Source organism: Lacinutrix sp. 5H-3-7-4 (genome assembly GCF_000211855.2).
GTDB lineage: Bacteria > Bacteroidota > Bacteroidia > Flavobacteriales > Flavobacteriaceae > Lacinutrix.
In genome coordinates, this window is sequence record NC_015638.1 from 403,701 (window position 1) to 461,371 (window position 57,671).

Genomic DNA, 57,671 nt, shown 5'->3' on the forward strand with positions numbered 1-57,671 from the left:
CATTGCAGATACTGCTGCTCCTGGAGCATACCATGCAGATGTACCTAATAAACCTGTAAGTGTTGCTCCTCCAACTTTAGTATCTTGTACTACTTGATCCATACGTTCTTCTGATAAAAACTCTGAAACTTTCACACTGTTTCTTGCTGCTTTACCAATTAATGGTACCATACCTTTATCGCTATGTCCACCAATTACCATTCCGTCTACATCGCTAATAGGTGCTCCTAAAGCTTCTGCTAAACGGTATTTGAAACGTGCAGAATCTAATGCTCCACCCATTCCAATAATTCTATTTTTAGGTAAGCTTGTTGTTTTATGTACTAAATACGTCATTGTATCCATTGGGTTAGATACTACAATGATTATTGTATTTGGAGAATGCTCGATTAAACTAGCAGATACAGATTTTACAATTCCCGCATTGATACCAATTAACTCTTCACGAGTCATGCCTGGTTTTCTTGGAATTCCAGAAGTAATTACACAAACATCAGATCCTGCTGTTTTAGAATAATCATTTGTACTTCCTGTTATTTTTGTATCGAAGCTGTTTAATGATGCTGTTTGCATTAAGTCCATTGCTTTACCTTCAGCAAAACCTTCTTTAATATCTAATATTACAACTTCGCTAGCGAAATCTTTTATTGCAATATACTCTGCACAACTTGCACCAACTGCTCCTGCTCCAACTACTGTTACTTTCATTTGTTTTTAATTTTTTAAGTTAATGACAAATGGAATGCACTATTTTCAACTATTTGTTGTTAATCAAATCTTGAAATAGAGCTTATTTCATTTGCTTTTTTTATATTTTTAGTTTGTGTTAAAATCTAAGATTCAAATCTACAAATTTTGCTTCAAAAAATCAGTCTAAATATTAGACTTTTAAAAGCTGAAATTCATTCCTAATGATGCACTGCTAAAATCTGCAATAGTATAAGCTGCATTTAGTCCAAAAAATCCTAATTTTAAATTTGCTCCTAATGTTGCAGTTACTCCTTTCGTATCTGATTCTATTGTAAATGGATCTACAATATCTTCTGAAAAGAAAACACCATCTGAAACCGTATAGGTTCCTAATAAACTTGTTTCATTTTCACCACTTATATAACCTACTGCGCCAAAGAAATTAAGTATTTTAAATCGTGTACCTACAATAGCTTGAAATAATAGTGTATTGGTTTCGGTTTCTACTCTTTGGTTTTCTCCTGCCACATTGCTTGAACTTGTAAAATCGTAACTTCCATCTAGATGCGTGTAAGCTACTAATCCAGAAATAGTAATTGGCAATAAATGATCTGCTGGTAAAAGTGTTGTAAAGTCTTGTTGTAATCCTACGCCATATAATCCTACTTTAACATCATCTACATCTACTTTAGGAAAAAAACGTCCTTTAATTTGCGTGCCTTTAAATGGCGAAAAACTTGCTTGTAAAAATACGGTTGGTATTAGGTTTATATTTTCGGACCCAATACCTGTTGGCAATTCGAACTCTTGTTCTTGATTACCAAAAATAGGGTCGTCGTAAGTTATTATTACTGTTTGTGGCGGATCGTTATGCCCTAAAGCTGTTGCAACACCTTTACTTGGGCTATTATCTGGAAAACGGATATTTTCATAATCGCGAACATTTAAAACAAACTGCTTGTCTTCATCATTTATAAATGTTGCATTTCCTATTATAGATAATTCGAAGCCAAAGCGTTTTGGTGTTTTTGCATTATTAAACCAACCATTGTTTATCCCATAAGCGACACCGTCGTTTGCAGGTTTTACATAATTTGTAGAAAATCGCTTAGCATCATCTATACCTGCTGCTAATAAATCGTCTATGTTTTCTTGTGCGTTACTGCTTAAAGTAGATATTAAAGCAATAAGAATGACTCCTATTTTTTTCATTTTTTTACATTTTAAGATTTGGTACTTTTATATATAAACGTAAAAACACCTTCAATAGTTTATTGAAGGTGTTTTTTAGTATTTAGTATTTATAGTTACGCATCAATATTAGCGTAAATAGCATTTTTCTCTATAAACTCACGGCGTGGTGGCACTTCGTCTCCCATTAACATTGAGAATACACGATCTGCTTCTACTCCATTATCTATATGAATTTGACGTAACGTTCTAAATTCAGGATTCATTGTTGTATCCCAAAGTTGTTCTGCATTCATCTCTCCAAGACCTTTGTAACGTTGAATTTTTGAAGACTCTCCAAACTCTTGCATAATAGCTTTACGTTCTTCATCATTCCACGCATACTGCTTTTTGGCTCCTTTTTTAATTAAATATAAAGGTGGCGTTGCAATATAAATATGCCCGTTTTCAATTAATTCTTTCATATAACGGAAGAAGAATGTTAAAATAAGTGTTTCAATGTGAGAACCATCAATATCGGCATCACACATAATTACTATTTTATGGTATCTTAATTTTGAAAGGTTTAAGGCTTTACTATCTTCTTCAGTACCAATGGTTACACCTAAAGCTGTGAAAATGTTTTTAATTTCTTCATTTTCAAATACTTTATGCGTCATTGCTTTTTCAACATTAAGAATTTTACCACGTAATGGTAAAATGGCTTGAAATGCTCTATCTCGACCTTGTTTTGCTGTACCACCTGCCGAATCTCCCTCGACAAGGTATACTTCACATTTTGCAGGATCTTGCTCTGAACAGTCTGATAATTTTCCAGGTAAACCACCTATACTCATTACTGTTTTACGCTGTACCATTTCACGTGCTTTTTGAGCCGCGTGACGTGCTTGTGCTGCAAGTATTACTTTTTGTACAATGGTTTTAGCATCTTCTGGGTTTTCCTCTAAATAATCTGATAACATCTCTGAAACAGATTGACTTACTGCTGCAGAAACTTCACGGTTTCCTAATTTAGTTTTTGTTTGCCCTTCAAATTGTGGTTCTTGAACTTTAACTGATACAATTGCTGTTAGTCCTTCACGAAAATCGTCTCCTGCAATATCAAACTTTAACTTGTCTAACATTCCAGACTCGTCTGCATACTTTTTAAGTGTATGTGTTAAACCACGTCTAAAACCAGAAAGGTGTGTACCACCTTCGTGTGTATTAATATTATTTACATAAGAGTGAAGATTTTCGGCATAACTAGTATTATATACCATGGCAACCTCAACTGGTACTCCATTTTTTTCACCTTCAAAAGAAATTACATCTTTCATTAAAGGTTCTCTTGTTGCATCTAAAAATTTGATAAATTCTTTTAAACCTTCTTCTGAATGGAATGTTTCACCTTCGTAAGAACCATCTTCTTTTTTACTTCTTTTGTCTATTAAATGTACTGTAATACCTTTATTTAAATACGCTAATTCACGCATTCTACTTGCTAAAGTATCGTAGTTATACTCTAATGTTTGAGTAAATATTGTTGGGTCTGGTTTAAAAGTTACTATTGTACCTCTTTTATCTGTATCACCAATGGCTTTTACTGGGTATAAAGATTTACCTCGTTCGTATTCTTGTTCCCAAATCTTTCCATTTCTATAAACTGTTGCTGTTAAGTGTTCTGACAATGCATTTACACAACTTACACCAACACCGTGAAGACCACCAGAAACTTTATAAGAATCTTTATCGAATTTTCCACCGGCACCAATTTTAGTCATTACTACCTCAAGTGCAGAAATGCCTTCTTTTTTATGTAAATCTACAGGAATACCACGACCATCATCTTCTGTTGTAATCGAGTTATCCTCGTTAATTGTTACTGTAATATTATCACAATGACCAGCTAAAGCCTCATCGATTGAGTTATCTACTACTTCATATACTAAATGGTGTAAACCACGTACACCAACATCTCCAATATACATAGAAGGACGCATACGTACGTGCTCCATTCCTTCTAATGCCTGAATACTATCGGCCGAATAATTGTGTTTGTTAAACTCTTCTTTTTTATCGCTCATATAGATATTATATTTCTTAAATTAATTTTCAGAATCAAAAAACTGAATTTTTGACGACAAACAAATATACGAAAACATTAAGCTTATTTAACACCGTTTAACGGATTTACGTGTTTTTTATTAACAATTGTTAATTTCTTAAAAGTTGCTTAAATCGCTTATAAATTACCTTAAATTGGATTTTAACATATTGTAATATCAAAAAAACACATAAAAAACATAAAACCTCGCAGAAGCGAGGTTTTAAAGCTAAAAATCTTATATAATGATATCTAAAAATGCTTAATTACGATGTCGCATACGATTTATCATGAATGTTTGCTATTGCTCTACCAGAAGGTTCGTTCATGTTTTTAAATGCTTCATCCCATTCTAAAGCTATTGCTGTACTACATGCCACACTAGCTTCTTGTGGTACACTTTTAGCTGCTGCATCACTCGGGAAGTGACTTTCGAAAATTGAACGGTAATAAAACTCCTCTTTATTGCTTGGTGTTTGTATTGGGAAACGGAATTTTGCATTTTCCATTTGCTCATCACTTACTTCTTTTTCTACAATTTCCTTTAAAGTATCTATCCAACTGTAACCAACACCATCGCTAAATTGTTCTTTTTGTCTCCATGCTACACTTTCTGGTAACATATCTTCAAATGCTTTACGGATTACCCATTTCTCCATACGTTCTCCATTAATCATTTTATCTTGTGGGTTGATGCTCATGGCAACGTCCATAAATTCTTTATCTAAAAATGGTACACGACCTTCAATTCCCCAAGCCGCTAAACTTTTATTTGCTCTTAAGCAATCGTACATGTGCAACTTGTCTAACTTACGCACTGTTTCTTCATGAAATTCTTTTGCATTAGGTGCTTTATGGAAATATAAATACCCTCCAAAAATCTCATCTGCTCCTTCTCCAGATAATACCATTTTAATTCCCATAGATTTAATAACTCTTGCCATTAAATACATTGGTGTTGACGAACGAATGGTAGTAATATCGTAAGTTTCGATGTTATAAATTACATCTTTTATAGCATCTAAACCTTCTTGAATAGTAAATTTAATTTCGTGGTGAACTGTGCCAATATGATCTGCTACTTTTTGTGCTGCAGCTAAATCTGGTGAACCTTCTAATCCTACAGAAAAACTATGTAATTGTGGATACCAAGCATCAGATTGATCATCACTTTCAATACGTTTTTGTGCATATTTTTTTGCTATTGCAGATGTTACTGAAGAATCTAAACCACCTGAAAGTAAAACACCATAAGGTACATCACTCATTAATTGCCTGTGTACTGCTGCTTCTAAAGCATCTTTTACTTTTTTAATACTGTCTGAATCTACATCTTTTACTGCATCATAGTCTCTCCAGTCTCTTTTATACCATTGTACAAATTCTCCATCTTTACTAGACATATAATGTCCTGGTGGAAATAACTCTATTTTTGAACACGTTCCTTCAAGTGCTTTAAGCTCTGAAGCGACATAAAAAGTACCGTTTTGATCCCAGCCTATATATAAAGGAATAATACCCATGTGATCACGAGCGATAAAATACTCGTCTTTTTCTGTATCGTAAATTGCAAAACCAAAAATCCCATTCATATCATCTACAAAATCGACACCTTTTTCTTGGTATAAAGCTAAAATAATCTCACAATCACTTTCAGTTTGAAAGTCGTAATCTGGATACTGCTTTCTAAGCTCTCTGTGATTGTAAATCTCTCCGTTTGCTGCTAAAATCAATTTTTTATCAGGACTGAATAATGGTTGTTTTCCAGAAGCTGGATCTACAATCGCTAAACGCTCGTGCGCTAAAATAGCTTTATCATCGCTATAAATACCAGACCAGTCTGGTCCACGATGACGAATAGTTTTAGACATTTCTAAAACCTGAGGTCTTAAATCTTCACTTTTTTGTTTAAGGTCGAAAGCACATACAATTCCACACATAATTTTATATATTTTAAATTCTTTAATTCTAATTGATATAGCAAATATTAGATATATGTTTAAATATTAAAACATTAAACCTAATAACGCTTACAAATTAAAACTTAATTTAAAATATTTTGTAAAATATAAAACTTCAACACATAAAATAACAACTGTGAACTACAAATTGTTAAGTTTAGTACTTTAAAACAAAAAAGCCTTCAAAATTGAAGGCTGTTTTTTAAGGTATGTTTAAATATTTGTGAGTTTGCAAGGATACTTTCCATTTGGGATTTTCCATTACATAATCTACAATCATTGGTACTACTTTGTCTCTTTTACTCCATTCTGGCTGTAAGTATAATATACAATCGCCATTTACTTTTTCGGCTTGTTCTTCTGCAAAGCGAAAATCGTCTTTATTATAAATAATACATTTAAGTTCGTTTGCTTTATCGTAAACACCTTGAGTAGGTAGTTTCATTTTTTTTGGAGATAGACAAATCCAATCCCATTCACCAGTTAACTCATAAGCTCCAGAGGTTTCAATATGAATATTCATACCTTCAGCTTTTAACTGTTTTGTAAGCTCGGTCATATCCCATGTTAAGGGTTCGCCACCAGTAACAACAATTGTTTTACTGTATTGCTTTGCATTAGCAACTATTTTTTCTGTTTCTGTTGGCGGATGCAATTGCGCTATCCAACTTTCTTTCACATCACACCAATGGCAACCAACATCGCAACCACCAATTCTTACAAAATAAGCAGCTGTACCTTTATGGAAGCCTTCACCTTGTATGGTATAAAACTCTTCCATTAACGGTAACATTTTACCTTGGTTTACTAAATTTTGAACTTCTTGCGTCATAGCTTGCAAAGATACATTACGTTAAACTTTTTATACTTCAATTTTTCTATTTATTTTTTTTTAGTTTTGCGGCGATAGCAAAAAAAAATAAAACCCTCAAACATATCCCTTAATGTTTAAAAAAATAAGTATTACAGTAATAATTGTTCTTTTTAATTTCTTAAGTACATATTCTCAAGTAGGAATTGGAACTACTACTCCTGATGATGGTTCTTCATTACAAATAGATAGCACAACTGGTGCTTTTGTACCACCAAGAATGACTACAGATGAAATGAATTTAATTTCTACTCCTTTAGATGGCGCTTTAGTTTTTAATACTACACTAAACTCCTATTGTGTATTTAAAAATGGAAATTGGTCTAGTTTAACCAATAGTTCTATTGTATTAAATAAAACTTTTTCGAGTGGAAATAATGCTTTAGACACACCAGATAATACTTATATAGATTTCCCTATTGGCAATGATGATGTTATTACTACAAACCCAAACGTTTATGAGGTTATTAGCAATGGAAATGTAAAAATAAAAGAGGCAGGCAATTATTTATTTAGCGCATCACTTTCTACTCCAAACATGCCAAGTGGAAATAAAAAATACATTTTAGCAATTGAAATTAATGGCAACTTAGCTGGATACCTATCTAGAGGATATGCTTCTTTACCAGAGACTAATTATTGGGGAACTAGCGGAAATATTATGTATCCTGTTTTTGAGAATGACATTGTTACATTCCGCTATGTATTAAATAATGGCGACAGCGCATTAGACGCCAAGTTTATTAATTTTGGTATTAGCAAACTAAATTAAGACATAGCTCTACTAATACAGTAAAAAATGCTAGTAATTTAGTTGAAAACCTCATTTTTTTCTTCTTTTTTTTTCATGTATTTTTATCCAAAATTAAACAGGCATGAGTAGGCAAGAAGAATTCTTTAAACATATCACTAATGGTAATACTACAAAAGGTGAATTTATAACATTAGGTTCTGCCATGTTAGATGGTGAAACGGTAAAAGATGCATTTGTAAAAATACCATTAAAAACCATGAACCGCCATGGATTAATAGCTGGTGCAACAGGTACTGGAAAAACAAAAACACTTCAGGTTTTAGCCGAAAACTTAAGCGACAAAGGTATTCCTGTTTTATTAATGGATATTAAAGGAGATTTAAGTGGTTTAGCTCAACCAAGTCCTGGTCACGAAAAAATAGATGAACGTCATGCTAAAATAGGTTTAGACTTTGAAGCTAAAGGCTTTCCTGTAGAAGTAATGTCACTTTCTGAGCAAGATGGCGTACGTTTGCGTGCAACTATAAGTGAATTTGGTCCTGTTTTACTCTCTAGAATTTTAGACCTAACAGATACTCAATCTGGTGTTGTTGCAGTAATTTTCAAATATTGTGATGATAATAAATTACCACTTTTAGATTTAAAAGATTTTAAAAAAATATTACAATACTGCACAAACGAAGGTAAAGAAGAATTTAAAAAAGAATATGGACGTATTTCCTCTGCTTCAACTGGTGCTATTTTAAGAAAGGTTATTGAAATTGAACAACAAGGTGGCGATTTATTTTTTGGAGAAAAAAGTTTTGATGTTGAAGATTTAATGAGAACTACAAGAGATTCTCGAGGTTATATAAATATTATTCGCTTAACAGATATTCAAGACAGGCCAAAACTATTTTCAACGTTTATGCTTAGTCTTTTAGCCGAAATTTATGAAACTTTACCAGAACAAGGCGATTCTGGAAAACCAGAATTGGTAATGTTTATAGATGAAGCACATTTAATATTTAATGAAGCATCAAAAGCATTATTAAACCAAATAGAAAGCATTGTAAAATTAATTCGTAGTAAAGGTGTTGGTTTATATTTTGTAACACAAAACCCAACCGATGTTCCAGAAGGTGTTTTAAGTCAATTAGGTTTAAAAATCCAGCATGCATTACGTGCTTTTACAGCAAAAGATAGAAAAGCAATAAAATTAGCTGCACAAAACTATCCAGATACAGAATATTATGATACTGCCGAAATACTAACGGTTCTGGGAACTGGTGAAGCTTTAGTCTCTGCATTAGATGAAAAAGGACGTCCAACTCCATTAGCTGCTACAATGATGCGAGCACCAATGAGTCGTATGGATATTTTAACACCAACAGAATTACAAAATTTAATAGACGATTCTAAACTAGCTTTAAAATATAACGAGACAATAGATAGAGAAAGTGCCTACGAAATACTTAATAAAAAAATAGAAAAAGCTGAAGAAGCTAAAGCTAAATTAGAAGCACAAGAAGAAAAGGAAAAAGCTGAAGCCAAAGCAAAAAAAGCCTCTAGTCGTACTACTACCAGAAGACGAAGCACTGCACAAAATCCATTAATAAAAGTATTAACCAGTGCAACATTTATACGTAGTGTATTTGGTATTCTAAAAAAAGTGATTTAAAAAATACCGTTAAAGTTTAACGCTTTATATACAAACAAAAATAAACCTTCAATATTTAAATATATTTCTGGTCTAACAGAAATAAAAAACGCATTCATGAAAAAAACAATTTTTGCCCTACTAACAGTTTCAATAGTATTAACTTCATGTAAAAACGAAGTCGATCCTTTTTTAATCTCTAAAAAAAATATTGGTTTACTAACAGATTCTACACAAGTAAAAGATTTAGAAACTATATACGCCAACGATTCTATAGTTAAAAATATTGCTGGTGACGAGTTTTTAGGTAATGTTAACGATATACAAATTTTTGAAAAAGGAGGAAAAAAACTATTAGAATTATCTCCTGCAGAAGCTTTAGATTCTACCTCAACAATTAGCAACATTAAAATTTTAGATAGTAGATTTAAAACCGAAAAAGGAGTAAATATCTTAAGTACATTTAATGACATTAAATCTAATTATAAAATATCTAGTATTCAAAATACACTTAGAAATGTTGTTATTTTTGTAAATGAAAACAATTCGTTTTTTACAATTAGTAAGGAAGAATTACCAGCCGAATTACGTTTTGATATGTCTAAAAAAATTGAAGAAGCTAATATTCCAGATACTGCAAAAATTAAATATTTTATGGTTGGTTGGTAACCTTTTTTTTTTACAAAAAGTAGCATTATAAAACACGAGTACTAACACATTTTAAAAAAATTAAAATCTATAAATAAGCAAATCTAAAATCACTTTTTGTAGTAGAAATTGTTTGTTTTTTTGGGCTTTAGTTTTTTATTTGAAACTAAAAAAATAATAATGAATCCACTTTTTGGTAAATTTCTAGTAGACGTCGCTCGTAAAAGAATAGAAGGAAAACAACAAAAAAAACAACCTATAACAGAACTACAAATTGCGCCAGTAGTAAACAATATAAAAGTTGAAATTATTCACGCAATTAAAGAATTTGTATTTATAATTATTGGTGTCTTTTCAGCAGGATTTGGTTTAAATGGATTTTTACTTCCAAATAAATTTATAGATGGTGGCGCAACAGGTATTTCACTTTTAATTCAAAATATAACAGGTTTACCATTAAGTTTATTACTACTACTAGTTAATGCGCCTTTTTTAATTTTAGCAACAAAAACTATAAGTAAAAAGTTTGCCTTAAAAAGCATTATTGCAATTGCTTTATTAGCCATTGTTGTACATTCTGTAAATTACCCAACAATTACAGATGATAAATTACTAATCTCAATTTTTGGAGGCTTTTTTTTAGGGCTTGGAATAGGAATGGCTATGCGTGGCGGAAGTGTTATTGATGGCACCGAGGTTTTAGCAATATTTTTAAGCAGAAAACTATCTCTAACTATAGGTGATGTGTTGTTATTAATAAATATAATAATCTTTTCTGCTGGAGCTTACGTATTATCTATAGAGACTGCACTTTATGCTATTTTAACCTATTTAGCAGCTGCTAAAACTATAGATTTTGTTGTAGATGGCGTTGAAGAGTATGTTGGTGTTACTATTATCTCTAAACATCATGAAGCCATGAGATTAATGATAACTAACAAACTAGAGCGCGCCTGTACTATTTATGCAGGAAAAGGTGGTTACGAAAGCAGTGCAAGTGGTACAGATAAAGATATTATTTACACCATAGTAACTAGGTTAGAATTAGCAAAACTTAATACAGAAATTGATAAAATAGATAAAAATGCTTTTATTATAATGGGAATAGTAAAAGATTTAAGAGGCGGAATGATTAAAAAGAAACCTTTAAAATAACAAATGAATAAGACTATGAAAAAGAAAAACTTCACAATACAAAACAGTCCTTTTGTTGTACCTACAACAGATGGTAAATTAATAGAAGAACATTTTGGCCAAGCAACAGATGGTAATAAAGACATTAGCATTGCACATATGGTTGCTCCTGCTGGCTGGAGCGAACCATTTCAAACACCAGAATTTGATGAATATACCTATATTATTAAAGGCAAAAAGCAATTTATTATTGATGGCGAAGAAATAGTTTTAGAAGCTGGACAATCTATTAAAATTGAAAAAAACACAAGAGTACAATATTCAAACCCATTTACAATAGCCTGCGAGTATATTGCTATTTGCAAACCAGCATTTTCTATGGATTTAGTAAACAGAGAAGAATAAATGGCTAATACAATAGTAAAAATTATTGGTGGATCTTTAAACGCACTTAGTTTATTTGCTCCACAATACGCTTCAAAAAAAGCATTAGATTTATTTGCAACACCACGACAAGGCCGCATTTCTGAAAAACAAAAAACGTTTTTAAATACAGCCAAAACTTTTCAACTAAAACATGATGGCTTAAATATTACAACTTACCAATGGCAAGGTGAAGGTAAAACCATTTTACTAGCTCATGGATGGGAAAGCAACTCACACCGCTGGCAAGTTTTAATTGAAAAACTTCAGCAATTAAACTATAATGTAATTTCTATAGATGCTCCTGCACATGGAGCTTCTACAGGAAAACAATTTAATGCCATTTTATATTCTGAGTGTATACATGTTGTAGCACAACATTATAAACCTCAAATAATTATTGGACATTCGGTTGGTGGTATGTCTACTGGATTTTACCAACACACTTACCAAAATAAAGCTTTAGAAAAACTAGTTTTATTAGGTGCACCATCAGAATTTACAGGAGTTTTTAGGCGCTATGTAGACATGATGGGATATAATAGAAAAATAGAAAAAGGCTTAAACGATCTCGTTGTAAAACGCTATAACAAGGAACCTTCTCATTTTTCTTTAGCTAATTTTGCCAAAAAAATTGAGACTAAAACCCTTTTAATTCATGATGTTGAAGATAAAATAATTCCACATAGCGATGCAGAGTTAATTGCTAAACACCATAAAAATGTGGAGTTTATTTCTACAAAAGGTTATGGTCATGGTTTACGAAATGAAGTTGTTAATAACCATGTTATCGATTTCATCCAATCTTAAATTGTATTTTTGCTTTCTATGGAAGAAAAACTAACAAGACTTAATAAATATCTTAGTGAAGCTGGATATTGTTCGCGACGTGAAGCCGATAGGTTAATTGATGCTGGTCGTGTAACAATAAATGGCACTGTGCCAGAATTAGGTACTAAAGTTGGAGAAAATGATGTTGTTGAAGTTGATGGCAAATCTATTACAGAAAGAAAAACAGATTTTGTTTACCTTGCTTTTAATAAACCTGTTGGTATAGTATGTACTACAGATACACGTGTTGAAAAAGATAATATTATAGATTTTATAAAATACCCAAAACGTATTTTTCCTATTGGTAGGCTAGATAAACCTAGTGAAGGTTTAATTTTTTTAACAGATGATGGTGATATTGTAAACAAGATTCTACGTGCTAGTAATAATCATGAAAAAGAATATATTGTTACAGTAGATAAACCTATTTCGCAAACCTTTATTAAACGTATGGCTGGCGGTATTTATCTTGAAGATTTAGATAAAACAACAAAAAAGTGTACTGTTCGCAAAATAGATTCTCAAACATTTAGTATAATACTAACTCAAGGTTTAAACAGGCAAATTAGACGTATGTGTGAGTATTTAACTTATGAAGTTACATCACTTAAACGTGTTCGAATTATGAATATTAAACTTGATGTACCTATAGGTGAATACAGAGAATTTACCGCTGAAGAATTAAAAACTTTAAACATGCTTTTAGAAGATTCTGATAAAAATTATTCTGAAACTACACCTGCTAAAAAGGTTCATAAAATAAACAGAAGAAAAACTAATTAATCCTGAAATAAAACCTAAAGTTTATGTCTAAAATATCTCCTTTTCATATTGCTATTCCTGTACATAATTTAGATGCTTGTCGTGATTTTTATAAAAACATACTTAATTGTGAAGAAGGCAGAAGTAGCGACCATTGGGTAGATTTTAATTTTTTTGGGCATCAATTAGTAATACATTACCAAGCTAAATCTACAAGTGAAGAAGACACTTCTAATCCTGTTGATGGTAAACAAGTACCAATACCTCATTATGGCGTTGTTTTACCATGGGAAACTTTTCACGCTTTAGCTGAAGATTTAAAACAGAAAAACATTGCATTTGTTATAGAACCGTATATAAGGTTTGAAGGCTTAGTTGGAGAACAAGCCACAATGTTTTTTAAAGATCCTTCTGGTAATGCCTTAGAGTTTAAAGCCTTTAGAGACATGAATCAATTATTTGCTAAGTAGTTTGTTTTTTAAACCTTTTGGCCATGTAAAATGGTAAATATATTATTAAAAAATAAGGCAAAATTATTAATTCTACTACCAACAAATACATTGGCCAATCGCCTAAATAATCTAATAATGAAGCCGATTTTGGCTTTTCATTTAAATAAGAATAATTTCCACCTAAAGCATAATTAATTCCAAACATTAAAAGCATATATAATTGTAATGCTAGAAAAGATTTAAATACACTTTTAAACTTAGGTCGCATATTTAAAACAAAGGTTGCGTAAAATATAATGACTAATAAGCCCAAATGCGCAATCCAATATCTTAAATATGCAAAATTTGGAAATCCATTAGAAACGTCTGGTGTAATTACAGCTTGACTTGTTCCTGCTATAATCCAAAATAATAATATTTCATAGAGCCAATATTTTCTTGAGTGTGTAAAAATAAAAATAAATAGCGCCATGAAACTGCATAAATACAATGGCAAGTCTGTTACAATATTATAACCACCTTTATAATACGCATGCAAATGGAATATTAATACCGTAAGCGATACAAAAACACCTAAACTTTTAAATACAGTAATTTGCTGTTGCTTATTTAGTTTCCTATTAGAAAAAACAATTAAGCATAACGCAAATATTACGGCAATAAGTATAGGTACTATATGCTCTAGGCTTCCAATAGGAACCTGCAAAGTTGTAAGTGCATTAGCAAAAAACACCTTAAAAATTATCTTAATCTATGTTGCTCTCTTGCTAGTAATGTGTTTTTAAGTAGCATAGCAATTGTCATTGGTCCTACTCCACCTGGAACTGGCGTAATAAAACTTGCTTTTTTACTAACATTTTCAAAATCTACATCTCCCGTAATTACATAACCTTTTGGGTGAGACTCATCTGCAACTCTTGTAATTCCAACATCTATAATTACAGCATCATCTTTTACCATTTCGGCCTTTAGAAAGTTTGGTACACCTAATGCCGAAATAATAATATCTGCCTGAGATGTTATTTGTGTAATATTTTTTGTGTGACTGTGTGTAAGTGTTACTGTAGAGTTTCCTGGGAATCCTTTACGTCCCATTAAAATACTCATTGGGCGACCTACAATATGAGAGCGACCAATTACTACAGTATGCTTTCCTTTTGTAGAAACATCATAACGGTCTAAAAGTTCAAGAATACCAAATGGTGTTGCAGGAATAAAGGTAGACATATCTAATGCCATTTTTCCAAAATTCATTGGGTGAAAACCATCAACATCTTTTTCTGGATTTACTGCCATTAATACTTTTTGTGTATCAATTTGTGGTGGTAATGGTAACTGAATTATAAAACCATCGATATCATCATCATTATTTAAGTCTTCAATTTTATCTAATAATTCTATTTCGCTTGTGGTATTAGATAAACGTACCATTGTAGACTCGAAACCAACGCGCTCACAAGCACGTACTTTACTTCCAACGTATGTTAAACTGGCTCCATCATTACCAACGATTACTGCTGCTAAATGCGGCACTTTTTCGTTGTTAGCTTTCATTTTATCAACTTCGGCTTTGATTTCTTCTTTTATATCGTTGCTAATTTTTTTACCGTCTAAAATTGTCATAGTATCTTAATGGTTTCTATGCTAGGTTTTAAATTTTAAAACCGTTGCTAATTTGTTTATTTATAATGTGAGCTCTAATTTAATTTTCGAGTTCGGGTTTGTTTTATTTTTATTGTAAACAAAAAAACATGAGTTACCTCATGTTTTTCATTGCATTCATCATTGCTTTTCCTTTTCCGCCTTGCATCATTTTCATCATTTTGCTCATTTGGTCAAACTGTTTAAGTAATTGATTTACTTGTTGCACAGATGTTCCTGAACCTTTTCCTATTCGTTTTTTTCTACTGGCGTTTATAATTGCTGGATTTGTTCTTTCTTTCACAGTCATAGAATGTATTATTGCTTCTATGTGTTTAAAGGCATCATCGTCTATGTCTATATCTTTCATCATTTTTCCTGCTCCAGGAATCATGCCTACAAGATCTTTCATGTTACCCATTTTCTTAATTTGCTGAATTTGCTTTAAGAAATCATCAAACCCAAATTGGTTTTTGGCAATTTTCTTTTGTAGTTTTCTTGCTTCTTGCTCGTCAAATTGCTCTTGGGCTCTTTCTACTAAAGATACAACATCTCCCATTCCAAGAATACGGTCTGCCATACGTGAAGGATAAAATATATCTATCGCTTCCATTTTTTCTCCTGTACCAATAAACTTAATTGGTTTATTTACTACAGATTTAATAGAAATTGCTGCTCCACCACGCGTATCACCATCTAATTTGGTAAGTATTACACCGTCAAAATTTAAAACATCGTTAAATGCTTTTGCTGTATTTACAGCATCTTGACCTGTCATAGAATCGACTACAAATAGTGTTTCTTGTGGTTTTATTGCTGTATGAATATTTGATATCTCGGTCATCATGGCTTCATCTACAGCAAGACGACCAGCGGTATCAATTATTACAACATTGTGACCATTTTGTTTTGCATGTGCAATACCTGCTTGTGCAATTGCAACAGGATCGTTGTTTCCTTTATCGCTATAAACATCGACCTTAATTTGGTCTCCAACTACATGTAATTGGTCTACGGCTGCTGGTCTGTAAACATCACAGGCAACTAATAAAGGTTTTTTAGTTTTTTTACTTTTTAAGAAGTTCGCTAATTTACCAGAAAATGTAGTTTTACCAGAACCTTGTAATCCAGACATAAGTATTACAGTTGGTGTACCAGAAAGGTTAATACCTTCTGCATCGCCACCCATAAGCTCGGTTAATTCGTCTTTAACGATTTTAACCATTAATTGCCCTGGTTGTAAGGTTGTTAATACGTTAGCTCCTAAAGCTTTTTCCTTTACACGGTTTGTAAAATCTTTAGCTATTTTAAAGTTAACATCGGCATCTAAAAGTGCACGACGAACTTCTTTTAAAGTTTCGGCAACATTTACTTCTGTAATGCTTCCGTGACCTTTTAGTACGTGTAGCGCTTTATCTAACTTTTCACTTAAATTATTAAACATAGTCTTTTAGTATTCTATAATCAGGTTGCAGTAGGCAGCCTGACGCGTTCTTAAGATTCGCAAATTTAATAATTTGAAGTGTATTTATAAAGTTTAAGAAGATATAATATTAACAAAAAAAGAGCGACCAAAAATGGCAGCTCTTTTTACTTAAAAACTAACTAAAAAAAGTAATTATGGCATTACTTTAATTTTTAAATTAATTACAATTTTTTTCTAAAACTAATTCGTTTCCGTTATTACTAACATCGTGAAATATCATTTGGTTTGCAGTACATTCTACTACTACATATTCTCCTTCTATAATTTGTACATTTCCTCCTGTTATACTAGATAAGTTAACAATTACTTCTCCGCTTCCTGTTTGAGAGGTTGTCCATTGTCCTGTATAATTTTCGTTAGTAGATTCTATTATCATTTCTTGATTTGCATTAAAGCTAATATTAAAAATACTAAAACTAGAATCTCCTGCGTAATTGGTTATTGTCCATTCGCAATCGTTTAATATTGCATCTACATCTTGCTCTGTACACATACCATTATCTATACAATTTTGCTCTATAACCATAGTATTATTTTCTTGATTCATTTCTAAACGGTCTGGTTCACATTCTGTTATTAACCAGTTTCCAGAAATGGCTTGAATATTTGGACCATTTACACTATTAAAGGCTACCCAAACACCATCGTTTGTTTCACTAGTTGACCATGTTGATGTTATGGTTTGACCGTTTCCTGTTATTAATAATGTTCCGTTACTATTAAAATCTAGATTGTAAACAATTAAATCGTCACTACCATTATAGTTAACAACATTCCAAATACATGCTACTAAATAATTATCTACATCAACTTCTGTACATGATGAAGCGCAACTTTCTACCAATAAATTTATTTGATAAGTCTGGAAAGTTCCATCTTCTAGTAATTCTACTCTTGCATAGTATGTATTGTTTAATGTAGCATTAAAATAGACTACTGTTAATGGATTTACTGCTGTTTGAGCGTCTACAATTGTTTCATGATAAGTGACTATAACATTGTCGTTTAAACAGTCTTGGTATATAGATTCTAAATTATATTCTCCAAAACCAGTAGTATCGCATTCTACTATTTCAAGATCTTGAAAACAGTTAAAAGGAGTTTCATTTTCATCATCTTCCCAATCGTAATCATCATCTTCATCGCAATCGTCTTCGGCTTCATTTATTATAATTTCAAGTTCTTGATTACTATTTACTTCAACTGTATTACCATTGCTTAAAACCATAGTAACTGGAAAGTTTAAACTTGCTAAAACGCCATTTTCTAAATTATCTATAAAATTATATAAAGCTGCGTCATTTTCTATCTCTACTGTTTCTGTTATTTGAAAATCTGCATTATAAATTGAAAATGTAATTGGGTATTGAAAATCGATACACTCTATATCATCATCATTTTCATTTTCTCCAGCACAATCTGCAATAAAAGCTTCTAATTCTGTTTCATTTGCTATTTCAATCTCTTCGTAATTATTTAATGTTATTACTATAGGAAACAAAAATTCTATTGTATCATCATCTGTAGTAAATTCATTAAAAAGTGTTTCAATCACTTCAAAATCTGTTTCATTTTCTACAATAACTTCTACGCCATTAACCGTAATTGTTACTGGTAAATTAATTAAAATACAATTTGCATTATCTAGTATATTATCTATAGAACCATCAAGTGTAGCTGTATTTTGTAATAAGTTAGCTAGGTTAGAGTTTTGTGTAATTGTTTCTTGATCGTTAGGCGAAGAAATTTGGGTAATTTCATCTTGACATGAAAGAAAACAACATAAAATTGCAACTAAAACGGTAACATATTTTAAAGTATTTTTAATTAAGCTTATAATCATAATCTTGTTAATTTTAAAGTTTGTTTGCTTTCTACTATTTACTGCTAAAACAATTTACTTTAAAAAATTCCTAACTCTGTATTTGTTTTTTTTTACATTTAGAACGTATTAAAAATATAATATGCCAAAAAAACTACATGATAATATATGTGATGAATTTAGATTTAATGCTTTATTTAAAAAGCACTCTAAAGACTTACATAATTTCTTGTATTATAAGTTTGGAGACCATTTAAACCCAAAAGATAAAACACAAGATGCTTTTATTAAACTTTGGGAAAATTGTAAAAAAGTTAGTCCAGAAAAAGCAAAAAGTTACCTATTTACTATTGCTAATAATTTAATGTTAAATGAAGCAAAGCATTATAAAATAGTTTTAAAACATCAAAAATTAAAACCGAAACACCATACTAACGAGTCTCCAGAATTTGTATTAGAAGAAAAACAATACCTTGAAAAATTACAAATAGCACTAAGTAAATTAACCGATGCACAACGTACTGCTTTTATGATGAATCGTGTTGAAGGTAAAAAACATAAAGAAATTGCAGACTTATTAGGAATAAGTAGAAAAGCTGTAGAAAAACGCATTTATGGTGCGCTAAAAAAACTTAGAGAAGATATAAACGAATTATAATACTAAGTTATTAATTTTTAGCAGGTAGGAATTTAAAACATTAAGTTGTTATATGGTTGATAAGATATTATGAAACGAGAAGATTTAATAAAAAAATGGTTAGATAACAACCTTAATCCAGAAGAACTTGAAGCTTTTAAAAAGCTTGAAGATTATAATGAGTTGATTAAGATTGATAATGCGTTGCAATATTTCAAGGCAGATGGTTTTGATTCTAATATTGAATTAGAAAAACTAAACACTACCTTAAAACAAAAACGTAAGCAAAAAAATACGTGGCTAAAACCTATATTACGAATAGCTGCTATTATTGCTATTTGTGTTGGTTTTTATTTTTATAATTATAATTTAGATACTAACATTAACACTCAAATTGCCCAAAAAGAAAATTTAAATTTACCAGATAACTCTCAAGTAAAACTTAATGCGGTTTCTACAATAGCTTATAATAAAAGTGATTGGAAAACAGAAAGACAATTAGCGTTAAATGGTGAAGCATATTTTAAAGTGTCTAAAGGAGAGAAATTTACTGTAAATACAACATCTGGTTCCGTTACAGTATTAGGTACAGAATTTAATATAAAAAATAGAGATAATATTTTTGAAGTTACTTGCTATGAAGGTAGTGTAAAAGTAATAAGCGATAAACATTCGCAAATTTTAAAACCAGGCGATCGTTTTTTAATTTTAAACGGAAATTATATTGAAAACACTACTGTTTCTGAAAAATCTCCTTACTGGATTAATAACGAAAGTGCTTTTAAAAGCATGCCATATAGTCAAGTAATAGCAGAGTTTGAAAGGCAATATAACGTTAGTATAAACGTTACTAATGTTAATACTAACGAGCTATTTACAGGAAGTTTTGGGCATGATAATATAGATATTGCACTAAAAGCAATTGCTTTGCCTCTAAACTTAACTTACACTAAAAATAGTAACAAGATATCGCTAAAGCGTGAGTAATAACTTTAAGACTACTCTCTTAATATTTCTCTTTTATTTTAGTATAAACAGTAGTTTTTCTCAAACTATAAATACTGAAAAACAACCGCTTGCAATAATTTTAAAAACTATAGAAACAAGGTTTGGCATACGCTTTACTTACATAGATAAAGCTATACAAGACCTATATATTGAAGCGCCCTTAAACACACTTTCTTATAACGATACACTAACCTATTTAGAAGTTAAATCTGGATTAGATTTTAAAATTATTAATAGCCGCTTTGTTGCAATTAACAAACCCAAAACCAGCAGCAAAAAAATAGAACAGTTAGAAGAAGTTTACTTAAACAACTATTTAACCAGTGGTATAGAGCAAAACAAAACAGGAGAAATTATAGTAAAACCAAACGAGTTTGGTATTTTACCAGGACTTATAGAACCTGATATTTTACAAACTATACAAGCGCTTCCTGGTGTTTTAAGTATAGACGAAAGTGTCTCTAACCTAAACGTTAGAGGTGGCACACACGATCAAAACTTAATACTTTGGGACGATATAAAAATGTATCAATCTGGTCACTTTTTTGGTTTAATATCTGCTTTTAATCCTTATCTAATTAACGAAGTTGTTATATCAAAAAACGGAACAAGTGCTATCCATGGCGATGGTGTATCTAGTACTATAGATATGCAACTAGATAACGAAATTAACGCCAATAGTAGCTTTGGTGCTGGAGTTGATTTAATTCAAGCTGATGCTTTTGCGAAACTAAAACTTAAGGATAATTTAGAACTACAAATTGCAGGAAGACGCTCTATTACAGATGTGGCTGAAACACCAACATATAAACAATATTTTGATCGTATATTCCAAGATGTTGAAGTGAATAACACAATGCAAAATCAAGAGCAAAGCCTAACCTCAAATGAAACATTTTACTTCTATGATGCCGCAGCAAAATTGCTATACGATATCTCTAAAAAAGACAAATTAAGATTAAGTTTTATAACCATTTTTAATGCATTAGATTATTTAGAAAACCCATTAGAAAATACTTCTATCCAAGCTAAACAAAGCCAAATTAAACAGCGAAATATAGCTACAGGACTTACTTATAATAGAAAATGGTCTAGCACATTAAGTAGTGATTTAAAAATACATTATTCTAATTATAAATTAGATGCTAAAAATGCAGATATTATTAACGATCAAATATTACTTCAAAAAAATGAAGTAACAGATAATGGTATTGCTTTTAAAACAACCATTGACTTTAGTGAAAATTTTAATTGGATTATTGGGTATCAATACAATGAGATTGGTGTAAGTAATTTAGAAGACATTAATAATCCTCAATTTAATAGTAACATTAAAAAAGTAGTAGAAACTCATGCTACATTTAGTGAGTTTAATTACACTTCACAAAACCGAAATACAAATGTAAAAGCTGGTGCGAGAAGTAATTATTACAAGCCTTTTAACTTACTATTTATTGAACCCAGAGTTAGCGTTAATCAGAAAATTTTAAATTATTTTAAAGTAGAATTTCTAGCCGAATTTAAAAGTCAAGCTGTAACACAAGTTATAGATAGACAAAACGATTTTTTAGGCATAGAAAAACGCCGTTGGGTATTGGCAAATAATACCACAAATCCAATAGTTAGAAGTACACAAACATCTATAGGCTTACATTATAACCAAAATAAATTATTGGTAAGCACTTCGTTTTTTACAAAAAAAGTAGAAGGTATAACTTCTAGAAGTCAAGGTTTTCAAAATCAATTTCAAAATGTAAATGCTGTAGGACAATACAATATTAATGGTATAGATTTTTTAATTAACAAGCAGTTTACTAATGTAAGTACCTGGTTAAGTTACTCTTTTAGTAATAACAAATATAATTTTCCAACATTAAATAACGGTCAAGATTTTTTTAACAATACAAATATATCTCACGCTATTACTTTTGCAGGCACATACTCGATTAAAAATTTAAAACTAGCACTTGGAGTTAATTGGCGCTCGGGAAAACCCACAACTTTCCCTAATAACGAGAATCCTGTTTTTGATAATACTATACATTACAACACGCCAAACAACTCTAATTTGAGTAGTTATTTTAGAACCGACTTCTCTAGTACATATGGTTTTAAGTTTTCAAATAAAATAAGAGCAAAAGTTGGTCTTTCCATCTGGAATGTATTTAACAGAAAAAATATATTAAATACATATTATATTCTTAATCAAGACGACTCTCTAACAACTGTAGAAAATAAATCGCTAGGTTTAACACCTAATCTTAATTTTAGAGTTTCGTTTTAGACTAAAAAAGAATAATAATTAAAATTTACATCTATAATTACTAATCCCTAATAGTTACCTTTGGTTTTATTCACTTTATTAAAATTTAAAGTTTTAGTACATGTTTGAAAAACTATACAATTTATTAAATAATGAAAATGGAACGCGTGTTTGTAAAGATATTACAGATGATGCTTGTAAACATGTACCAAAAAACTATTTTTTAATAATTTTTAGTAATACGTTTACATCACTTGGAGACACTTTAAGCAACCCTAAAACAGTATTAACATGGTTAATGAGTTATGTTAGTGCTCCTGTTTATTTAATTAGTTTAATAGTTCCTATTAGAGAATCTGGATCAATGGTGCCACAGGTAGCTATTGCAAAATATATTAATAAAAAACCTATTAGAAAATGGCTTTGGGTTATTGGTTCTTTAATTCAGTTTTTGGCTATTGCTTCTATTGGTTTAATTGCTTTAAATTTTAAAGGCTCTACTGCCGGATGGTTAATTATTTTAGCTATAGTAATTTTTAGTTTAGCTAGAAGTGTTTGTTCTTTATCTTCTAAAGATGTTACAGGTAAAACGATTCCTAAAACAAGACGCGGTAGATTAAAAGGCTATACTGTTTCTATTTCTGGAATACTAGTATTAATAGCTGGATTATACATTTTATATACATCTAATAATGGTGAGGCTACAGTTTCGTTTTATAGTAATCTTATATTTTTTGCTTCAATAACCTGGCTTGTATCTGCATTAATATATTCTAGAATAAAAGAATTTCCTGGAGAAACAAACACTAAGGATTCTAAAAACAAAACGACCTTTATATCTAAACTTAAATTATTAAAAACCGATGATCATTTTAGAAATTTTGTTATTACAAGATCATTGTTATTATGTTCTGCTTTAACTGCTCCTTATTATGTTATTTTAGCACAAAAGCATGTAGGTAAAGAAAGTTATTTATTAGGATTATTTATTATTTCCAAAGGTATCGCATCTATAATTAGTTCTCCTTTTTGGGGAAAACTAGCAGATAAATCTAGCAAAAATGTTATGGCACTAGCTGTTTTAATAGCTTCGGTTTTAGGTATTTTTACTTTTATAATTATTTCCTATTCTGAAACTTTAAGATCTATAAACTGGATTTATCCAGTTGCTTTTTTTATTCTAGGTGTAGCGCATGGTGGTGTTAGGTTAGGACGTAAAACTTATATTGTTGATATGGCTACAGGAAATCAAAGAACAGATTATGTATCTGTAAGTAATACTGTAATTGGTTTAATTTTATTAGTTACCGGAGGTTTAAGCGCCATAGTTTCTTTAATTTCTATAGAAGGTGTTGTTCTAATCTTATCCTTATTTGGTTTATTAGGTGCTTACAAAAGCTACAAGCTTCCTAATGTAGAATAAAAAAAGCACCAAAATGGTGCTTTTATATTTACTAAATTTTAATAGTTATTCTCTAATTAATGGCATTGTACTACAGCGCAACAAACCTTCTTGCTTTGCAATTTCTGCATAAGGTACTTCTTCAACTGTAAAACCATTAGCTCTTAACCACGTGTTTAATCTTGTAAAGTTTTTTTCTGAAATAATAACATCTTCTGAAATTGAAAAAATATTACTATTCATATTATACATTTCTTCTTTTGTAATTATGAAACAGTTTTCTTTTCCGAAGAAATTTAAAAGCCATTCATATTCATCTTCATTTAAAAATCCTTCTTTATGTAATATTGCTTTATCTTTTCCTACTGGTTGGAAACAACAATCTAAATGCAGTGCATTATCTTGAGCGTTAGTTTGTGATTTACGTAAATTAAAAGACTTTACTTTTTTATGCGGAAATGTTTTTTCTATAAAAGCAACGCCTTGAACATTTGTTCTTGCTACTATATAGTCTGAATAATCGTTTTCTCTATATGTCCCAACAAATATATAATCGTTGTAAAGCATTACATCTCCACCTTCTATATGTACTTCTTCTGGTGGACGTATAACTTTTTCTGGATTAATTTTATCTATTACATACTGTATCGCATCTAGCTCATTTTCTCTGTCTGGCAATATATTAGACTTTACAAAAACATCGTCTATTACAAATGCAATATCTCTTGCAAATATTTGATTACAGTTTTCTATAAGTTCTGGTCTAAACACTTGTACATCGTATTTTTTAAATACGGCAGCTACAGCTTCCATCTCTTTAACCATATCTTCTTCTACAGGATATGTTCCTGCTTTAATATGTTCTGCAGATTTTGGATCGTATGCTTCTTCTAATTTTGGTGTTGGCCCATTGCTTTTTGCTGTTCCTAAAACAACTGCTTTAAGTCGTGATGTTTCGTTTTTTACATTGAGTTTTAACATAAAGTAAAGGTATAAAAAAGCTCCATAATTTCTTATGAAGCTTTCTCTATAATTTTAAAAATCTATTATCTTTTTTCTAATGGTGTAAACTCTCTGTGAGTTTCTCCAATATATACTTGTCTTGGACGCCCTATAGGTTCTTTACGTAAACGCATTTCTTTCCATTGTGCAATCCATCCTGGTAAACGCCCTAATGCAAACATTACTGTAAACATTTCTACAGGTATACCCATAGCTCTATAAATAATTCCTGAATAAAAATCTACGTTAGGATATAACTTACGTTTTACAAAGTATTCGTCACTTAAAGCTTCAGAAGCTAAACCTTTAGCAATATCTAATACTGGGTCTTCAACTCCTAAATCTCCTAAAACTTCGTCTGCAGCTACTTTAATGATTTTTGCTCTAGGATCGAAGTTTTTATAAACTCTATGACCAAAGCCCATTAAACGGAAAGGATCTTCTTTATCCTTTGCTTTTGCCATAAACTTTTTAGTGTCTCCGCCATCTTCTTTTATTGCTTCAAGCATTTCTAATACTGCTTGGTTAGCACCACCGTGTAATGGTCCCCAAAGAGCTGAAATACCTGATGATAAAGATGCGAATAAACTTGCGTGAGATGATCCTACCATTCTTACTGTTGATGTAGAACAGTTTTGCTCATGGTCTGCATGTAAGATTAATAATTTATCTAAAGCGTTTAATAGAATATCATTTTGTTTGTAGTCTTCATTAGGTTTTTCAAACATCATTTTTAAGATGTTTTCAACGTATCCTAAATTTTTACTACCATAATTTAATGGTTGTCCTTGAGACTTACGCATTGTCCAAGCTACTAATACAGGAAATTTACCTAATATTTTTACAATAGCTTTATACATATCCTCTTCTGAGTCTACATTTACAGATGATGGATTAAATGCTGTTAATGCACTAGTTAAAGAAGATAAAACTCCCATTGGATGTGCAGACTTAGGAAATGCTTCAATTATTTTTTTAACATCTTCATCTACATGAGATTCCTCTTTAATATCGTTGTGAAATTTCTCTAACTGCTCTGTTGTTGGTAAATCTCCAAAAATTAATAAATAAGCTACCTCTAAAAAATCTGCTTTTTCAGCTAAATCTTCTATAGCGTAACCTCTATATCTTAATATTCCTTCTTCTCCATTTAAAAACGTTATTGCGCTTTCACAAGATCCTGTATTTTTATATCCTGGATCAATAGTAGTAACTCCACCTGTGGCAGCTCTTAATGTTTTTATATCGATTGCAACTTCATTTTCTGTTCCTGTTATAAGAGGAAACTCGTGCTTTTTTCCGTCGATTTCTAACGTAGCGGTTTTTGACATATTTTCTTTTGAATTTACTTAATTTTTGCGGATTGCTAAATTACAAAATTAGTAGCTATTTATGAAACTCATTAACAACCATTTTAACAATTACAATATTGATAAAATTTATAGTAATAAAAAAGCGATTATTATAAATTTAATAATCGCTTAATATAAAATTATTGTAGCTATGTAATTAGCGCTTAATTTTAAATGCTTTTTCTTTTGGGTAATATGCAACGTTACCTAATTCTTCTTCAATTCTAATTAATTGATTGTATTTAGCCATACGATCACTACGTGATGCTGAACCTGTTTTTATCTGGCCACAATTTAATGCTACTGCTAAATCTGCAATAGTATTATCTTCTGTCTCTCCTGAACGGTGAGACATTACAGAAGTATAACCTGAATTATGGGCCATGTTTACAGCTGCAATAGTCTCGGTTAAAGTTCCTATTTGGTTTACTTTAATTAGTATTGAATTTGCAATTTCATTTTTTATACCTTTAGATAAACGCTCTACATTTGTTACATATAAATCGTCTCCAACTAATTGAACTTTATCTCCTATTTGTTCTGTAAGGTATTTCCATCCATCCCAATCATTTTCATCCATACCGTCTTCAATTGAAATAATTGGATATTTTTTAGAAAGTTCTGCAAGGTAATCTGCTTGTTCTTTACTTGATCTTACTTTACCTGCTTCGCCTTCAAATTTTGTGTAATCGTATTTTCCATCTACATAAAATTCTGCTGCTGCACAATCTAAAGCAATCATTATATCGTCTCCTAAAGTATATCCTGCATTATCTACTGCTTTTTTAATAGTGTCTAAAGCATCTTCTGTTCCTCCTTCAAGGTTAGGTGCAAAACCGCCTTCGTCTCCAACTGCTGTACTTAATCCTCTATCGTGTAATACTTTCTTTAAATTATGAAAAATCTCTGTTCCCATTTGTAAGGCGTGTGAGAAATTTTCTGCTTTTACGGGCATAACCATAAATTCTTGGAAAGCAATTGGTGCATCACTATGTGAACCTCCATTAATTATATTCATCATTGGAACTGGTAGTGTATTAGCACTTACTCCTCCAACATATCTATATAATGGCATCCCTAATTCTGCTGCTGCTGCTTTAGCGACTGCAAGTGAAACTCCCAAAATAGCATTAGCTCCTAATTTTGATTTGTTAGGTGTTCCATCTATTTCACACATTAATGTATCTATATAGTTTTGCTCGAATACGTTAACTCCTAAAAGTTCTTCGGCTAGTATTGTATTTACGTTTTCAACGGCTTTACTTACTCCTTTACCCATAAACTTATCTCCACCGTCACGTAATTCTACAGCTTCGTGTTCTCCGGTTGAAGCTCCAGATGGTACTGCTGCTCTTCCTAAAAATCCATTTTCTGTTTCTACATCAACTTCTACTGTAGGATTTCCTCTTGAATCGAAAATTTGTCTCGCGTGAACGTTTATTATAATACTCATAATTGGTAAATTTATTTATTTTTAATCTTTAAATTTAGCATTTAATTCTTGGTTGTAATGCGTAATTACTTCAAAATTAAATAAAAAATCTGCTATAACGTTTTAGTTAAATTAAAAAAGCAATAGATTTTAATTTCTATTGCTTTTTTATAATTAGTTTGATTTTATATTATTTATAAACTCATCAAATAAATATGATGAATCATGTGGTCCAGGACTAGCTTCTGGGTGATATTGTACAGAGAATACATTTTTAGATTTCATTTTTATACCTGCTACAGTATTATCGTTTAAATGTACATGAGTAATTTCTATATCCTCATGTGCTTCGGTTTCTTCTCTGTTAATTGCAAAACCGTGATTTTGAGAGGTAATTTCACCTTTTCCTGAAATTAAGTTTTTTACGGGATGGTTTATTCCTCTATGACCATGATGCATTTTATAAGTTGAAATTCCATTTGCTAATGCAATAACTTGATGCCCTAAACAAATACCAAATAGTGGTAAATTTCTTTTTATAATTTCTTTTGCTAACGCTTGAGCCTCGACTAAAGGTTCTGGATCACCTGGTCCATTAGATAAAAAATAGCCATCTGGATTCCATGAACTTAAATTTTCAAATGTAGCATTATAAGGAAATACTTTTATATAGGCACCACGTTTTGCAAGGTTACGTAGGATATTCTTTTTTATACCAATATCTAAAGCTGCTATTTTTATTTCTGCATTTTCATCTCCTACAAAGTAAGGCTCTTTAGTAGAAACTTTAGAAGCTAATTCTAACCCATCCATATTTGGAATGTTAGCTAGTTCTTTTTTTAAACCTTCTATGTTTTCAACATCTGTTGAAATAACAGCATTCATAGCACCATTATCACGTATATATGCTACTAGTGACCTTGTATCAACATCTGATATTGCTAATAAATTGTTTTCGTTTAAAAAATCTTCTAATGAACCATCTGCATTAGCACGAGAAAAATCGTAACTAAAGTTTTTACATATTAATCCAGAAATTTTGATTGAATCTGATTCTACTTCATCATTATTTACACCATAATTTCCTATGTGTGCATTTGTAGTAACCATTAATTGCCCATAATATGATGGATCTGTAAAAATCTCTTGATAGCCAGTCATTCCAGTATTGAAACAAACTTCTCCAAATGCGCTACCTTCTTTACCTACAGCTTTACCATGAAAAATAGTACCATCTGCTAAAAGGATAATTGCTTTTTTTAATTTTTGATATTTCATTATAGTAGTTGTGTAATTTTGTTTGCTTTAAGCAAAACAAAAAGTTTTGCAAATTTTCAAAAAAAAAAGGATAAACTAAAATAGTTTATCCTTTAAATATGAAATGCTTATTAACATTTATTCTTCTTCGTTAGTTGCTTTTGTTTCAACTGGAGCAGCAGTAGCTTTTCCTCCACGACGACTTCTACGTGTAGATTTCTTAGCTTTTTTATCTGCGTTATAGATTTCATTGTAATCTACAAGCTCGATCATTGCCATATCCGCATTATCACCTAAACGGTTTCCTAACTTGATAATTCTTGTATATCCACCTGGACGATCAGCTACTTTAGCTGCAACATCTCTAAATAATTCTGTTACAGCTTCTTTTTGACGTAATTTAGAGAATACTAAACGACGATTGTGAGTCGTATCAGATTTAGATTTAGTGATCATTGGCTCAACAAATTGTTTTAAAGCTTTTGCTTTAGCAACTGTAGTGTTGATGCGTTTGTGCTCTATTAAAGAACAAGCCATGTTTGCTAACATTGCTTTTCTATGAGCTGTTTGTCTTCCTAAATGGTTAACTTTTTTTCCGTGTCTCATGACCTTTTGTTTATCATCTTGCTACCAAATCTAGATAATCTAGAGAGCAAAATATGATTAATTAATCTTTGTCTAATTTATATTTTGATAAATCCATTCCGAAATTAAGACCTTTAACGTTTACTAATTCTTCTAGTTCTGTTAAAGATTTTTTACCAAAGTTACGGAACTTCATTAAATCATTTTTATTGAATGATACTAAGTCTCCTAAAGTATCTACTTCTGCTGCTTTTAAACAATTTAGTGCACGTACAGATAAATCCATATCTACTAATTTTGTTTTAAGTAGCTGTCTCATATGAAGAGATTCTTCATCATATGTTTCAGTTTGTGCAATTTCATCTGCTTCTAATGTTATACGCTCATCTGAGAATAACATAAAGTGATGAATTAATGTTTTTGCAGCTTCAGTTAATGCATCTTGAGGCGATATTGAACCATCAGATTGAATTTCGAAAACTAATTTTTCGTAATCTGTTTTCTGTTCTACACGGTAATTCTCAATGCTATATTTTACATTTTTTATTGGTGTATAAATTGAATCTGTAAAGATTGTTCCAATTGGAGCTGAAGCTTTTTTGTTTTCTTCTGCAGGAACATAACCTCTTCCTTTTTCAATTGTAATCTCCATTGTAATACTTACTTTAGGATCAAGATTACAGATAACTAAATCTGAATTTAATACTTGAAAACCTGAAATAAACTTTTGAAAATCACCTGCTGTAATTTTATCTTGTCCTGAAATTGAGATAGAAACAGATTCGTTATCTACATCTTCAATTTGACGCTTAAAACGCATTTGTTTTAAGTTCAAAATTATTTCTGTAACATCTTCAACTACACCAGCTACAGTTGAGAATTCGTGATCTACGCCTTCTATTCTAATTGATGTAATTGCAAAACCTTCTAAAGAAGATAATAAAACTCTTCTAAGAGCATTTCCTACTGTTAAACCATAACCTGGTTCTAATGGTCTGAATTCGAACTTACCTTCAAAATCAGTAGAATCAATCATGATTACTTTATCAGGCTTCTGAAAATTAAATACTGCCATATTGTTGTTCTTCGTTTTAATTGTTATTTAGTTGCGCGATTTAAAAGTTTGAAGAAGGCTAATAAATCCTTTGGCTAAATACCAATGTGATTAATATATTATTTAGAGTATAATTCTACGATGAATTGCTCGTTGATGTTTTCTGGAATTTGAATTCTAGCAGGCACAGATACATAAGTTCCTTGCTTTGTTTCTGTGTTCCAAGTAATCCACTCAAATACATTACTTGAGTTAGATAATGACCTTTCAATAGCTTCAAGAGATTTAGATTTTTCTCTTACTGCTACAACATCACCAGCTTTTAATTGGTAAGAAGGTACGTTTACCAACTCACCATTTACTGTAATATGTCTATGTGATACTAATTGTCTAGCTGCGCTTCTTGTAGGAGCGATTCCCATTCTAAATACAACGTTGTCTAATCTAGACTCACATAGTTGTAATAAAACTTCACCTGTAATTCCTGGTGCTGCTGTAGCTCTTTTAAACATATTTCTGAATTGCTTTTCTAATATACCATAAGTATATTTAGCTTTTTGCTTTTCCATTAACTGGATTGCATATTCAGATTTTTTTCCACGACGACGGTTATTTCCGTGTTGTCCTGGTGGGTAATTTCTTTTTTCGAAAGCTTTATCATCTCCGAATATAGCTTCGCCAAATTTACGAGCTATTTTAGTTTTAGGACCAGTATATCTTGCCATTTTAAATTGTTTTTTTGAGAGTGATTGTGAATTAAGGTCTAAATCTTATCCTTCGACAATCGTAGTTCCCTCATTAATACTTGATTATTATTTTTCAGTTTGCAAATTTATACAAAAAAAATAACATCAGCTATGTTATATAGCTGATATTATTTTTAATAAGTTGTATAAATTATACTCTTCTACGTTTTGGAGGACGACATCCATTGTGTGGTAATGGAGTAACATCAATAATTTCTGTTACTTCGATTCCTGCGTTATGGATTGAACGGATAGCAGATTCTCTACCATTTCCTGGACCTTTAACATAAACTTTTACTTTTTTTAATCCAGCTTCTTTAGCTACTGCAGAAGCATCTTCTGCACATAATTGAGCTGCATAAGGAGTGTTCTTTTTAGAACCTCTAAATCCCATTTTACCAGCAGAAGACCATGAAATAACGTCTCCTTTTTTGTTTGTTAATGAGATAATGATGTTGTTGAAAGATGCTGTAATGTGCGCTTCTCCAACTGACTCAACTATAACTTTACGTTTTTTAGTTGATTTTGTATTTGTCTTTGCCATATTTCTATAGTTCTAAGTAATTAGTGTATAGTCGCTAGAATCCTAAACTATTATCATTTCAAACAGATTCTTTCCAACGTCTAAATACTAAAGACTAAATAAATAAATTATTTTTTAGCTTGCCTTCTTTTTGTTAGCAACCGTTTTTCTTCTACCTTTTCTAGTTCTAGAGTTGTTTTTAGTACGTTGACCTCTTAAAGGTAAACCAGCTCTATGACGTATACCTCTGTAACATCCAATATCCATTAATCGCTTAATGTTTAATTGTGTTTCAGAACGTAATTCACCTTCAATTGTAAAAGTTCCAACAGTCTCACGGATTGCTCCAATTTGATCATCTGTCCAATCTTGTACTTTGATGCTTTCGTCTACTTTAGCCGTTGCTAAAATCTCTTGTGCTCTACTTCTACCTACTCCGTAGATATAAGTTAATGCAATAACTCCTCTTTTGTTTTTTGGTATGTCTACACCTGCAATTCTTGCCATAATTACCCTTGTCTTTGTTTGAATCTAGGATTCTTTTTGTTAATGACGTAAAGTCTGCCTTTTCTGCGCACGATTTTGCAATCTGCACTTCTTTTTTTAACTGATGCTCTTACTTTCATCTCTGTTAGTATCTATAAGTTATTCGAGCCTTAGTTAAATCATAAGGACTCATTTCTAATTTTACTTTATCTCCTGGTAGTAACTTAATGTAATGCATACGCATTTTACCAGATATGTGTGCTGTCACAATGTGACCATTTTCTAGTTCTACACGAAACATAGCATTTGATAATGCTTCTATAATTGTTCCGTCTTGTTCTATTGCTGCTTGTTTTGCCATATATATTTTTTTTTAGAAACAGTAGTACAAATACCTTGCCTAACTTATTTTCTAAAGTTTTACATTAAGCTACTGCTTTTCTATTTTTACCAGTTTTCATCAAGCCATCATAGTGTCTATTTAACAAGTAAGAATTTACTTGTTGCATAGTATCAATTGCAACTCCAACCATAATAAGTAATGATGTACCACCGAAAAATAATGCCCATCCAGATTGTACTCCCATTAATTTAAACACAAATGCTGGAAAAACAGCTATTAATGCTAAAAATATTGAACCTGGTAATGTAATTTGAGACATTATTTTATCTAGATATTCTGAAGTTTCAGATCCTGGTCTAATTCCAGGAATAAAACCTCCACTACGTTTAAGATCGTCTGCCATTTTATTTGTTGGTACTGTAATAGCAGTATAAAAATAAGTAAATATTATAATTAATAAACCAAATACTATATTGTACCATAAACCAAACATATCTGAGAAATTAGCTTGCATCCAAAGTCCTGCTGAAGTATCTTTTAATAAAGATGAACCTCCAATTAATCCAGGAACAAACATAATTGCTTGAGCAAATATAATAGGCATAACTCCAGAAGCATTAAGCTTTAAAGGAATAAATTGTCTTGCTCCACCAAAAACATTTTTTTCGTATCCACCTGTAGCTGATCTTCTAGCATATTGTACTGCTATTTTTCTAACAGCCATAACTAACAGAATAGATGCTGCAATAATTGCAAACCAAATTACGATTTCAAATAAAATCATCATTACATTATTTCCTGTATCCAATCTAGATACAGCATTTTGTAAAAATGATTTAGGCAATGTAGCTATAATACCTACCATAATTAATAATGATATACCATTACCAATACCTTTATCTGTAATCTTTTCTCCTAACCACATTGCAAAAATACAACCAGTTACTAAAATCACTATTGATGAGAAATAGAAAACGCCACCTTGACCTAGTAAAAATGCTGAATCAGGAATACCAAACATTGGACCTAAACTTGCCAAATAACCTGGTGCTTGAACTAAACAAATAGCAATAGTTAACCAACGAGTTATTTGAGTAATTTTCTTTTGCCCGCTTGCTCCTTCTTTTTGTAATTTTTGTAAGTAAGGAATTGCAATACCCATTAATTGTACAACAATTGATGCAGATATGTATGGCATAATACCTAATGCAAAAACTGATGCATTAGCAAATGCTCCACCAGTAAATGCATTTAAAACACCTAAGATACCTTGACCTGTTGCATCTTGTAAGTTAGCTAACTGAGTAGCATCTATACCTGGTAATACAACTTGTGCTCCAAAACGATAAACTAATAATAAACCTAATGTAAATATGATTCGGTTTCTTAGTTCCTCTATTTTCCAAACATTTTTTAACGTTTCTATAAATTTCATATTCTTTAGTTGGTCTTATAAAGTTGCTGCTTCTCCTCCTGCTGCTTCGATAGCGGCTTTTGCAGTAGCAGTAAATTTATGTGCAGTTACATTTAATTTTGCTTTTAACTCTCCTCTTCCTAAGATTTTAACTAGTTCATTTTTACCAGCTAAACCTAAAGAAACGATAGTTTCTAAATCTAATGTATCTTTAATTTTATTATCATCAACTAATTGCTGTATAGTATCCAAGTTAATGCCTTGGTGCTCTTTACGGTTGATGTTTGTAAAACCAAATTTAGGTACACGTCTTTGAAGAGGCATTTGTCCACCTTCAAAACCAACTTTTTTAGAATATCCTGAACGAGATTTAGCTCCTTTGTGACCACGAGTTGCAGTACCACCTTTTCCAGAACCTTGTCCACGTCCAATTCTTTTTCCTTGATTTTTTACTGAACCTTCTGCAGGTTTTAAATTACTTAAATTCATTTTTCAGTATGTTGTTATTTAGTTTCTTCTACAGAAACTAAGTGATTAACTTTTCTAATCATTCCTAATATATTAGGAGTGTCTTCGTGCTCAATAGTTTGACCAACCTTTTTTAATCCTAAAGCTAATAATGTTAACTTTTGTCTTTTTGTACGGTTGATTGCGCTCTTAACTTTTGTTACTTTTATTTTTGCCATTTCTGTAAATATTAACCGTTAAAAACTTTCTCTAATGAAATTCCTCTCTCACGAGCAATAGCTTCTGCACTTCTTAATTGCAATAATGCATCAAAAGTTGCTTTAACTACGTTATGTGGGTTTGATGATCCTTGAGATTTAGATAATACATCATGTACTCCTACTGCTTCTAAAACTGTTCTTACAGCTCCACCAGCAATTACTCCTGTACCAGGAGCTGCAGGAATGATGTTTACTCTTGCTCCACCAAATTTACCTTTTTGTTCGTGTGGTAAAGTTCCTTTAATGATAGGAATACGAACTAAGTTCTTTTTAGCATCTTCAATAGCTTTTGCAATTGCACTAGCTACATCTTTAGATTTTCCTAAACCGTGTCCTACTACACCTGCTTCATCACCAACCACTACGATTGCTGAAAAACCAAATGCTCTACCACCTTTTGTTACTTTAGTAACTCTTTGTACACCAACTAAACGATCTTTAAGATCTAATCCACTTGGTTTTACTAACTCTGCGCTTTTGTATTTTTGATACATAATTTCTTAGAATTTAAGTCCTGCTTCTCTAGCTCCTTCAGCTAATGATTTTACTCTACCATGATATAAATATCCACCTCTATCAAAAGAAATAGTATCTATTCCAGCTTTAATTGCTTTTTCGGCAACTGACTTACCTACTAATGTAGCTACTTCACTTTTATTACCTTTTGCAGAACTAATGTCTTTATCTCTAGAAGAAGCTGCTACTAAAGTTTTACCAGTAACATCATCAACAATTTGAGCATAAATTTCTTTATTACTTCTATAAACAGCTAATCGCGGTCTTGCTCCTGTACCAGAAACAACCTTACGGATTCTGCTTTTTATTCTTAGTCTTCTTTCGTTTTTTGTTAACGCCATAACTTAATTATTATGCTGATTTACCAGCTTTTCTTCTTAGTATTTCACCTACAAACTTGATACCTTTTCCTTTGTAAGGTTCTGGTTTTCTAAATCCACGAATTTTCGCAGCTACTTGTCCAACTAATTGTTTGTCATGTGATGTTAACTTAATGATTGGATTTTTACCTTTATCTGAAACCGTTTCCACTTTCACTTCTGGTGCAATACTCATAACAATGTTATGAGAAAAACCTAAAGCTAACTCTAATTTGTTACCTTGGTTACTTGCTCTATATCCTACTCCTACTAGCTCAAGCTCTTTAGTCCATCCTTTAGATACACCTTCAATCATATTGCTTACAAGTGATCTGTATAAACCGTGCTTTGCTTTACTTTCTTTATTATCTGAAGGACGAGAAACTATTACATTTCCTTCTTCAACTTTTACATCTACAGTGTCAAAAGGTTGAGTTAATTCTCCTAATTTCCCTTTTGCTGTGATTACGTTATCTTTTACTTCTACAGTAACTCCTTCTGGAATTGCCACTGGATTATTTCCTATTCTTGACATCTCTTTCTTGTTTTATAGATTAGTAAACGTAACATAAAACTTCACCACCAACATTCTCACGTTGAGCTTGCTTACCAGTCATTACTCCATGTGAAGTAGAAACGATAGCTATACCCAAACCGTTTAAGATTCTTGGTAATTCTGTTGAACTAGAGTATTTACGTAAACCAGGTTTACTGATTCGTTGTAATTTTCTAATTACTGGTTCTTTTGTTTCTTTATTGTACTTAAGGGCAATTTTAATTGTTCCCTGTACAGAAGAATCATCGAATTTATAACTTAAAATATATCCTTGATCGAATAATATTTTTGTTATATCCTTTTTTAAATTTGATGCAGGTATTTCAACTACTCTGTGATTAGCACGCACTGCGTTTCTAATTCTAGTAAGAAAATCTGCAATTGGATCTGTATACATATGTATTAATTTGCGGACTTGGTTTTCACACTATTGTGAACCTTAGACCAATTTATAATTTACCAACTTGCTTTTTTAACACCAGGTATTAAACCTTGGTTAGCCATTTCTCTAAACATAACACGAGAAATTCCAAATGTACGCATGTAACCTTTTGGTCTTCCTGTTAATTTACATCTATTGTGCTGACGAATTGGAGAGGCATTTTTTGGTAACTTTTGTAATGCTTCATAATCTCCAGCTTCTTTTAAAGCCTTACGTTTTTCAGCATATTTAGCTACTGTTTTAGCTCTTTTCACCTCGCGGGCTTTCATTGATTCTTTAGCCATAACTTAGTTTTTTTGAAAAGGTAATCCTAATTCAGTTAATAATGATTTTGCTTCTTTATCTGTTTCAGCAGAAGTTACAAATGTAATATCCATTCCTGAAATTTTATTGATTTTATCAATATCTATTTCTGGAAAGATAATTTGCTCAGTAATTCCTAAATTGTAATTACCTCTTCCATCAAAACCTTTAGCTTTAATACCACTGAAGTCTCTAACACGTGGTAATGCTGAAGTTACTAAACGGTCTAAAAATTCGTACATTCTTTCTCCTCTTAACGTAACCATTGCTCCAATTGGCATTCCTTTACGTAATTTGAAAGTTGCAACATCTTTTTTAGATAACGTTGCTATAGCTTTTTGTCCAGTTATAGTTGTTAATTCGTCTACTGCGTAGTCTACTAACTTTTTATCTGCAACTGCAGCACCAACACCTCTAGATACAACGATCTTTTTAAGTTTAGGTACTTGCATTACATTACTGTAACCAAATTCTTCTGTAAGAGCTGCAATTACTCTGCTTTTATACTCTTCTTTAAGTCTAGGTGAATATGCCATAACTATATTACTTCGTTTGATTTTTTTGAAAATCTTACTTTCTTTCCATCTTCCATTCTATATCCAACTCTTGTTGTTTCTCCTTTAGAAGTTAACAATGATAAATTTGATATTTGAATTGGAGCTTCTTTCTCTACGATTCCTCCTTGTGGGCTTTGTGCACTTGGTTTAGTATGTTTCTTAACCATGTTTACACCCTCAACGATCGCTTTGTTCTTACCAGATAATACTTTTTGTACTTTCCCTTCAGATCCTTTGTGATCTCCAGCAATTACTTTTACAGTATCTCCAGATTTTATTTTAAGCTTTGTCATCTTATTGTTTTTTTTACAATGGAGTAAACCTCCTTTGTTATAGCACTTCTGGTGCTAATGATACAATTTTCATGAATTGTTTATCACGAAGTTCTCTCGCAACCGGTCCAAAAACACGTGTTCCTCTCATTTCTCCTGTTGGATTTAAAAGTACACATGCGTTATCATCAAATCTTATATAAGATCCATCTGGACGTCTTACTTCTTTTTTAGTACGAACAACAACTGCGGTAGAAACTGCTTTTTTCTTAATGTTTCCATTAGGAGTTGCATCTTTAACAGAAACAACAACTTTATCTCCTACAGAAGCGTATCTTCTTTTAGTTCCTCCTAATACACGGATAACTAAAACTTCCTTTGCACCAGTATTATCTGCTACTTTTATTCTTGATTCTTGTTGTACCATAATTACTTCGCTCTTTCAATTATTTCAACTAATCTCCAACATTTTGATTTAGATAAAGGTCTTGTTTCCATGATCTTTACTGTATCTCCAATGTTACAGTCGTTTGTTTCGTCGTGTGCTACGTATTTTTTCGTTTTTAAAACGAATTTTCCGTACATAGGATGTTTAACTTTCTTTACTTCGGCAACAACGATTGATTTCATCATTTTGTTACTAGTAACTACTCCTATACGTTCTTTTCTTAAGTTTCTTTTTTCCATCTTTCAGCAGAATTATTGTAATTCTCTTTTAGTTAATTCCGTTGCCAATCTAGCTACATCTCTTCTTACAGATCGTAATTGAATTGGGTTATCTAAAGGAGATATTGCATGTGCCATTTTTAGGTCTGAATAACTCTTTTTTGTCTCACTAAGTTTCTCTTGTAACTCAGCTACAGATAATTCTTTAATTTCTGATTGTTTCATAATATCAAATAAATTATGCTTCGTAATCTCTAGCGATTAAAAACTTAGTTTTTACAGGTAACTTTTGTGCTGCTAAACGTAATGCTTCTTTTGCAACGTCTAGAGGTACTCCCCCTATTTCAAAAAGTACTCTACCTGGCTTTACAACTGCTGCCCAATATTCTACGGCACCTTTACCTTTACCCATACGTACTTCTAGAGGTTTCTTTGTAATAGGCTTGTCTGGAAATATTTTAATCCAAAGTTGCCCTTCTCTTTTCATGTAACGTGTAGCGGCAATACGTGCTGCTTCTATTTGACGCGAAGTTAAAAAGTTCGAGTCTAGTGATTTTATTCCAAAAGTTCCGTTTGAAAGTTGGTGCCCTCTTCCGGCATTTCCTTTCATACGTCCTTTTTGTTGTTTACGAAATTTTGTTCTTTTAGGCTGTAACATTTTTCTTGTTCTTTAAAAAATTACTTTCTACGACGAGATTGATTTTTATTATCTCTTCCGCCTCTTCCACCTTTTCCTTGCTTCTTAGATAATCCAACAAGCGGAGAAAGTTCTCTTTTACCATATACTTCACCTTTCATGATCCATACTTTAACACCTAATCTACCATAAGTAGTATGTGCCTCAACTAAAGCATAGTCAATATCGGCTCTAAAAGTTGATAAAGGAATACGTCCTTCTTTATAGTGTTCTGAACGTGCCATTTCTGCACCGTTTAAACGACCACTAATTTGGATTTTAATTCCTTCAGCATTCATACGCATTGTTGCAGCAATAGCCATCTTAATTGCACGTCTATATGAAATTCTATTTTCAATTTGACGAGCGATACTTGTTCCTACTAAAAATGCATCTAATTCAGGTCTCTTTATTTCAAAGATATTGATCTGAACTTCTTTACCAGTAATTTTCTTAAGCTCTTCTTTTAACTTGTCTACCTCTTGTCCTCCTTTACCAATTATAATACCTGGTCTAGCAGTAGTGATAGTAACGGTTACAAGCTTTAAAGTTCTTTCGATTATTACTCTACTTACACTAGCTTTAGATAAACGCGCGTGAACGTATTTTCTAATCTTATCGTCTTCGGCAAGTTTATCACCATAATCGTTTCCTCCGTACCAGTTAGATTCCCATCCTCTGATAATTCCTAAGCGATTCCCGATTGGATTTGTTTTCTGTCCCATATCTATCTTAGCTTTGTGTATTATTGTTAGCTCCAACTACGATTGTTACGTGGTTAGAACGTTTTCTTATTCTGTGTGCACGACCTTGAGGTGCTGGACGTAATCTTTTTAACATTGCGCCTCCGTCTACTCTAATCTCTTTAACAAATAATTCTGCTTCTTCAATTGAAGCATCCTCGTTTTTAGCTTGCCAGTTTGCAATTGCAGATACTAACAATTTCTCTAAACGATTAGAAGCTTCTTTTTGAGAAAACTTTAAAATGTTAAGTGCTTTTTCTACGCGTTCACCTCTTACTAAATCGGCTACTAAACGCATTTTTCTTGGTGATGTAGGACAGTTATTAAGTTTAGCAAAAGCAACTTGCTTTTTACCTTCCTTAATAGCGTCTGCCATTTGTTTTTTACGACTTCCCATAGCTTACTACTTTTTACCTTTATTTTTAGCACCAGCGTGTCCACGAAATGAACGTGTTGGTGAAAATTCTCCTAATTTATGTCCTACCATGTTTTCTGTAACATATACTGGTACAAATTGGCGGCCATTGTGTACTGCAATAGTTTGCCCAACAAAATCTGGAGTAATCATACTAGCTCTTGACCAAGTTTTGATTACAGTTTTTTTGTTAGCCTCTACATTAGCAGCAACTTTTCTTTCTAATTTATAATGAACGTAAGGTCCTTTTTTTAATGATCTTGCCATGTCTTATTTTTTTCTACGTTCTACAATATATTTATTACTTGCTTTAGTTTTAGAACGTGTTCTAAATCCTTTAGCCGGTATACCGTTTCTAGAACGCGGATGTCCACCTGCAGATTTACCTTCACCACCTCCCATTGGGTGATCAACCGGGTTCATTACTACTGGTCTAGTTCTTGGTCTTCTTCCTAACCATCTTGATCTACCTGCTTTACCTGAAACTAATAATTGGTGATCTGAATTAGATACCACTCCAATTGTAGCCATACATGTAACCAAGATTAATCTTGTTTCACCTGACGGTAATTTAACTGTTGCAAATTTACCATCTCTTGCCATTAATTGAGCAAAAGCACCAGCACTACGAGCCATAACAGCTCCTTGACCAGGACGCAACTCTATACAAGAGATAATTGTTCCTAATGGTATATTTGCTAAAGGCATTGCATTTCCAATTTCTGGAGCTACATTATCACCTGAAACAACAGTTTGTCCAACTTGTAAGCCATTTTGAGCAATTACATAAGTTTTCTCACCATCTTGGTAATTTAATAATGCGATGAACGCTGTACGGTTTGGATCGTACTGGATTGAAGCAACTTCTGCAGGAATCCCTGCTTTAGTTCTTTTAAAATCGATAATACGATACCTTTTCTTATGACCACCACCTTTGTAGCGCATAGTCATACGACCTTGACTGTTTCTACCACCTGAACGTTTTTTCGGAGCTAATAAACTTTTCTCCGGCTTATCAGTTGTAATGGCGTCAAATCCATTAACAACTCTAAATCGCTGTCCTGGTGTGATTGGTTTTAATTTTCTTACTGACATTTGTCTTTAATTACATGTTAGTGTATAAATCAATTATCTCACCTTCCGCCAGTTGTACTATCGCTTTTTTTAATGCGTTAGTTTTACCATGTTGAATACCAGTTTTTGTGTATTTGGTACTTCTATCTGGACGGACATTTATAGTACGAACTTTTTCTACAGAAACTCCATAAGCAGCTTCAACTGCTTTTTTAATTTCTACCTTGTTCGCCTTAGTGTTCACGAAGAAGCTGAAACAGTTGTTTAATTCGCTGTTTGCAGTTGCTTTTTCTGTGATTATAGGTTTAATTAAGATACTCATTTTGTTTCTTATTTACTTAAATTCGTTACAATTCCTTCTAAAGCTCCTTCTAAAAGCACTACTTGATTTGCATTTAAAATCTTATAAGTACTTAATTCTGAAGCAGTTACTACTTCAGAGCCTTTTAAATTGCGTGACGACAAATATACATTATTATTTGACGCACCCAACACGAAGAGTGATTTTTTATTTTGTAAGTCTAAAGCTTTCAAAATATTAGTGAAATTTTTAGTCTTTGGAGAGTCGAAATTGAAGTCTTCTAAAACAACAATTGCTTTCTCATTTGCCTTAATACTGAAAGCTGATTTACGAGCTAATCTTTTTAAGTTTTTATTAAGTTTGAAACTGTAGTTTCTTGGTCTTGGACCAAACATACGTCCACCACCTTTAAAAACACCAGACTTAATAGAACCTGCTCTAGCTGTACCAGTTCCTTTTTGCTTTTTAATCTTACGTGTTGATCCAGTAATCTCAGCTCTTTCTTTAGCTTTGTGAGTACCTTGTCTTTGGTTTGCTAAATATTGTTTAACATCCAAATACACTGCATGATTATTAGGCTCAATAGCAAAAACATCGCTAGAAAGGTCTGCCTTTCTGCCTGTTTCTTTTCCGTTTATATCTAAAACTGCTACTTTCATTATTTTCTAATAATTACATAAGCGTTTTTGTGACCAGGAACACATCCCTTAACCACAAGTAGATTCTTTTCAGTTACTACTTTTAAAACTCTTAAATTTTGAACTTTAATTGTGTCTCCACCCATTCTTCCTGCCATTTTCATTCCTTTGAAAACTCTTGCAGGATAAGATGCAGCTCCAATAGATCCTGGCGCTCTTAAACGGTTATGTTGACCGTGAGTAGCTTGACCTACACCACCGAAACCATGACGTTTTACAACACCTTGAAATCCTTTACCTTTTGATGTTCCTGAAACATCTACAAATTCGCCTTCTGCGAAGTGCTCTACAGTGATTGCATCACCTAACTTGTACTCCTCCTCAAAACCTTGAAATTCGGCGATTTTGCGTTTTACAGAAGTTCCTGCTTTTTTAGCATGACCAAGGTCAGCTTTTGTAGCACTTTTTTCTGTCGCGTCATCGAAACCTAATTGAACAGCTTTATAGCCATCAACTTCTTCAGTTCTGACTTGGGTAACGATACATGGTCCAGCTTCGATTACTGTACATGGAATGTTTTTTCCATTTTCATCGAAAATGCTGGTCATACCGATTTTTTTTCCAATTAACCCAGACATAATTATTATTTATTTATTGTTATTATTTATTAAAAAACATTCAAGGCTGAAAATACGTTTCAGCCTTGAATTGTATTTTTATCCGTTTTTCCTTAACCATCGTTAAGGACATGTAAAGTTTATACTTAAACTTTGATTTCTACTTCTACTCCACTTGGTAACTCTAACTTCATAAGAGCATCAATTGTTTTTGAAGATGAAGAGTAAATATCTAATAATCTCTTGTAAGAGCTTAATTGAAATTGTTCTCTTGACTTCTTATTTACGTGTGGTGAACGTAGTACAGTGAAAATTTTCTTGTGTGTTGGTAATGGAATTGGGCCCGTTACAACAGCTCCAGTACTCTTTACTGTTTTTACAATCTTATCAGCAGACTTGTCAACTAAATTGTGATCGTAAGACTTTAATTTTATTCTAATTTTTTGACTCATTTTCTTTAGTTTTAAGCTTCTACGCCTTTAGCTGCTTTAATTACTTCTTCAGATATATTTGAAGGTGTTTCAGCATAGTGTGAAAATTCCATTGTTGATGTCGCACGTCCAGAAGATAATGTTCTTAATGTTGTTACATATCCAAACATTTCAGATAATGGTACAGTTGCTTTTACAGTTTTTGCACCAGCTCTATCTCCCATGTCACTTACTTGACCTCTTCTTCTGTTTAAATCACCTACAATATCACCCATATTCTCTTCAGGAGTAATAACTTCTAATTTCATAATAGGCTCCATAATAACTGCTTTAGCTGCCTTTGCTGAATTTTTAAATCCTAATTTAGCTGCTAATTCGAAAGATAACTGATCTGAATCTACATCATGGTAAGATCCATCTTTTAATGTTACTTTCATAGAATCTACTTCATATCCTGCTAATGGACCATTTACCATTGCCATTTTAAATCCTTTTTCAATAGATGGAATGAATTCTTTAGGAACGTTACCACCTTTAATAATAGATTCAAACTGAAGTCCTACTACTCCTTCATCTGCTGGCTCAATTGTAAATACAATATCAGCAAATTTACCACGACCACCAGACTGCTTCTTATAAGTTTCTCTATGGTCTGCAGCTTGAGTAATAGCTTCTTTGTACTCAACTTGAGGTTGCCCTTGATTTACTTCAACTTTAAACTCACGCTTTAAACGATCTACAATAATATCTAAGTGTAACTCACCCATTCCTGATATAATTGTTTGCCCTGAAGACTCGTCTGTTCTAGCTGTAAATGTTGGATCTTCTTCTGCTAATTTAGCTAAAGCCATACCTAATTTATCAACATCTGCTTTAGTTTTAGGCTCAACCGCAATACCAATTACTGGATCTGGGAAGTCCATAGATTCTAAAACGATAGGATTCTTCTCATCAGACATAGTATCACCAGTCTTAATGTCTTTAAATCCTACTGCTGCTCCAATATCTCCTGCTTCAATAAAATCGATAGCATTTTGTTTATTAGAGTGCATTTGATAGATACGTGAAATACGTTCTTTTTTACCAGAACGGTTATTTAAGATGTAAGAACCTGCATCTAAACGTCCAGAATAAGCTCTAAAGAATGCTAAACGTCCTACAAAAGGATCTGTAGCAATTTTAAATGCTAATGCTGAAAATGGCTCTTTTACATCTGGCTTACGTAATTCTTCTTCATCTGTCACTGGGTTAATACCTCTAATTCCTTCTTTATCAGTTGGAGAAGGTAAATAACGACAAACAGCGTCTAATAAGAATTGTACACCTTTATTTTTGAATGCTGAACCACATATCATTGGAATGATAGCCATATCCATTACAGCAGCTCTAAGTGCAGCATGCACTTCTTCTTCTGTAATAGAATCTTCATCTTCCATGAATTTTTCTAAAAGGTTTTCATCGTAAGTTGCAACTTCTTCAATTAAAAGTGCACGGTACTTACGAGCTTCTGCTTTCATATCCTCAGGAATTTCGATAACATCGAAAGTTGCTCCTTGAGTTTCATCATGCCATACAATAGCACGATTTTTTACTAAATCTATAATACCTTTAAAATCTGCTTCGTCACCAATGTTTAAAACGATTGGCACCGCGTTAGATTTTAACATATCTTTTACTTGTTGACAAACACCTAAAAAGTTAGATCCCTGACGGTCCATTTTATTAACGAAACCAATTCTTGGAACTTTGTAGTTATCTGCTAATCTCCAGTTAGTTTCAGATTGTGGCTCAACACCATCTACTGCACTAAATAAAAATACTAAACCATCTAATACACGTAAAGACCTATTTACTTCAACAGTAAAATCTACGTGACCAGGAGTATCTATAATATTAAAATGATACCCTTTTGTTTCTGGAGTTGGTTGCGCATTTTCTAAAGGAAACTGCCATGTACAAGTTGTAGCTGCAGAAGTAATAGTAATACCACGTTCTTGCTCTTGCTCCATCCAGTCCATTGTTGCAGCACCATCATGTACTTCACCAATTTTATGTGAAACTCCTGTATAATAAAGAATACGCTCTGTTGTAGTTGTTTTACCAGCATCAATATGAGCTGCAATTCCTATGTTTCTTGTGAATTTTAAATCTCTTGCCATTTTTTCTTAAAATCTAAAGTGAGAGAATGCTTTATTTGCTTCAGCCATTTTATGAGTATCTACTCTTTTCTTAACCGCTGCACCTTCTTCTTTAGCTGCCGCTAAAACTTCTGCTGCTAAACGCTGAGCCATAGATTTTTCGTTTCTCTTTCTAGAAAAGCTAATTAGCCACTTCATAGCTGTAGAAACCTTACGGTCTGCACGTATTGGGTTAGGAATTTGAAATGTCGCTCCACCAACTCTACGACTACGTACTTCTACGTGAGGCATAACGTTAGATAAAGCATCTTTCCATACTTCTAATGCTGTTTTTTCTTCGTCTGTTTTCTTAGACTCTACGATATCAATTGCATCGTAAAATACTTTAAAAGCTACTGACTTTTTTCCATCCCACATCATCATGTTAACAAAACGAGTTACTAACTGATCGTTAAAACGTGGATCTGGTAAAAGCGGTCTTTTTTTCGCTGCTCTTTTTCTCATGTCTTCTTCTTAAAGTTTTAAAATTACTTTTTAGGGCGTTTAGCACCATACTTAGATCTACGTTGCGTACGACCATCAACACCTGCGGTATCTAATGCTCCACGTACAATGTGGTATCTAACTCCTGGTAAATCTTTTACCCTTCCACCTCTAACCAATACTATCGAGTGCTCTTGTAGATTGTGACCTTCTCCACCAATGTATGCGTTTACTTCGTTACCATTTGTTAAACGAACCCTTGCTACCTTACGCATTGCTGAGTTTGGTTTTTTAGGTGTCGTTGTATACACACGAGTACACACACCACGTCTTTGCGGACAAGAATCTAAAGCAGCCGATTTACTCTTCTTGGTTATTTTGGCTCTTCCTTTTCTTACTAATTGTGAAATTGTTGGCATATATATTTATATATAAATTTAATTGACCTCTTCTAAGAGGGCTGCAAAGGTAGAAATTAATTTTTGAAATTCAAACCGTAAAAGATTAATTTTCAATAGTTTTTTAAATTTATCTTACAGTCTATATTAAATGGAAAGTTTTTGCGTTAGATTTACATCTCTATATAGAACAAAAATTCGTGCACAAATATATACCTATTTTAATAATTAGTCTTTTAATATTCTCTTCAGAATTAATTGCTCAAAATTTAAATTTAGAAATTATCGGATCTAACGATAAAGAGACCGAAGTAATTAAAGATTTAAATTACAATAAAACTCATATAGATTTTAATAGTATATTAAAGGAAATAGATTCTCTACAAAATAGAGTAGCAAAATCTGGCTATATAGAAAATAACATCTTTGCTTTAACCAAATTAAATGACAGCACTCATCTTTCAAAAATACATTTAGGAAATAAGTACAAGGTCATTCATATTTATTTTGAAAAAAACCAGATAACATCTCAATCAATCAAACGAATTACAGATAATATTTTTGATTCTTTTTTTGTTATTCCTTTTGAAGAAGTCGAAAATACCTTATCCTTTTTAAATAAAGAAATCGCAAACCAAGGTTTTCCATTTAATAGGTTAAGATTATCTGATATAAAAATTAATAATGAAAATATAATTTCTGCAAGATTAATAATTAATAATGGAGAGCCTAAAAGAGGTTTAGACAAAATAATTGTTAAGGGCTATGAAAAATTTCCTAAGTCTTATTTAAAAAGATTTTTAAAAATTAAACCGTCCAAGACTTTTAATATAGACGATATTAAAAACAAAGTAAATTCATTAAATAATTTACGTTTTGCTAACCAAATAAAACCACCAGAAGTTTTATTTACTAAAGACTCCACACAACTTTATCTATATATTGAAAAAGCAAACAGCAATACTTTTGATGGCTATTTAGGTTTTAGCACGAATGAAAATACAAACAAGTTAGAGTTTAACGGGTATTTAGATTTACAACTTAACAATAATTTTAACTATGGAGAATCTTTAAAATTTCTGTATAAAGCAGACGAACTAGAACAAAAAACGTTTAATGCAAACATTAACCTACCATATATACTTGGATCCCCAATTGGTACTGAGTTAGAATTAAATATATTTAAACAAGATAGTAGCTTTAACACCGTTAATCAAAAAATAAAGTTTTTTTACCAGATAAATTCTAAAACAAGATTTTTTTTAGGCCTAGATACCGTGGAGTCTAACAATCTTTTAGAAAGCACTAACATAACTCAATTTAACGATTACTCTTCTAATTTTTATACGGCTATATATAATTATGAAGATAGAAAAAACTTCAACAACAGATACCAACTTAAAACTTTAGCTAATATAGAAATAGGAACCGGATCTAGAAATTATCTAGAAACTAATGAAACACAAAACAGAATTATAGGCGAAACACATCATATATTAAACTTAAACAACAAAAATAGCTTGTTTATTAGATTAGAAGGAGCTTTATTAATATCTAAAAATTATTTAGAAAATGAACTATTTAGATTTGGCGGTATAAATTCAATTCGAGGTTTTCAAGAAAACAGCTTATTAGCAACAAAATACGGCGTTTTAAATACAGAATACAGATATCAACTTAGCCGCAATATCTACACTCATACAATAATAGATTTCGCAAATTTGAATAACGAAGTCAATAGCATAAAGCAAAACTTATATAGTTTCGGTTTAGGCTTTGGCATTTTAACTAAAGCAGGATTATTAAAATTTAATTACGCAAACGGTAAAAGCGACAATCAAAAATTCAAGCTAAACAACTCTAAAATACACCTAAGCTTAACCTCAGTATTTTAGTTTTTTTAAGAACAAATCATAATAAAGTATTAAAATTTAACTATTAAACTATAGGTTTTGTCCTTATTTATTAAGAAATTTATCATTAGACTAATTCAAACAAAATAAACATGAAAACAAAGTTTAATGGAATTTTAACGCTATTTCTAGCGTTTATTGTGCAATTTTCGTTTGCTCAAGAAAAAACAATTTCCGGAACAATTACAGATGAAACCGGATTACCAATGCCTGGTGTAAATATTGTTTTAAAAGGAACAAGCAATGGTACACAAACAGATTTTGATGGTAATTATAATATTGATGCTAGTAATGGTGATGTATTAGAATTTACATTCATTGGTTATCTCTCAAAAGAAGTTACAATTACAAACAATAACACAGTTAGTTTCTCTATGGAGCCAGACGTAGCAGCATTAGAAGAAGTTATTGTCACTGCAGTTGGTATTAAAAGAAAACCAGATGAAATTACCACTGCTTATGAAAACTTAAAATCTGATGAAATTGTAGCTGCAAATAACCCAGATGCAGTACAAGCTTTAGCTGGTAAAGTTTCAGGATTACAAATAAACACTGTTAATACAGGTGTTAATCCTGATACACAAATACTACTTCGTGGTACCAGATCTCTTTCTGGAGACAACTCTGCATTAGTTGTAATCGATAATGTGATTTCAACCGCTGGTATATTATCTGATTTAGATCCTGAAATTATAGAATCTATAAACATTTTAAAAGGCCCAAATGGTGCAGCTCTTTACGGTTCTCGAGGTGGTAATGGTGTTGTTGTGGTTACAACAAAAAAAGGATCTAAAGAAAAAGGAAAGTTAAATATTAGCCTATCTTCTACAGTAACTTTAGAAGAAGTCGCTTTTTTACCGCAATTACAAGATCGATATGGTAAAGGCTATTGGGGAGAAATAGATGCTTTCGACCAAGGTTCTTGGGGACCAGAATACGATGGCTCTATACAACCAACAGGATTGCCTTATCCTACAATTACAGATTTTAGATACAACACATATGAATTTAAAGAAGACAATATTAAAGACTTTTTTAACACAGGTGTAACATTACAAAACACATTATCACTTTCTGGAGGAGATAGCGAAGGTTTCTTTTCTTTATCTGCTAATAAAAGAAAAACTGAAGGTTTAATTCCAGAAGATGAATTTAAAAAAGACTTTTTTGCTTTAAGCGCAGGAAAAACATTTGGAAAATGGTCTATTTCTGGAAATGCTAGATTTACAAATGAAGATACAGAAGTAACGTCTGCAATTTTTGATAGTGATGGCACTACATTATTTGGAGGTGCATATAGCCAACTCTCTCAAGTACCAAGTGATATAGATGTTACACAGTTTAGTTCTGGCAGCAATAGTGATCACTGGACTGCCTTTGGAAACAGCCCATATTGGGTAGCACAAAATCAAAGATCAAATACAGAAAACTTTAGATCTGATCTTTCTGGAGAATTATCTTACAAGTTTAATGATAACATTAGCACATTAATTAGAACCAATATTGTTACTAATAGCTCAAAAGGTATCAGGTATAATAATGATTATACTTCACCTTACACAGTTACTGGAGACGGTAGAGACATTCAATCATCTTTAAGAGTTACAAGTTCTAGAGACAGAAGACTATATACAGATTTAATTACAAATTTTAATTATCAATTAACTGAAGATATAGAATTAAAATCTTTAATTGGTTTTAATGCTACAGATTATGAGTTTTCATCTCAAACTGCATTTGGAAGACAATTAACTTTACCAGGTCTTTATACTGTTGAAAACATATCTGGAGGTACAGTTGATACAGATTTTACTACAAAACAAAGACAACAAGCAATATTTGCAAATGTAGATTTAGGTTATAAAGATTATTTATTTTTAAACTTAACAGGTCGTCAAGAATGGGATAGTAGATTACAATCTCCAGGAAGAGAAATTGGTGACATTGGCTTCTTTTACTGGTCTGCCGGTACAGCATTTATAGCTACAAAAGCATTTCCTGAATTAAAAAGTAAAGCTTTAAATAAATTAAAAATTTCTGGTGGTTATGTAAAAGTAGCAAACATTTCTGCTTTAGATGCTCACGATTTATATGATACAGGTTTTAGACCATCAGCATTTCCTTACCCAAGTGGTGTAAATTCATTTTTAATACCTTCATCTACATTTGATAGTAATATTGAACCAGAGTTTATTAACACCTACGAAGCAAATATAAATTTAGAGTTCTTAAAAAAAGGAGGTATTCCTAGAATCACTTTAGATGGTAGTTATTCTTTTTACACTAATGAAAATCAAATTCTTAGTGCTTCTGTATCTAGTGCAACAAGTGTATTTAGCGCAGGAGTTAATGTTGGTGAAACAGAAACTAACGCCTACGAAGTTGATTTAGGTTTAGTACCAATTAAAACAGATGATTTTAGATGGAATGTTAACTTTGGTTATGCATCACAAAAAACTATAGCAAATAAAATCACAGAAGATTCTGATATTTTAGGATCTGGTTCTCCAGGCATATACGCTGTACAAGGCGAAGAATTCCCTCTAATTAGAGGTAGCGCATATGAAAGAGACGAGCAAGGTCGAGTTATACTAAATGCTAATGGACAACCACAAGTAGCATCAGGATTAAAAGTTTTAGGCAAAACAACTCCAGATTATATTTTAAATTTCGGAACAGAATTTACATACAAAGGCTTCAAGCTTAGTGCTGTTGCAGATTTTAGAACAGGTCACGTATTCTATTCAAACATCTACAATAATCTTACAGGTCAAGGCCGTAGTTTTATTACTGCAGAAAATGGAAGAGGTCACTTTGTTTTCCCTAACTCAACAGTAGAAGGTTCTGGTGTAACTAACACAAACGTTTTAACAGGACCATCATATGGAGGACCAAGCGAGTATGCACAATACCAATCTTTCGTACAAAGTGATGCTTTCATCGGTGTAGACGAAAACTTTATCTTAGACGCTACAGCATTTAAACTTAGAGAGGTAGCACTAAGTTACACTTTACCAAGCAAATTTTTAGATAACACATTTATAAATGGTTTAGCTATAGGCCTGAGTGGTAGAAACCTACTAACTGTTCTACCTAAAGAGAATAGAGGTTATAACGATCCTGAAATTGGTTCTGGTATAGGTGGATACGCACAGACTCCTCCAACACGATTTTATTCAATGAATGTAAAACTTAACTTTTAAAAAATGAAAAAGATAAATATAATAACCAAGTTACTTTCATTAGCAATAGTCATTTTTGCATTCTCATGTGACGATGTATTAGTTAATGAAGACCCAAATGGAGTTGTAATAGACGAGCTTCCTCCTGAAGTTATACTTCCAGGAGCACAAACGGTTCCTGCAGCAACATTAATGACAACAATGAACGAGCTAGGAAATACCATGATTGCAACTTGGTCTGGAAATGCACAACAAGTTCAATCACCTTATTTTGAAGAATTTCAATATCAACTTTCAACAGATTTTTATAGTGGTGTTTGGGATAATTTAATGGCTAGAACAGGAAACTTAACGCAAATAATAAATAGTGAAAATCCTGGCAATTACGATTATTTTAAAGGCGCATCTAAAATTTATAGAGCGTTTTATTTTCAGTATCTAGTAGATCTTTATGGAGATATTCCATTTTCTGAAATCCATCAACGTGGTGACAACCTGTTCCCTTCTTACGACAGCCAAGAAGAGGTTTACATGGGCCTTATTACTCAAGTTAATAATGCTATAGAGCAAATTAACAATACAAATGAAGACACTGTTATTTCAATGGGCACCAATGATGTTATGTTAGGTGGCAATATGACTCAATGGATAAAGTTTGCTAACTCATTAAAATTAAGAATGCTTTTAAGGGTTAATGATTATGCACAAACCAATCCAGATATGCAAACCTTTGTAAACAATGAGTTTGCATTGCTAAATCAAACCAATGCAGAATTTTTGGGTGCTGGAGATAATATAAGCATTAATCCAGGTTATACAGACCAAAGCAATAGAATGAATCCTTTTGCAGAAACCTTTGGTTATGACCCTAATGAGTTTGGTAATTCTGGAAGTCAAACGTTTTCAAATTTAAGAACAGGTCCAACAACTTTTTTAGTAGAGTTTTTAAACGGTACAACTACTGGAGTTACAGATTCACGACTAGAAAGACTATATGCTACTAGAGGAAGTCAACCAGCAATTCAAGGAAACACTCAAGGCGGAGAAGAGCAACCTTCTAGAATTGGTCCTGGTCTATTAATGTCTCCAGATCAAGACGGATATATAATGACAGCATCAGAATCTTTATTTCTTCAGTCTGAAGCCGTATTTAAAGGACTTCTAACATCTGGAAATGCTAAAAGCCTCTTTGAAAGCGCAATTGAGTCATCATTTGCAAGACTAGGCGCTAATTTAGGGACCTATTTAAGCGATATTAATATGGTCAACCGTATTGGCTGGGATGGCAGCACAAATAAATTAGAAGCTATTATAACACAAAAATGGATAGACTTAGGCGGTACGAATGGTGCTGAAACTTGGATTGAATATACAAGAACCGGTTTTCCAAGCAATATGCCATTACCAGATACTGCAAATAGACCAAATAGACCTTTACGTCTACTTTATCCAACCTCAGAATATTCAGGAAATTCAGCAAATGTTAACCCATACAACCAAACCGTAGATACAGCATTTAACGAAAATATTTTTTGGGACGTCAACTAATAAAAAAACAAAAAAATGAAAACATTTAAAATATTATGCCTAAGCCTTATTAGTGCGTTTTTACTAAACTCTTGTTTAGTTGATGATGACGTACAACAATTAGAGGGCGATTTTACAAACACACCATATGTTGTTGGATTTAGAAACGCAACATCAACAACTGCCTTTTTAACAGATGGAAGCACACAAATTTTCAAACAACCTGTAGACCTTTTAACAGGAGCAAATTTTTCATCAACACCTGAAATTACAGTTACTTTTGAAGTCGACCCGTCAAGCACAGCTGTAGCTGGCTCAGATTATGATTTTATAACAAGTAATTCTTCAGCAACAATAGATGCAAATAGAGATTTTGGAACCATTGACATTAATGTTTACACAGATAATATTGATGTCTTAAACCCAAAGACTATTATTTTAAAATTAACAAATACAAATATTGGAGTAATTGGTCAAAATGGAGTTGAAGGTTTTCAAGAACAGTTTGAAACTGTAACAATAAATTTAGGAGGCGTTTGTTTTTCTGATGCAGGCGGAAGTTTTGATATTGTAGTAACAAGGCAATCAAACGGTCAAGTCTACAACTTTTTTAACGAAACAATTACACAAACTAATGAAGCTACATACTTAACAGAATCTACGGGTAGATTTAGTGCTCAACCAGGTGGAATTGATTTAACAGGACCACCAAATAATGCTACAAGAAATGGTTTTGTATTTACAGAAAATTGTGGTGTAATTACAATAGAATCGCAACCATTAGGTGCTACTTTTGGAGGCAATCCAGTTAGTGGTTCTGGAACAGTTGATGATGCTACAGGAAATTTATCTATGACTGTAGTTGTAGGATCGGATGATACTTACGATGTAGAATATATTAAGCTTTAAAAAACAACATGATGAAAAATATAAAATATATAATAATACTCTTGTTCGTAGCAGCTTTTAATTATGCCTGTGAAAATGATGATTCAATTGAACGTAGAGGAAAACCAGCAATAACTGTATTAAATAAAACAGTAACAGTAACAGAAGGAGAAACAGCAACATTTGATTTAGAAGTTGACTACGCTGTAGCAAACCCAATTAACATAAGAATAGATGTACTTGATGACCAAGGAAACCCATTAGTAGTAACCTTACCATCTGGAGCTCCAGACTCTGGAAATGGACTATATGATTTAGTTACGTTAGAAGACGTATTTGTACCATATAACACTTGGTTTGAATCTGGTTACTTTCAATATGGATACACTGGAGGAACTGGCTACATAGCTAATTTCCCTGCTGGTCAAACTAGCTTACAAATAAATATTGAAACACTACAAGATTTTATTCCTAACGATACTAAGATTGTTAATTTAAAATTTACTTCTACTAATTTATTAGAAGCAACAATTGATGAAGTTGTTTCAATAAATATAGAAAACTTTGTTAGCAATAGTTTAATTACCCGTTTAGATTGGTCGGGAGATTACCTAGACAACGGTATTAATCCATGTGATGGAGACACAGCATTAGATTTAGATTTAGAATTATACTACAACGGAGCTTTTACAGACTTTAGTTATTCTGAATGCCCTGAAGAGTTAACAATTTTAGACACTGATCCTGACGGAACCTATGAAATTGATGCAAGTTTCTGGACTAGTAATGGGAATACATCCTCTACGGTTACTAATGTTCCAACAACAATTATCTTTACAAAACCAGGAATATTTTATCAAGAAGTAGATATTTCTAGCGTATTTCCTTTAGCAGATGGTGGACTTTCAGATGGAAACTCTTCTGCCATAACAACTTTTACTGTTACAAAAACCGGAACGACATACACAGTAACAGACAGTAATAATACACAAATAGCACAAGGAAGAAATTCTAATTATAGAATAACTAAAACACAAAAAAAACAATTTAAATAAGAAACTACAAAATTGATAACTAAGAAGCTAGAGTTAAAACTCTAGCTTTTTTTTATTTAATATAAAGTTTAAATTAAATTAATAATTCCTTAACAAGTGTAAAATTCAAATATTAAAATAAAATGAGCTGTAAACGTGCATATATTGTATAACAATTGAAATATTTATGACAAAAAAGTTGGTTAATTAACTTTTTATTATGATTTTTGGCACAGACTAATTCAAATAAAATATAAAATGAAAACAAAGTTTAGTGGAATTTTAACGCTATTACTAGCGTTTGTTGTGCAACTATCGTTCGCACAAGAAAAAACAATTTCAGGAACAATTTCCGATGAAACCGGATTGCCGTTACCTGGAGTAAATATTGTAGTTAAAGGTACAAGTAATGGTACTCAAACAGATTTTGATGGTAATTATTCCATTTCTACAAGTACTGGCTCTGTATTAACTTACACATTTGTTGGTTACAAAACTGTTACGAAAACAGTAGGATCTGCTAGCGCTATCAGTTTTGGAATGGAGATTGATGCTCAAGCTATTGAAGAAGTTGTAATCGAAGGTGCTTATGATATTAAGCGAACTAAACCTACTACTACTACTGCAATCCAAACCGTATCTGCAGAAACTATCGATACTAGACCTAACGCTTCTTTAGTACAAACTTTACAAGGGCAAGCAGCTGGTTTAAATATCACAACTAACTCAGGTCAGCCAGGTGGAGACAGTGAAATCAACCTAAGAGGTGTTGGTTCTATTACTGGTAAAACAGAACCTTTATTTATTATGGATGGTATTCCAATTGACGAAGATAACTTTAGAAGTTTAAATCCTTCAGAAATTGCTTCGGTATCTGTACTTAAAGATGCAGGTGCAACTGCCATTTACGGTAACAGAGGTGCCAATGGTGTAATTATTATTACAACTAAAAGAGGTAAATATAACTCTAACTTTGAAGTTAACTATACTGGTATAACAAGTGTAGCAAACTTACAGGGTAATGACTATGACTTAATGAACTCAACGGAGCAATTACAGTTAGAAAGAAATTTCGGTACTGGTAGAGGTGTTGGTTTATCTGATGCGGAAATTGCTGCAATTGCAAACTATGCTGATACAGAGTGGGAAGATGTTTTCTTTAGAGAAGCATTAACTCAAAATCATACATTAAGCATAACAGCTGGTGGAGAAAATGTAAATTCTTTTACTTCTTTTGGATATTTTGATCAAAAAGGTGTTCTTGTACAAAGTTCTTTAAAGAGATTTAACATAAGAAATAATACCAATGGTAAATCTAAAAATGATAAATTTAACTATAGTACTTCTTTATCTTTAAACTTCTCTAAAAACGAAGAGCCAAATAACATCGGTTCAGGCGCTGTTAACCGTAACTATATTCTTGGTGCATATCAATCATTACCTTACATCTCTCCAGATGAGTATGTTGTTGGTGAAGGTGGATCATTACCACCATCATTTGTGTTAACGCCATTATTATTATTAGATAGATTAGCTACTTATGAGCGTTCTGAAAATGAAATTAAAATTTTAGGAAGCGTTAGTGCTAACTATAAATTAACTCCAAACCTTACTATAGGAACAAGAATTGGTGCTGATTTTACAGAAGAACAAAGATTAGCTGCTGAAGGACCTAATTCTTTTAACTCTGTGTTTTTTGCAGGTGTAGGAGAAACTTTACCTGGTACAGTTGATCAACAAATGACTAGAACTATTAGTATTGATGTTGTAAACTCTCTTACATACAGTAAAACTTTTGCTGAAAAACATACATTAGATGCTGGTATATATATGGAATACTATAAATCTCATTTAAGAGCTTTTGGTTTTAGACAATTAGGTTTAGATCCTAAAACATACTACGCAGGAGATGGAAGTGGATTTGTACCAGATAATGGAAACAATGATTTTTATGTAGATACAGCAAACGCAGCATATAACAACGCTGGTTTATTTTCTTACTTTGCAAACGCAGATTATGATTATAACAAAAAATATGGTTTAGGTGTTACTTTTAGACGTGATGCATCTTATAGATTTAGCGATACTAACAGATGGGGAACATTCTACGCTGTTTCTGGTCGTTGGAATATAGATCAAGAATCATTTATGGAAAATTCAGGATTTTCATTATTAAAGTTACGTGCATCTTATGGTACAACTGGTAACCAAGATATTAACGCTGTAAATGGTCAATTTGCAGATTTTAGTGCTAATTCATTAGGCTTAAACTTATATGCTTCAGGTAATGGTTATGCTAACATAAACTCTATTACTCAAGCACAAATAGCAAACCCTGATTTAAAATGGGAAACTACTGCTCAGACTAACATCGGTTTAGATTGGGAAGTAATAAACAGAAGATTTAGAGGTTCTTTAGATGTATACCATAGAAAAGCAACAGATGTTTTTCAATTCCAACCAACAGCTTCATATACTGGAACTACAGGATTATTTGTTAACTCTGGTGAGTTAATTAACAAAGGGGTTGATTTACAATTAAATTACGACTTACTTAAAAATCCAGAAGGATTAAACGCTACAGTTAATTTTGTAGGAAACTACAATAAATCTGAACGTTATGGAGCACAAGATTCTACAATTGAAGAAGGTGGTAAAATTGGACAGTACTATACAATTAGATATGCTGGAGTTAACCCTGCAAATGGTAACTTATTATTCTTAGATAAAGATGGTAATCTTACAGAAAATCCAGATGCTAATGATGACCGTGTATTTACAGACAAGAATAGATATGCAGATTTTCAAGGTAGTTTTGGTTTTGAGTTAGATTATAAAGGTTTTTACTTATCTACTCAGTTTAACTATGTTGTAGGTGCAGATAGATATGATTTTGATTATTCTGGTTTTATTGACCCA

The 57,671-nt window shown here is 32.0% G+C and carries 63 protein-coding genes (2 of these 63 cut by a window edge); 18 read left to right on the plus strand and 45 right to left on the minus strand.

What is annotated here, in order from left to right; all coding sequences use genetic code 11:
• From LACAL_RS01835 to LACAL_RS01855, 5 genes are all read right to left on the minus strand, one after another.
• Window positions 1–708, minus strand: partial view of a malate dehydrogenase gene (locus LACAL_RS01835; protein ID WP_013868994.1) — the 5' portion only. The gene continues 219 nt to the left of window position 1, outside the view; 708 of the gene's 927 nt are visible here — the first part of the coding sequence; its start codon is at window positions 706–708; its stop codon lies off the left edge, out of view.
• 180 nt (window positions 709–888) lie between these two features.
• Window positions 889–1,902: a DUF6588 family protein gene (locus tag LACAL_RS01840; RefSeq protein ID WP_013868995.1), complete on the minus strand. Its 1,014-nt coding sequence runs from the start codon at window positions 1,900–1,902 to the stop codon at window positions 889–891.
• 95 nt (window positions 1,903–1,997) lie between these two features.
• Window positions 1,998–3,947: a DNA topoisomerase (ATP-hydrolyzing) subunit B gene (gyrB, locus tag LACAL_RS01845; protein ID WP_013868996.1), complete on the minus strand. Its 1,950-nt coding sequence runs from the start codon at window positions 3,945–3,947 to the stop codon at window positions 1,998–2,000.
• A 286-nt stretch (window positions 3,948–4,233) separates the two neighbouring features.
• Window positions 4,234–5,907, minus strand: coding sequence for an asparagine synthase B (asnB, locus tag LACAL_RS01850; protein WP_013868997.1), 1,674 nt, complete (start codon window positions 5,905–5,907; stop codon window positions 4,234–4,236).
• A 223-nt stretch (window positions 5,908–6,130) separates the two neighbouring features.
• Window positions 6,131–6,760, minus strand: a complete 630-nt coding sequence (locus tag LACAL_RS01855; protein ID WP_013868998.1) for a 7-carboxy-7-deazaguanine synthase QueE — start codon at window positions 6,758–6,760, stop codon at window positions 6,131–6,133.
• A 112-nt stretch (window positions 6,761–6,872) separates the two neighbouring features.
• Between LACAL_RS01855 and LACAL_RS01860 the strand changes: the two genes are divergently transcribed.
• From LACAL_RS01860 to LACAL_RS01895, 8 genes are all read left to right on the plus strand, one after another.
• The gene (locus LACAL_RS01860) at window positions 6,873–7,571 is read left to right on the plus strand and encodes a hypothetical protein (protein ID WP_013868999.1); all 699 of its coding nucleotides are present in this window, start codon (window positions 6,873–6,875) and stop codon (window positions 7,569–7,571) included.
• Window positions 7,572–7,674: 103 nt separating this feature from the next.
• Complete coding sequence (locus LACAL_RS01865; RefSeq protein WP_013869000.1) at window positions 7,675–9,213, plus strand: helicase HerA-like domain-containing protein; 1,539 nt, start codon at window positions 7,675–7,677, stop codon at window positions 9,211–9,213.
• Between the two features lie 96 nt (window positions 9,214–9,309).
• A complete protein-coding gene (locus tag LACAL_RS01870; protein ID WP_013869001.1) occupies window positions 9,310–9,861 on the plus strand; it encodes a hypothetical protein in 552 nt (183 codons plus the stop codon).
• A 159-nt stretch (window positions 9,862–10,020) separates the two neighbouring features.
• On the plus strand, window positions 10,021–10,995 hold the full coding sequence (locus LACAL_RS01875) for a YitT family protein (RefSeq protein WP_013869002.1): 975 nt from the start codon (window positions 10,021–10,023) through the stop codon (window positions 10,993–10,995).
• 15 nt (window positions 10,996–11,010) lie between these two features.
• Window positions 11,011–11,379 (plus strand): cupin domain-containing protein, encoded by a 369-nt coding sequence (locus tag LACAL_RS01880; protein WP_013869003.1) that lies wholly within the window; start codon window positions 11,011–11,013, stop codon window positions 11,377–11,379.
• A complete protein-coding gene (locus LACAL_RS01885) occupies window positions 11,380–12,207 on the plus strand; it encodes an alpha/beta hydrolase (protein ID WP_013869004.1) in 828 nt (275 codons plus the stop codon).
• Window positions 12,208–12,225: 18 nt separating this feature from the next.
• Entirely contained in the window at window positions 12,226–13,011 is a 786-nt protein-coding gene (gene rluF, locus LACAL_RS01890; protein ID WP_013869005.1) for a 23S rRNA pseudouridine(2604) synthase RluF, read from the plus strand.
• 23 nt (window positions 13,012–13,034) lie between these two features.
• Window positions 13,035–13,460 carry a VOC family protein gene (locus LACAL_RS01895; RefSeq protein WP_013869006.1) on the plus strand — a complete coding sequence of 142 codons (426 nt, stop codon included), beginning with the start codon at window positions 13,035–13,037 and terminating at the stop codon, window positions 13,458–13,460.
• On the opposite strand, the gene LACAL_RS01900 is transcribed toward LACAL_RS01895, so the two are convergent.
• The 4 genes from LACAL_RS01900 to LACAL_RS14935 form a co-directional block, all read right to left on the minus strand.
• Window positions 13,453–14,148, minus strand: coding sequence for a TIGR02206 family membrane protein (locus LACAL_RS01900; RefSeq protein ID WP_041301660.1), 696 nt, complete (start codon window positions 14,146–14,148; stop codon window positions 13,453–13,455). The genes LACAL_RS01895 and LACAL_RS01900 overlap by 8 nt on opposite strands.
• 35 nt (window positions 14,149–14,183) lie before the next feature.
• On the minus strand, window positions 14,184–15,065 hold the full coding sequence (locus LACAL_RS01905; protein ID WP_013869008.1) for a bifunctional 5,10-methylenetetrahydrofolate dehydrogenase/5,10-methenyltetrahydrofolate cyclohydrolase: 882 nt from the start codon (window positions 15,063–15,065) through the stop codon (window positions 14,184–14,186).
• Window positions 15,066–15,198: 133 nt separating this feature from the next.
• Complete coding sequence (gene ffh / locus LACAL_RS01910) at window positions 15,199–16,527, minus strand: signal recognition particle protein (protein WP_013869009.1); 1,329 nt, start codon at window positions 16,525–16,527, stop codon at window positions 15,199–15,201.
• A 199-nt stretch (window positions 16,528–16,726) separates the two neighbouring features.
• Window positions 16,727–18,412, minus strand: a complete 1,686-nt coding sequence (locus tag LACAL_RS14935; RefSeq protein ID WP_013869010.1) for a hypothetical protein — start codon at window positions 18,410–18,412, stop codon at window positions 16,727–16,729.
• A gap of 121 nt (window positions 18,413–18,533) precedes the next feature.
• On the opposite strand from LACAL_RS14935, the gene LACAL_RS01920 reads away from it, so the two are divergent.
• The 4 genes from LACAL_RS01920 to LACAL_RS01935 all read left to right on the plus strand — a co-directional run bounded on the left by LACAL_RS01920 (window position 18,534) and on the right by LACAL_RS01935 (window position 23,722).
• Complete coding sequence (locus LACAL_RS01920) at window positions 18,534–19,049, plus strand: RNA polymerase sigma factor (protein ID WP_013869011.1); 516 nt, start codon at window positions 18,534–18,536, stop codon at window positions 19,047–19,049.
• 69 nt (window positions 19,050–19,118) lie between these two features.
• Window positions 19,119–20,015, plus strand: coding sequence for a FecR family protein (locus tag LACAL_RS01925; RefSeq protein WP_013869012.1), 897 nt, complete (start codon window positions 19,119–19,121; stop codon window positions 20,013–20,015).
• On the plus strand, window positions 20,008–22,320 hold the full coding sequence (locus LACAL_RS01930) for a TonB-dependent siderophore receptor (protein ID WP_013869013.1): 2,313 nt from the start codon (window positions 20,008–20,010) through the stop codon (window positions 22,318–22,320). The genes LACAL_RS01925 and LACAL_RS01930 overlap by 8 nt, the downstream gene beginning before the upstream one ends.
• A 100-nt stretch (window positions 22,321–22,420) precedes the next feature.
• Complete coding sequence (locus tag LACAL_RS01935; protein ID WP_013869014.1) at window positions 22,421–23,722, plus strand: MFS transporter; 1,302 nt, start codon at window positions 22,421–22,423, stop codon at window positions 23,720–23,722.
• Between the two features lie 45 nt (window positions 23,723–23,767).
• Here the strand turns inward: LACAL_RS01935 and LACAL_RS01940 are convergent, their stop codons facing one another.
• From LACAL_RS01940 to rpsL, 36 genes are all read right to left on the minus strand, one after another.
• Window positions 23,768–24,682 carry a dimethylarginine dimethylaminohydrolase family protein gene (locus tag LACAL_RS01940; protein ID WP_013869015.1) on the minus strand — a complete coding sequence of 305 codons (915 nt, stop codon included), beginning with the start codon at window positions 24,680–24,682 and terminating at the stop codon, window positions 23,768–23,770.
• A 65-nt stretch (window positions 24,683–24,747) separates the two neighbouring features.
• Complete coding sequence (locus LACAL_RS01945; protein ID WP_013869016.1) at window positions 24,748–26,034, minus strand: citrate synthase; 1,287 nt, start codon at window positions 26,032–26,034, stop codon at window positions 24,748–24,750.
• A 178-nt stretch (window positions 26,035–26,212) separates the two neighbouring features.
• Window positions 26,213–27,508, minus strand: a complete 1,296-nt coding sequence (gene eno, locus LACAL_RS01950; RefSeq protein ID WP_013869017.1) for a phosphopyruvate hydratase — start codon at window positions 27,506–27,508, stop codon at window positions 26,213–26,215.
• 153 nt (window positions 27,509–27,661) lie between these two features.
• On the minus strand, window positions 27,662–28,765 hold the full coding sequence (gene carA, locus LACAL_RS01955; protein WP_013869018.1) for a glutamine-hydrolyzing carbamoyl-phosphate synthase small subunit: 1,104 nt from the start codon (window positions 28,763–28,765) through the stop codon (window positions 27,662–27,664).
• A 117-nt stretch (window positions 28,766–28,882) separates the two neighbouring features.
• Window positions 28,883–29,350: a 50S ribosomal protein L17 gene (gene rplQ / locus LACAL_RS01960; RefSeq protein ID WP_013869019.1), complete on the minus strand. Its 468-nt coding sequence runs from the start codon at window positions 29,348–29,350 to the stop codon at window positions 28,883–28,885.
• Window positions 29,351–29,411: 61 nt separating this feature from the next.
• Window positions 29,412–30,404, minus strand: a complete 993-nt coding sequence (locus LACAL_RS01965) for a DNA-directed RNA polymerase subunit alpha (RefSeq protein ID WP_013869020.1) — start codon at window positions 30,402–30,404, stop codon at window positions 29,412–29,414.
• 98 nt (window positions 30,405–30,502) lie between these two features.
• On the minus strand, window positions 30,503–31,108 hold the full coding sequence (gene rpsD / locus LACAL_RS01970; RefSeq protein WP_013869021.1) for a 30S ribosomal protein S4: 606 nt from the start codon (window positions 31,106–31,108) through the stop codon (window positions 30,503–30,505).
• Window positions 31,109–31,280: 172 nt separating this feature from the next.
• Entirely contained in the window at window positions 31,281–31,673 is a 393-nt protein-coding gene (rpsK, locus tag LACAL_RS01975) for a 30S ribosomal protein S11 (protein WP_013869022.1), read from the minus strand.
• 114 nt (window positions 31,674–31,787) lie between these two features.
• The gene (gene rpsM / locus LACAL_RS01980; RefSeq protein WP_013869023.1) at window positions 31,788–32,159 is read right to left on the minus strand and encodes a 30S ribosomal protein S13; all 372 of its coding nucleotides are present in this window, start codon (window positions 32,157–32,159) and stop codon (window positions 31,788–31,790) included.
• A gap of 2 nt (window positions 32,160–32,161) precedes the next feature.
• Entirely contained in the window at window positions 32,162–32,278 is a 117-nt protein-coding gene (gene ykgO / locus LACAL_RS15155) for a type B 50S ribosomal protein L36 (protein ID WP_013305171.1), read from the minus strand.
• Between the two features lie 5 nt (window positions 32,279–32,283).
• Window positions 32,284–32,499: a translation initiation factor IF-1 gene (gene infA, locus LACAL_RS01985; RefSeq protein ID WP_007094967.1), complete on the minus strand. Its 216-nt coding sequence runs from the start codon at window positions 32,497–32,499 to the stop codon at window positions 32,284–32,286.
• A gap of 64 nt (window positions 32,500–32,563) precedes the next feature.
• Window positions 32,564–33,916, minus strand: coding sequence for a preprotein translocase subunit SecY (secY, locus tag LACAL_RS01990; protein WP_013869024.1), 1,353 nt, complete (start codon window positions 33,914–33,916; stop codon window positions 32,564–32,566).
• Window positions 33,917–33,931: 15 nt separating this feature from the next.
• A complete protein-coding gene (rplO, locus tag LACAL_RS01995; RefSeq protein ID WP_013869025.1) occupies window positions 33,932–34,384 on the minus strand; it encodes a 50S ribosomal protein L15 in 453 nt (150 codons plus the stop codon).
• 14 nt (window positions 34,385–34,398) lie between these two features.
• Window positions 34,399–34,581, minus strand: coding sequence for a 50S ribosomal protein L30 (rpmD, locus tag LACAL_RS02000; RefSeq protein WP_013869026.1), 183 nt, complete (start codon window positions 34,579–34,581; stop codon window positions 34,399–34,401).
• A gap of 11 nt (window positions 34,582–34,592) precedes the next feature.
• On the minus strand, window positions 34,593–35,117 hold the full coding sequence (gene rpsE / locus LACAL_RS02005) for a 30S ribosomal protein S5 (RefSeq protein ID WP_013869027.1): 525 nt from the start codon (window positions 35,115–35,117) through the stop codon (window positions 34,593–34,595).
• Between the two features lie 6 nt (window positions 35,118–35,123).
• Window positions 35,124–35,480: a 50S ribosomal protein L18 gene (gene rplR, locus LACAL_RS02010; protein ID WP_013869028.1), complete on the minus strand. Its 357-nt coding sequence runs from the start codon at window positions 35,478–35,480 to the stop codon at window positions 35,124–35,126.
• A gap of 10 nt (window positions 35,481–35,490) precedes the next feature.
• Window positions 35,491–36,033: a 50S ribosomal protein L6 gene (rplF, locus tag LACAL_RS02015; protein ID WP_013869029.1), complete on the minus strand. Its 543-nt coding sequence runs from the start codon at window positions 36,031–36,033 to the stop codon at window positions 35,491–35,493.
• A gap of 19 nt (window positions 36,034–36,052) precedes the next feature.
• Window positions 36,053–36,451 (minus strand): 30S ribosomal protein S8, encoded by a 399-nt coding sequence (gene rpsH, locus LACAL_RS02020; protein WP_013869030.1) that lies wholly within the window; start codon window positions 36,449–36,451, stop codon window positions 36,053–36,055.
• A 59-nt stretch (window positions 36,452–36,510) separates the two neighbouring features.
• Complete coding sequence (gene rpsN, locus LACAL_RS02025) at window positions 36,511–36,780, minus strand: 30S ribosomal protein S14 (protein WP_013869031.1); 270 nt, start codon at window positions 36,778–36,780, stop codon at window positions 36,511–36,513.
• Between the two features lie 3 nt (window positions 36,781–36,783).
• Window positions 36,784–37,335 carry a 50S ribosomal protein L5 gene (rplE, locus tag LACAL_RS02030; protein WP_013869032.1) on the minus strand — a complete coding sequence of 184 codons (552 nt, stop codon included), beginning with the start codon at window positions 37,333–37,335 and terminating at the stop codon, window positions 36,784–36,786.
• 2 nt (window positions 37,336–37,337) lie between these two features.
• Window positions 37,338–37,649: a 50S ribosomal protein L24 gene (gene rplX / locus LACAL_RS02035; RefSeq protein WP_013869033.1), complete on the minus strand. Its 312-nt coding sequence runs from the start codon at window positions 37,647–37,649 to the stop codon at window positions 37,338–37,340.
• A gap of 37 nt (window positions 37,650–37,686) precedes the next feature.
• A complete protein-coding gene (rplN, locus tag LACAL_RS02040) occupies window positions 37,687–38,055 on the minus strand; it encodes a 50S ribosomal protein L14 (RefSeq protein WP_013869034.1) in 369 nt (122 codons plus the stop codon).
• Between the two features lie 2 nt (window positions 38,056–38,057).
• Window positions 38,058–38,315, minus strand: a complete 258-nt coding sequence (gene rpsQ, locus LACAL_RS02045; protein WP_013869035.1) for a 30S ribosomal protein S17 — start codon at window positions 38,313–38,315, stop codon at window positions 38,058–38,060.
• A 12-nt stretch (window positions 38,316–38,327) separates the two neighbouring features.
• Window positions 38,328–38,519, minus strand: coding sequence for a 50S ribosomal protein L29 (rpmC, locus tag LACAL_RS02050; protein ID WP_013869036.1), 192 nt, complete (start codon window positions 38,517–38,519; stop codon window positions 38,328–38,330).
• Between the two features lie 13 nt (window positions 38,520–38,532).
• The gene (rplP, locus tag LACAL_RS02055; RefSeq protein ID WP_013869037.1) at window positions 38,533–38,952 is read right to left on the minus strand and encodes a 50S ribosomal protein L16; all 420 of its coding nucleotides are present in this window, start codon (window positions 38,950–38,952) and stop codon (window positions 38,533–38,535) included.
• Between the two features lie 20 nt (window positions 38,953–38,972).
• Window positions 38,973–39,695, minus strand: a complete 723-nt coding sequence (gene rpsC, locus LACAL_RS02060) for a 30S ribosomal protein S3 (RefSeq protein ID WP_013869038.1) — start codon at window positions 39,693–39,695, stop codon at window positions 38,973–38,975.
• Window positions 39,696–39,702: 7 nt separating this feature from the next.
• Window positions 39,703–40,110 (minus strand): 50S ribosomal protein L22, encoded by a 408-nt coding sequence (gene rplV, locus LACAL_RS02065; RefSeq protein ID WP_013869039.1) that lies wholly within the window; start codon window positions 40,108–40,110, stop codon window positions 39,703–39,705.
• 6 nt (window positions 40,111–40,116) lie between these two features.
• Window positions 40,117–40,395, minus strand: a complete 279-nt coding sequence (gene rpsS, locus LACAL_RS02070) for a 30S ribosomal protein S19 (RefSeq protein ID WP_013869040.1) — start codon at window positions 40,393–40,395, stop codon at window positions 40,117–40,119.
• Between the two features lie 3 nt (window positions 40,396–40,398).
• Window positions 40,399–41,223 carry a 50S ribosomal protein L2 gene (rplB, locus tag LACAL_RS02075; RefSeq protein WP_013869041.1) on the minus strand — a complete coding sequence of 275 codons (825 nt, stop codon included), beginning with the start codon at window positions 41,221–41,223 and terminating at the stop codon, window positions 40,399–40,401.
• 10 nt (window positions 41,224–41,233) lie between these two features.
• Window positions 41,234–41,524 carry a 50S ribosomal protein L23 gene (rplW, locus tag LACAL_RS02080; protein ID WP_013869042.1) on the minus strand — a complete coding sequence of 97 codons (291 nt, stop codon included), beginning with the start codon at window positions 41,522–41,524 and terminating at the stop codon, window positions 41,234–41,236.
• An 8-nt stretch (window positions 41,525–41,532) separates the two neighbouring features.
• Entirely contained in the window at window positions 41,533–42,162 is a 630-nt protein-coding gene (gene rplD, locus LACAL_RS02085; RefSeq protein ID WP_013869043.1) for a 50S ribosomal protein L4, read from the minus strand.
• Window positions 42,162–42,779, minus strand: coding sequence for a 50S ribosomal protein L3 (gene rplC, locus LACAL_RS02090; protein ID WP_013869044.1), 618 nt, complete (start codon window positions 42,777–42,779; stop codon window positions 42,162–42,164). Before rplC ends, rplD begins: the two co-directional genes overlap by 1 nt.
• A 125-nt stretch (window positions 42,780–42,904) precedes the next feature.
• Window positions 42,905–43,210: a 30S ribosomal protein S10 gene (gene rpsJ / locus LACAL_RS02095; RefSeq protein WP_007650482.1), complete on the minus strand. Its 306-nt coding sequence runs from the start codon at window positions 43,208–43,210 to the stop codon at window positions 42,905–42,907.
• Window positions 43,211–43,221: 11 nt separating this feature from the next.
• On the minus strand, window positions 43,222–45,348 hold the full coding sequence (gene fusA / locus LACAL_RS02100; RefSeq protein ID WP_013869045.1) for an elongation factor G: 2,127 nt from the start codon (window positions 45,346–45,348) through the stop codon (window positions 43,222–43,224).
• Between the two features lie 6 nt (window positions 45,349–45,354).
• The gene (gene rpsG, locus LACAL_RS02105; RefSeq protein ID WP_013869046.1) at window positions 45,355–45,831 is read right to left on the minus strand and encodes a 30S ribosomal protein S7; all 477 of its coding nucleotides are present in this window, start codon (window positions 45,829–45,831) and stop codon (window positions 45,355–45,357) included.
• A 23-nt stretch (window positions 45,832–45,854) separates the two neighbouring features.
• The gene (gene rpsL, locus LACAL_RS02110; protein WP_013869047.1) at window positions 45,855–46,229 is read right to left on the minus strand and encodes a 30S ribosomal protein S12; all 375 of its coding nucleotides are present in this window, start codon (window positions 46,227–46,229) and stop codon (window positions 45,855–45,857) included.
• A gap of 179 nt (window positions 46,230–46,408) precedes the next feature.
• Between rpsL and LACAL_RS02115 the strand changes: the two genes are divergently transcribed.
• The 6 genes from LACAL_RS02115 to LACAL_RS02140 form a co-directional block, all read left to right on the plus strand.
• Complete coding sequence (locus LACAL_RS02115; RefSeq protein WP_013869048.1) at window positions 46,409–48,103, plus strand: POTRA domain-containing protein; 1,695 nt, start codon at window positions 46,409–46,411, stop codon at window positions 48,101–48,103.
• A gap of 110 nt (window positions 48,104–48,213) precedes the next feature.
• Window positions 48,214–51,324 carry a SusC/RagA family TonB-linked outer membrane protein gene (locus LACAL_RS02120; protein WP_013869049.1) on the plus strand — a complete coding sequence of 1,037 codons (3,111 nt, stop codon included), beginning with the start codon at window positions 48,214–48,216 and terminating at the stop codon, window positions 51,322–51,324.
• A gap of 3 nt (window positions 51,325–51,327) precedes the next feature.
• Window positions 51,328–52,851, plus strand: coding sequence for a SusD/RagB family nutrient-binding outer membrane lipoprotein (locus LACAL_RS02125; protein WP_013869050.1), 1,524 nt, complete (start codon window positions 51,328–51,330; stop codon window positions 52,849–52,851).
• Between the two features lie 15 nt (window positions 52,852–52,866).
• Window positions 52,867–53,739: a hypothetical protein gene (locus LACAL_RS02130; RefSeq protein ID WP_013869051.1), complete on the plus strand. Its 873-nt coding sequence runs from the start codon at window positions 52,867–52,869 to the stop codon at window positions 53,737–53,739.
• An 8-nt stretch (window positions 53,740–53,747) separates the two neighbouring features.
• Window positions 53,748–54,773, plus strand: a complete 1,026-nt coding sequence (locus LACAL_RS02135; RefSeq protein WP_148256118.1) for a hypothetical protein — start codon at window positions 53,748–53,750, stop codon at window positions 54,771–54,773.
• A 237-nt stretch (window positions 54,774–55,010) separates the two neighbouring features.
• A protein-coding gene (locus LACAL_RS02140) for a SusC/RagA family TonB-linked outer membrane protein (protein ID WP_013869053.1) crosses the window boundary here: on the plus strand, window positions 55,011–57,671 show its 5' portion. The gene runs 348 nt beyond the window's last position; the window shows 2,661 of its 3,009 coding nt (coding positions 1–2,661); its start codon is at window positions 55,011–55,013; its stop codon lies off the right edge, out of view.

Coding starts and splice junctions, on each gene's coding strand:
- LACAL_RS01945 (WP_013869016.1), bottom strand. CDS start 26,034: ATGTCAAAAACCGCTACGTTAGAAATCGACGGAAAAAAGCACGAGTTT.
- LACAL_RS02135 (WP_148256118.1), top strand. CDS start 53,748: ATGATGAAAAATATAAAATATATAATAATACTCTTGTTCGTAGCAGCT.
- rplQ (WP_013869019.1), bottom strand. CDS start 29,350: ATGAGACACGGAAAAAAAGTTAACCATTTAGGAAGACAAACAGCTCAT.
- gyrB (WP_013868996.1), bottom strand. CDS start 3,947: ATGAGCGATAAAAAAGAAGAGTTTAACAAACACAATTATTCGGCCGAT.
- rpsD (WP_013869021.1), bottom strand. CDS start 31,108: ATGGCAAGATATACTGGTCCTAAAACTAAAATAGCTCGTAAATTTGGC.
- rpsE (WP_013869027.1), bottom strand. CDS start 35,117: ATGTATCAAAAATACAAAAGCGCAGAGTTAGTAAAACCAAGTGGATTA.
- asnB (WP_013868997.1), bottom strand. CDS start 5,907: ATGTGTGGAATTGTATGTGCTTTCGACCTTAAACAAAAAAGTGAAGAT.
- rplV (WP_013869039.1), bottom strand. CDS start 40,110: ATGGGAAGTCGTAAAAAACAAATGGCAGACGCTATTAAGGAAGGTAAA.
- LACAL_RS02120 (WP_013869049.1), top strand. CDS start 48,214: ATGAAAACAAAGTTTAATGGAATTTTAACGCTATTTCTAGCGTTTATT.
- rplN (WP_013869034.1), bottom strand. CDS start 38,055: ATGGTACAACAAGAATCAAGAATAAAAGTAGCAGATAATACTGGTGCA.
- LACAL_RS01935 (WP_013869014.1), top strand. CDS start 22,421: ATGTTTGAAAAACTATACAATTTATTAAATAATGAAAATGGAACGCGT.
- LACAL_RS02130 (WP_013869051.1), top strand. CDS start 52,867: ATGAAAACATTTAAAATATTATGCCTAAGCCTTATTAGTGCGTTTTTA.
- LACAL_RS01875 (WP_013869002.1), top strand. CDS start 10,021: ATGAATCCACTTTTTGGTAAATTTCTAGTAGACGTCGCTCGTAAAAGA.
- rpsJ (WP_007650482.1), bottom strand. CDS start 43,210: ATGAGTCAAAAAATTAGAATAAAATTAAAGTCTTACGATCACAATTTA.
- rplC (WP_013869044.1), bottom strand. CDS start 42,779: ATGTCTGGGTTAATTGGAAAAAAAATCGGTATGACCAGCATTTTCGAT.
- rplW (WP_013869042.1), bottom strand. CDS start 41,524: ATGAGTATCTTAATTAAACCTATAATCACAGAAAAAGCAACTGCAAAC.
- rpmD (WP_013869026.1), bottom strand. CDS start 34,581: ATGGCAAAAATAAAAGTAACAAAAGTTAAGAGCGCAATCAACCGTACA.
- rplP (WP_013869037.1), bottom strand. CDS start 38,952: ATGTTACAGCCTAAAAGAACAAAATTTCGTAAACAACAAAAAGGACGT.
- LACAL_RS01920 (WP_013869011.1), top strand. CDS start 18,534: ATGCCAAAAAAACTACATGATAATATATGTGATGAATTTAGATTTAAT.
- rplD (WP_013869043.1), bottom strand. CDS start 42,162: ATGAAAGTAGCAGTTTTAGATATAAACGGAAAAGAAACAGGCAGAAAG.
- LACAL_RS01940 (WP_013869015.1), bottom strand. CDS start 24,682: ATGTTAAAACTCAATGTAAAAAACGAAACATCACGACTTAAAGCAGTT.
- LACAL_RS01925 (WP_013869012.1), top strand. CDS start 19,119: ATGAAACGAGAAGATTTAATAAAAAAATGGTTAGATAACAACCTTAAT.
- rplO (WP_013869025.1), bottom strand. CDS start 34,384: ATGAATTTAAGTAATTTAAAACCTGCAGAAGGTTCAGTAAAAAATCAA.
- rplX (WP_013869033.1), bottom strand. CDS start 37,649: ATGACAAAGCTTAAAATAAAATCTGGAGATACTGTAAAAGTAATTGCT.
- rplE (WP_013869032.1), bottom strand. CDS start 37,335: ATGGCATATTCACCTAGACTTAAAGAAGAGTATAAAAGCAGAGTAATT.
- LACAL_RS02125 (WP_013869050.1), top strand. CDS start 51,328: ATGAAAAAGATAAATATAATAACCAAGTTACTTTCATTAGCAATAGTC.
- ykgO (WP_013305171.1), bottom strand. CDS start 32,278: ATGAAAGTAAGAGCATCAGTTAAAAAAAGAAGTGCAGATTGCAAAATC.
- rpsK (WP_013869022.1), bottom strand. CDS start 31,673: ATGGCAAAGACAAATACAAAATCAACTAAAAAACGTAAAGTTATAGTT.
- LACAL_RS01895 (WP_013869006.1), top strand. CDS start 13,035: ATGTCTAAAATATCTCCTTTTCATATTGCTATTCCTGTACATAATTTA.
- LACAL_RS01865 (WP_013869000.1), top strand. CDS start 7,675: ATGAGTAGGCAAGAAGAATTCTTTAAACATATCACTAATGGTAATACT.
- rpsQ (WP_013869035.1), bottom strand. CDS start 38,315: ATGGAAAAAAGAAACTTAAGAAAAGAACGTATAGGAGTAGTTACTAGT.
- LACAL_RS01885 (WP_013869004.1), top strand. CDS start 11,380: ATGGCTAATACAATAGTAAAAATTATTGGTGGATCTTTAAACGCACTT.
- LACAL_RS01880 (WP_013869003.1), top strand. CDS start 11,011: ATGAAAAAGAAAAACTTCACAATACAAAACAGTCCTTTTGTTGTACCT.
- LACAL_RS01840 (WP_013868995.1), bottom strand. CDS start 1,902: ATGAAAAAAATAGGAGTCATTCTTATTGCTTTAATATCTACTTTAAGC.
- rplB (WP_013869041.1), bottom strand. CDS start 41,223: ATGTCAGTAAGAAAATTAAAACCAATCACACCAGGACAGCGATTTAGA.
- rpmC (WP_013869036.1), bottom strand. CDS start 38,519: ATGAAACAATCAGAAATTAAAGAATTATCTGTAGCTGAGTTACAAGAG.
- LACAL_RS01870 (WP_013869001.1), top strand. CDS start 9,310: ATGAAAAAAACAATTTTTGCCCTACTAACAGTTTCAATAGTATTAACT.
- rplF (WP_013869029.1), bottom strand. CDS start 36,033: ATGTCAAGAATAGGAAATAATCCAGTGGCAATTCCAGAAGGAGTTACT.
- rpsM (WP_013869023.1), bottom strand. CDS start 32,159: ATGGCAAGAATTGCAGGTGTAGACATACCAAAAAACAAAAGAGGAGTT.
- rpsH (WP_013869030.1), bottom strand. CDS start 36,451: ATGTATACAGATCCAATTGCAGATTTTCTTACTAGAATTAGAAACGCA.
- eno (WP_013869017.1), bottom strand. CDS start 27,508: ATGAGTATTATAATAAACGTTCACGCGAGACAAATTTTCGATTCAAGA.
- rplR (WP_013869028.1), bottom strand. CDS start 35,480: ATGGCGTTAACAAAAAACGAAAGAAGACTAAGAATAAAAAGCAGAATC.
- carA (WP_013869018.1), bottom strand. CDS start 28,765: ATGAAATATCAAAAATTAAAAAAAGCAATTATCCTTTTAGCAGATGGT.
- LACAL_RS01860 (WP_013868999.1), top strand. CDS start 6,873: ATGTTTAAAAAAATAAGTATTACAGTAATAATTGTTCTTTTTAATTTC.
- rpsG (WP_013869046.1), bottom strand. CDS start 45,831: ATGAGAAAAAGAGCAGCGAAAAAAAGACCGCTTTTACCAGATCCACGT.
- rpsL (WP_013869047.1), bottom strand. CDS start 46,229: ATGCCAACAATTTCACAATTAGTAAGAAAAGGAAGAGCCAAAATAACC.
- fusA (WP_013869045.1), bottom strand. CDS start 45,348: ATGGCAAGAGATTTAAAATTCACAAGAAACATAGGAATTGCAGCTCAT.
- secY (WP_013869024.1), bottom strand. CDS start 33,916: ATGAAATTTATAGAAACGTTAAAAAATGTTTGGAAAATAGAGGAACTA.
- rpsS (WP_013869040.1), bottom strand. CDS start 40,395: ATGGCAAGATCATTAAAAAAAGGACCTTACGTTCATTATAAATTAGAA.
- rpsN (WP_013869031.1), bottom strand. CDS start 36,780: ATGGCTAAAGAATCAATGAAAGCCCGCGAGGTGAAAAGAGCTAAAACA.
- LACAL_RS01965 (WP_013869020.1), bottom strand. CDS start 30,404: ATGGCAGTATTTAATTTTCAGAAGCCTGATAAAGTAATCATGATTGAT.
- LACAL_RS01855 (WP_013868998.1), bottom strand. CDS start 6,760: ATGACGCAAGAAGTTCAAAATTTAGTAAACCAAGGTAAAATGTTACCG.
- LACAL_RS01905 (WP_013869008.1), bottom strand. CDS start 15,065: ATGACAATTTTAGACGGTAAAAAAATTAGCAACGATATAAAAGAAGAA.
- infA (WP_007094967.1), bottom strand. CDS start 32,499: ATGGCAAAACAAGCAGCAATAGAACAAGACGGAACAATTATAGAAGCA.
- rluF (WP_013869005.1), top strand. CDS start 12,226: ATGGAAGAAAAACTAACAAGACTTAATAAATATCTTAGTGAAGCTGGA.
- LACAL_RS14935 (WP_013869010.1), bottom strand. CDS start 18,412: ATGATTATAAGCTTAATTAAAAATACTTTAAAATATGTTACCGTTTTA.
- rpsC (WP_013869038.1), bottom strand. CDS start 39,695: ATGGGACAGAAAACAAATCCAATCGGGAATCGCTTAGGAATTATCAGA.
- ffh (WP_013869009.1), bottom strand. CDS start 16,527: ATGTTTAATAATTTAAGTGAAAAGTTAGATAAAGCGCTACACGTACTA.